The sequence below is a fragment of the Amycolatopsis circi genome, assembly GCF_003385235.1.
GTDB classification, from domain to species: Bacteria; Actinomycetota; Actinomycetes; order Mycobacteriales; family Pseudonocardiaceae; genus Amycolatopsis; species Amycolatopsis circi.
The window spans coordinates 1-48,214 of sequence record NZ_PQIA01000066.1 but is presented as its reverse complement, the minus strand read 5'-3'; the positions used below and the strand labels follow the sequence as shown (position 1 = coordinate 48,214).

The following is a 48,214-nucleotide window of genomic DNA, read 5'->3' as shown; positions in this document are numbered from 1 at the left end:
GTTCGGCACGCGCACTCGCGATTTCGCGTACAAACTCCATTCGCTCGCGCCGCCGACCGAGGAATTCCGGGTCGAGCTGGTCGCGCCGGACGGCAGCACCTGGGCGTTCGGTCCGGAGGACGCGGAGCAGCGGCTGACCGGCAGCGCGCTCGACTTTTGCCTGGTCGCGACGCAGCGGCGGCATCCGGCGGACACTGATTTGGTCGCGACGGGCGCGGACGTCGAGGAGTGGCTGGGCATCGCGCAGGCGTTCGCCGGGCCGCCCGGGGCGGGGCGCGAGCCGGGGCAGTTCGCGTGAGCGCGCCGCTGCGCGTCGGGAACGCGTCCGGGTTTTACGGCGACCGGTTCTCCGCCGTGCGGGAAATGCTGACCGGCGGTCCGCTCGATGTCCTGACCGGCGACTATCTCGCCGAGCTGACCATGCTCATCCTCGGCCGCGACCGGATGAAGGACCCGGCGCGCGGCTACGCCAAGACGTTCCTCCGGCAGATGGAGGAAAACCTCGGCTTGGCGAAGGACAAGGGCGTCCGGATCGTCGCGAACGCGGGCGGGCTCAACCCGGCCGGGCTCGCCGACGCGTTGCGGGAACTGGCCGCGAAGCTCGGTCTCGAGGTCCGCGTCGCGCACGTCGAGGGCGATGACCTGATCGCCCGCGCCGACGAGTTCGGATTCGAGAAACCGTTGACTGCCAACGCTTACCTCGGTGCGTGGGGGGTCGCGGAATGTCTTAAAGCCGGTGCGGACGTGGTGGTGACCGGGCGGGTCACGGACGCGTCGGTGATCGTCGGACCGGCGGCGGCGCACTTCGGCTGGGCTCGCGACGATTACGACGCGCTCGCCGGAGCGGTCGCGGCGGGCCACGTCATCGAATGCGGCGCGCAGGCGACTGGTGGCAACTACTCGTTCTTCCGGGAACAGCCGATCGGCGTGCCGGGATTTCCTCTCGCGGAGATCCACGCGGACGGCTCCAGCGTGATCACGAAACATCCGGGCACCGGTGGCGTGGTCAATACTGGAACTGTTACTGCGCAGCTGCTGTATGAGATCACCGGTGCGCGGTATGCGAATCCTGATGTGACGGCGCGGTTCGACACACTGTCGCTGTCGGACGATGGCCCGGACCGGGTGCGGATCAGCGGGGTACGCGGGGAGGCGCCGCCGCCGACCTTGAAGGTGTGCCTCAACCGGCTCGGCGGGTTCCGGAACGAGACGACGTTCGTCCTTACTGGACTGGACATCGAGGAGAAAGCCGCGCTGGTACGGGAACAGCTGGAAGGTGCGTTGGCGAAGCGTCCGCCAGCTGACGTCCGATGGACGCTCGCTCGCACTGACCACGCGGACGCCGATACCGAGGAACGCGCCAGCGCGCTGCTGCATGTCGCGGTGAAGGACAACGACCCGAAGATCGCCGGACGGGCGTTCAGCGGAGCGGCGATCGAGCTGGCGTTGGCGAGCTACCCGGGATTCCACGTCACCGCACCGCCTTCCGACGCGTCGCCGTTCGGGGTCTATTCGGCGGCCTTTGTGGACGCTGCCGCGGTTCCGCATGTCGCAGTGCTGCCGGACGGGTCCAAGGTGGACATCGCGCCCGCCTCAGCGATGCTTGAGTTGTCCGAAGTGGACGAACCGGTGTTGCCGGAACCGTTGCAGGCGGGCAAGGTGCGGCGGGTCCCGCTTGGTTTTGTCGCCGGGGCGCGCAGCGGGGACAAGGGCGGCAATGCGAACCTCGGCGTGTGGGTGCGGTCCGAGGAAGCGTGGCGCTGGCTCGTGCATCGGCTGACTGTCGGCGAATTCCGCCGGTTGCTGCCGGAAACCGAAGGACTGCCGGTCACCCGGCATCTGCTGCCGAACCTGTGGGCGATGAACTTCGTGGTCGAGGGCATTCTCGGCGACGGCGTCGCTTCGCAGGCCAGGTTCGATCCCCAGGCGAAGGCGCTCGGCGAATGGCTGCGGGCGCGCGAACTCGACGTCCCGGAGGCGCTGCTGTGACCGTGGATCCGTTCCGCACGCCGGAACGCACCGAACTGCGCGCGACGGTGCGCCGGTTCGTGGAGAAGGACGTGCTGCCGCACCTGGACGACTGGGAGCGGGCCGGGGAATTGCCGCGCGGCTTGCATCGCAAGGCGGGACAGCTGGGCCTGCTCGGGGTCGCGTTCCCCGAATCTGCGGGCGGCGGCGACGGGAATTACCTCGACGCGCTCGTGGTCGCCGAGGAAATGCACTACGCGGGCGGGTCCGGCGGACTCTTCGCATCGTTGTTCACCTGCGGGATCGCGGTGCCGCACATCGTCGAGGCCGGCGACCCGGTGCAGATCGAACGCTGGGTGCGGCCGACTCTCGAAGGCGAGAAGATCGGGTCGCTGGCGGTCACCGAGCCGGACGGCGGTTCCGACGTCGCCGGGATCCGCACCACCGCGGTGCGCGAAGGCGACGAGTATGTGGTCAACGGGGCCAAGACGTTCATCACTTCCGGCTGCCGCGCGGACTTTGTGACCACTGTGGTCCGAACCGGCGAGGCTGGCGCGCATGGTCTTTCGCTGATTGTGGTCGAGCGTGGGACGCCAGGATTCACGGTGTCGCGCAAGCTGGAGAAAATGGGCTGGGCGGCTTCGGACACCGCAGAACTGTCTTATGTGGACGTTCGAGTACCGGCGGAGAACTTGATCGGCGCGGAGAACAGCGGGTTCGCTCAGGTGGCGACGCAGTTCGTGACCGAACGGCTTTCGCTGGCGGTGCAAGCGTATGCGCACGCACAGCGGGCATTGAATTTGACGTTGGACTGGTGCCGGATGCGCGAGACGTTCGGGCGTCCGCTGATCTCGCGGCAGCTGGTGCAGCACAAGCTGACCGAGATGGCCTGCAAGGTCGACGTCGCCCGGACGTACGCCCGGCAGGTCGCGATCCGGCACGTGTCCGGCGAAGAAGTGATCGCCGAGGCGTGTTTCGCGAAGAACACCGCGGTGCAGACCGCTGAATGGGTCGTGAACGAGGCGGTGCAGTTGCACGGCGGGCTCGGCTACATGCGCGAGGCCGAGGTGGAGCGGCACTACCGCGACGTCCGCATTCTCGGCATCGGCGGCGGCACCACCGAAATCCTGACCGGACTGGCCGCGAAGCGATTGGGATACACCGCATGACCACTATCAGGTCCACAGTGGACACCCGCGCCGACGAGTTCGCCGCGAACCGCGAGGCGATGCTGGAGAAACTCGCGGAGATCGACGCCGAACAGGCCAAAGCGGTCGCCGGCGGCGGCGAGAAGTACGTCGAACGGCATCGCAAGCGCGGGAAACTGCTGGCGCGCGAACGGATCGAACTCCTACTGGACGAGGATTCGCCGTTCCTGGAGCTTTCGCCGCTGGCCGCGTGGGGTTCGGACTACCGGGTCGGCGCTAGCGTGATCACCGGGATCGGGGTCGTGGAAGGCGTCGAATGCTTGATCTCGGCCAGCGACCCGACGGTCAAGGGCGGCGCGAGCAATCCGTGGACGACGAAGAAATCGTTCCGGGCGGCGGATATCGCGGCGCAGAATCGGCTTCCGGTGATCAACCTGGTCGAGTCCGGCGGCGCGGATCTTCCTACGCAGAAGGAAATCTTCATTCCCGGTGGCCGGGTGTTTCGTGACCTGACCAGGTCCTCGGCGGCGAAGGTGCCGACCGTCGCGCTGGTGTTCGGCAACTCGACGGCAGGCGGCGCGTACCTGCCCGGCATGTCCGATTACGTGGTGATGGTGAAGGAACGCGCGAAGGTGTTCCTCGGCGGGCCGCCGCTGGTCAAAATGGCGACCGGCGAGGAATCTGACGACGAATCCCTCGGCGGCGCGGAAATGCACGCGCGGACGTCCGGGCTCGCCGATTACCTCGCCGTGGACGAGGAGGACGCGATCCGCCTCGGCCGCGGCATCATCAAGCGGCTCAACTGGACCAAACAGGGCCCGGCGGCCAAACCGGACTACGCCGAGCCGGTGTTCGACGCCGAAGACCTGCTGGGCATCGTGCCGACCGACCTGAAGGTCCCGTTCGACCCGCGCGAGGTGATCGCGCGCGTCGTGGACGGATCGGACTTCGACGAGTTCAAGCCGCTGTACGGGCCGAGCCTGGTCACCGGATGGGCGAGCATCCACGGTTATCCGGTGGGAGTCCTGGCGAACGCGCAGGGCGTGCTGTTCGGCGAGGAATCGCAGAAGGCCGCGCAGTTCATCCAGCTGGCCAACCAGATCGACACGCCGCTGGTGTTCCTGCACAACACGACCGGCTACATGGTCGGCAAGGAATACGAGCAGAGCGGCATCATCAAGCACGGCGCGCTGATGATCAACGCGGTGTCGAACTCGAAGGTGCCGCACCTGTCCGTCCTCATGGGAGCGTCCTACGGTGCCGGCCACTACGGGATGTGCGGCCGGGCCTACGATCCGCGGTTCCTGTTCGCTTGGCCGAGCGCGAAGTCCGCGGTGATGGGACCGGCTCAGCTGGCCGGGGTGCTGTCCATTGTGGCCCGCGCCGCGGCGGCGAGCCGGGGCCAGGAGTACAGCGAGGAAAACGACGCCGCGATGCGCGCCATGGTGGAAAACCAGATCGAGGCGGAATCGATGCCGATGTTCCTCTCCGGCATGCTTTACGACGACGGCATCATCGACCCGCGCGACACTCGCACGGTGCTCGGGCTGAGCCTGTCGGCGATCCACAACGGACCAGTGAAGGGCGTCGAAGGCGGCTTCGGCGTCTTCCGGATGTGAGGGCCATGATCCAGAATCTGCTGGTCGCCAACCGGGGCGAAATCGCCCGCCGGGTGTTCCGCAGCTGCCGGGACGCCGGAATCGGGACGGTCGCGGTGTTCTCCGACGCGGACGCCGATTCCCCGCACGCGCGGGAAGCCGACGTCGCCGTGCGGTTGCCGGGCAACGCGCCGGGCGAGACGTATTTGCGGGGCGAACTGATCGTCAAAGCCGCGGCGGACGCCGGGGCCGACGCGGTCCATCCCGGATACGGCTTCCTGTCCGAGAACGCCGGTTTCGCCCGTGCGGTGCTCGACGCCGGGCTGACTTGGATCGGCCCGCCGCCCGCGGCGATCGAGACTATGGGCTCCAAAGTGGAGTCGAAACGGCTGATGGCCGCCGCCGGGGTTCCGGTGCTGTCCGAATTGGACCCGGATTCGGTGACCGAGGCCGATCTTCCGTTGCTGGTCAAGGCTTCCGCTGGTGGTGGCGGCCGCGGTATGCGCGTGGTCCGTTCGCTGGACGAGCTGGCCGAGGCTGTCGAGAGCGCTCGTGCCGAAGCGGGATCTGCGTTCGGCGATCCGACGGTGTTCTGCGAGCGCTACCTCGAAACCGGACGGCACATCGAGGTCCAGGTGCTCGCTGACTCGCATGGCACGGTCTGGGCGGTGGGGGAGCGGGAGTGCTCCATCCAGCGTCGGCACCAGAAGGTCGTCGAAGAAGCGCCATCGCCCTTTGTGGACGATGCCATGCGGACGGAGTTGTTCGACGCGGCGCGCAAGGCCGCGCAAGCGATCGACTACGTGGGCGCGGGTACCGTCGAATTCCTGGCTGGACCGGATGGCGGCTTCTACTTCCTGGAGATGAACACGCGGCTGCAGGTCGAGCATCCGGTGACGGAGAACGTCACCGGGCTGGATCTGGTGGCATTGCAGCTTTCGGTGGCCGAGGGCGCTCGACTGCCTGCCGAACCGCCTGCCACCAAAGGACATTCGATCGAAGTCCGCCTGTACGCGGAGGATCCTTCGGCTGGGTGGCAACCGCAGAGCGGGACGCTGCACGCCTTCGAAGTGTCCGGTGTGGACCGTGAATTCACTCACGGTTCCGGGCTGCGCCTGGATTCCGGGGTGGAATCCGGGTCGGTGATCGGCGTCCATTACGACCCGATGCTGGCGAAAGTCATCACGTGGGCACCGACGCGCGCCGAAGCCGCGCGTCGACTTGCCGGTGCTTTGGCTGGCGCGAAGATCCACGGCGTGGTGACCAACCGCGATTTGCTGGTTCGGATTCTGCGCCACGAGGCTTTCCTCGCCGGGGAAACGGATACCGCGTTCTTCGGTCGGCACGGACTGGACACTTTGGCCGCGCCACTGGCCACTGTGGACACCGAGCGCTGGTCCGCACTAGCTGCCGCACTGGCGGATGCCGCCGGAAACCGGGCTAATGCGACCACTCTGGGACGACTGCCCAGCGGCTGGCGCAACGTTCGTTCTGCCGGTCAGCGCAAGGTTTTTGCCAAGGGAGACAACCGTTACGAGGTCGTCTACTCACTGACCCGCGACGGTCTGCAGGCCGAAGGCTACGGCGACGTCGCCCTGGTCGCCGCCACGTCGAACCAGGTGGTCCTCGACATCGCCGGAGTACGCCGGACCTTCGCGGTCGCCCGGCACGGCACGGTGTCCTATGTGGATTCGCCGCTGGGTTCGGTGGCGTTGACCGTCGAGCCTCGGTTCGCCGATCCGGACGCGGCACTGGCGGCGGGGTCGCTGCTCGCGCCGATGCCGGGCACAGTCGTGCGGCTGGCAGTGTCCGGAGGGGACAGGGTGCGGGCGGGCGATCCGTTGCTGTGGCTGGAAGCGATGAAGATGGAACACCGGATCTCGGCCCCGGCGGACGGCGTGGTCGCCGAACTGCCGGTCGAGGTCGGGCAACAGGTCGAGGTAGGCGCGGTGCTGGCTGTGGTGGGAGAGACCGAATGAACGCGATGAACTTCGTCGAACCGGAAGAGCGGGTGGCGCTGCGGAAGGCCGCGGCCGATCTGGCAGGCAAGTACGGGCACGACTATTACGCGAAGAAAGCCCGCGCGGGCGAGAAAACCGACGAGCTGTGGAACGAAGCCGGACAGCTCGGCTACCTGGGCGTGAACCTGCCGGAGGAATACGGCGGCGGGGGAGCCGGAATCGCGGATCTCGCGGCGGTGATGGAGGAATTCGCGGCCGCGGGCTCGCCGCTGCTGCTGATGGTGGTGTCGCCGGCGATCGTCGGAACGGTGCTGTCGCGCTTCGGCACGCCGGACCAGAAAAAGCAGTGGCTGCCGGGGATCGCGGACGGCAGCAAGAAGATCGTCTTCGCGATCACCGAACCGGACGCCGGGTCTAACTCGCACAAGATCACGACGACCGCCCGCCGAGACGGCGGCGACTGGGTGCTGTCCGGCCGCAAGGTGTTCATCTCGGGAGTCGACGAGGCAGACGCGGTGCTCGTCGTCGGCCGCACCGAGGACGCGAAGACCGGTCGTTTGAAGCCGGCGCTGTTCGTGGTGCCGACGGACACGCCCGGCTTCGAGTTCACGAAGATCGACATGGACATCGTCGCGCCGGAAAACCAGTTCTCCCTGTTCCTGGACGACGTGCGCTTGCCCGCGGAGGCCCTGGTGGGCGAGGAAGACGCGGCGATCGCGCAGCTGTTCGCGGGCCTGAACCCGGAACGGATCATGGGCGCCTCGTTCTCGCTGGGAACCGCGAGGTACGCGCTGGACAAGGCGGTCGGCTACGCGAACGAACGGCAGGTGTGGGGCGCGCCGATCGGGTCTCACCAGGGGCTCGCGCATCCGCTCGCGCAGGTGAAAATCGAATTTGAGCTGGCGAAGCTGATGACGCAGAAGGCTGCGTCGCTGTATGACGCGGGCGACGATTTCGCCTCCGGAGAGTCCGCGAACATGGCGAAATACGCGGCGGCGGAGGTGGCGATCCGCGCGGTGGACCAGGCAGTGCAGACCCACGGCGGAAACGGCCTGGCGACCGAGTACGGCCTGGGGAGCCTGGTGACGGCCGTGCGACTGGGCCGGATCGCGCCGGTGAGCCGGGAAATGGTGCTGAATTTCGTGGGGCAGCACAGCCTTGGGCTGCCGAAGTCGTACTGAGCAGTGGTGAGGTCATGAGGCTGGGCCGGAGGTCCGTGAGGGGAACCCTGAGGGACTCAGAGTCCCTCAGGGTTCCCCTCACGGACTCTTGCGGGAGCGGACACGCTGGGCCAGGTGGTGCCTGATGCTCCGAGAACCGCAGCAAGAACGCAGCCGCACGACGCGGCGGCGGTTGATCGAAGCCGCGATGGACTGCATCGGCGAGCGGGGGTGGCACGGGGTCACCGTCGCGGTCATCGCGGAGCGGGCCGGAGTTTCGCGGGGTGCCGCGCAGCATCACTTCCCGACCCGGGAATCGCTGGTCGCCGCGGCGGTCGAGTTGCTCGGCGAAGCTCAGCTGGACGAACTGCGCACGCGCGCGGCCGGGTCGCCGGGCGGGTCGTCGCGGATCGAGTGGGTCGTCGAGATGCTCCTGACTCTTTACACCGGGCCGATGTTCCGCGCGGCATTGCAGCTGTGGGCCGTCGCGTCGACTGATGACCAGTTGCGCGATGTGCTTGTTCCGCTGGAGGCGCGCGTCGGCCGGGAGGCGCACCGGGTCGCGGTCGAGCTGCTCGGGGTCGACGAAGCTCAGCCGGGCGTCCGCGAACTGGTCCAGGCCACTCTCGACCTGGGGCGCGGCCTCGGCCTCGCCAATCTCCTCACCGACGACACCCGCCGCCGCGAGCAGATCGTGCGCGAGTGGGCCCGGACGCTCGAGTCTCGCCTGGCCGGAACCGAACAGGTCTAGTCCTCGTCACATTCCCGAAGCGCTACAGTGTGGTTGTTAACACATTCGGCCCAATCGGCGATAACGTTGAGTAGTAGCTCACGAGGAAGAAGGCGATCCCGGTGTCCGGTTCAGAAGGGGTGACCGTCGAGCTGACCCATCGCGCGATGGCGATGCTCAAGGCGGTCGCGCAGCAGCGCGCGGAGATGTCCACCAGCTGCGAGCCCGACCTGTTCGTCGACGGTTTCGCCTGCTGCGACCAGATGACCGCGCACGCGCTCGCCAAGGGCGGCTACGTCCGTCCGGGCGCGGGCGCCGCCGCCGTGGGCCGGGTTCCCGCCGAGCTGACCGAGGCCGGGGTGGCCGCGCTGTCGGTCGCCGCTGCTGCCTGATCTTCACTCGTTCGGCCGTATCCGCGCACGGTGTGTGACGGACAGCAGGACGGGGACCTCCCGGGCGGGAAGGTCCCCGTTGCCACGCTCCGCCGGGTCGGACGGCCGCGATTCGGACGCGTGCGGGACGGTGGTTCAGTCCACTGAGACGCTGGTCGGCTGACTTGCGAGGCTCAGCTTGAGCCGGTTCGCTTAGCCGAACTGCTGCCAGCCCGGGTCCGCTCGTCGGCCGGGTTCGGATCAGCCGAGTCGCCCGCGCCTGGTCCAGACCGGTTGAATCGTTGCCAGCTCGGCCTCGAATATGCCGGGCTGCCGTCAACTGGGCTCGGATCAGCCGAGGTGCTACCAACTCGGCCCCGCTCAGGGAACCGCTGCCAGCTTGGCTCAGGTCGGCCGAACGGCTGCCAGCCCGCTCGGATTCAGTCGAGCCGCGCCTGCCCGGCCCTGTCCAGTCGACCGCTGTCAGCGCGGTTCAGATCAGTCGAAACGCTGCCAGCCTGCGCGGATCAGCCGAGTCGCATCAGCCCGGGCCAGGTCGGCCGAACGGCTGCCAGTCCGCTCGGATTAGCCGAGTACACCAGCCCTGCTCAGCTCGGCCGAATGGCTGCCAGTCTGCTCGGATCAGCCGAGTCGCGCCAGCCCAGCCCCGTCCAAGCCGAACCGCTGCCCGCGAGGCCCGCCCCACCTCGAGGTCAGCCGTTGTATCCGGCCACGACCTTGGTGAACGCGTAGTTCTCCTGGTCGATCCCGCTGCAGCCGCTGCAGTCGCGGTTCGTCGCCCAGAACGTGACGCGGCCCAGGTGGTGTTCGGCGGCCCAGTCGCGGATCGCGGTGAAGTCTGCGACGGACACGACTTCCCCGGCCCGGTCGGTTTTGCCGTTCATCGACGACAGCCCGGCGCGGTGGTAGGCGGTGGCGTCGTCCCAGCCGAACGTCGACTTCAGTTCTCCGACCAGGCCGTCCACCGCGGATTTCGTCATCGCGACCATGTCGCCGCCGTCGGAGAAGTCGAACGGCATCAGCGACCACACGTCGACGTCCGCGCCCAGCGCCTTCGCCTGCGTGATCAGCCGTTTGCCCCAGTCGTTCGGGCCCTGCGGCGTGGTGCCCATGGTGATCACGACGCGCAGGTTCGGGTTTTTGTCCTTGACGATCTTGACCGCGCCGAGGATCCGGTCCTGGACCGTGGCGTTCTCGAACTCGTCGGTGTTCTCGATGTCGAGGTCGATCGCCTGGAGGCCGTAGGCGTCGATCACCTGCTGGTACGCGCCGGCCAGTTCCTCCGGCGACCCGCAGTTCGGGCCCAGTTTGTTGCCCGACCAGCCGCCGAAGGACGGGATCACGTCGCCGCCCGCGGCGCGGATCTTCTGGATCATCGCGGCGTCGGCACCGTCGAGCGGGCGGTTGCCGTCCCACGCGGGAGCGCAGCCGCCGCCCGAAAGCATGAAGGCGAGGGTGAACGCGCTGACGCCGGTCGCGTCCATCGCGGCGGACGGATCGCTCTGCCCGCCCCATTGGTACAGATACGGTGCCGCGAGAACCGGGTCTCCCGCGGCCGAGGCGGTGCCGGTCGCGGTGGTCAGCGCGGCGCCCGCGGCGAGTGCCAGCACGCCGAGCCTTCCGGCGAGTTTCCGGCGGGAAGTGGTGCGGCGCAGGGATTTCATGGGTCCTCCAACGGGGAAACGCGCACCCGGCGGCACGCGGCATCGGAGCACCTGGCGAAGCCGGACGTGGCGGCGGCGCCCCGCAGGCACTCGGGGGGAGTGTGTGCGCAGTCACAATGGACTAGACCATTGAGAAGTGTCAAGACATGGGCGGGAGTGGGAAAAAACCTCACTGAGGGTGTCGAGGTCGCCGGGACGTTCCAGGGTGCCGGTGATCGGGACGATCGGGAAGTCGTGCGCGGACGCGCGGGCAGACAATGTGCGGGCGAAACCGCTCAGCGGGCGCTGCCGGAACGCTGTGTCAAGCTGGAGACGGCTCCCCGGTCACCGGCGCCCTCGGAGCAGCCGATCTTCGAATGGGAGCGTCATGACCGAACCGGTCCGGATCAGCGGGGCCGACGTCGCCCCGGAACAGCAGGCCGTCCGCTATGAGCTGGCGATCCTGTCCTTCCAGCTGCTCGACGGGCCGAAAGCCGTCGAGGGCGTGCTGCCGTGGGTCGAGGGGCATGGCGAGCTGCTGGGCTGCTGGCAGACGGAGAACGGCGCGCTCGGCAGGCTGGTCGTGCTGCGCGGGTTCGAAAATCAACAGGCGCTGGACGAGGAGCGGCTGCGGGCCCGGCACAGTCGCAAGCCGTTCGGCGGCGACTATCTGACGGACCTGTCGCTGCAGAGTTTCGCGCCGTTCCCGTTCGTTCCGCCGGTGCGGCCGGGGAAGTACGGCTCGGTGTACGAGATCCGCGACTATCACCTGCGGCCGGGCGGGCTGACCGCGACGATCGACGGCTGGCGCGAAGCGTTGCCTGCGCGGCATTTGATCGATCCGCTGACCGTGGTGATGTACGCGCTCGACGGGCCGGACCGGATCATTCAGATCTGGCCGTTCGCGAGCTTGGACGAGCGGCTCGCGATCCGCCGCGACCTTTACGCGAAGGGGATGTGGCCGCCGCCGGGTGCGCCGGAGGAGATCCTCGACGCGGATTCGATTATCGCGTTGCCGTTGGAGTTTTCGCCGTTGGCTTGAGTCGCGTCGGTTCGCTGAGGTATCCGAGCTGCCGCGCTGGTCGTCGGGCGGTAATTTCTGTGCGACGCGTGCCGGGATTGGGTTACGGGGCAGTGGGTTCGCCGATGTCCTCGAACCACAGCGCCGGTTCGCGCTCGATGAATTCCGCCATCAGCGCGACGCACGCCGGGTCGTCGAGAAGGTCGATGCGGACCCCCTGTTCGGCCAGCCAGTCGTGGCCGCCGGTGAAGGTGCGCGATTCGCCGATCACCACGTGCGGGATGCCGAATTGCCGGACCAGGCCGCTGCAATACCAGCACGGCGACAGCGTCGTGACCATGATCGTGTCGCGGTAGTGCGGGCGGCGTCCGGCGGCGCGGAACGCGGCGGTTTCGGCGTGCAGGGACGGGTCGCCGTCCTGGACGCGGCGGTTGTGGCCGCGGCCGAGCAGCTTCCCGTCCCGGTCGAACAGGGCGGCACCGATCGGGACGCCGCCCTCGGTCTTTCCGGCTTCCGCCTCTTCGCGGGCGACTGCGAGCAGGTCGTCGAGCATGCGTCACTTTCGCACGGCACGGCGATGTCCTGGCGATCGAGGACCGATGCTGTCCGCAAAGCGTGGCAGAGTGCTCGGCATGTACGGAACCTCCGAACGGCTGTTGCGCCTGCTCTCCCTGCTGCAGGCACGCCGCGACTGGCCTGGTCCGGACCTCGCGGGCCGGCTGGGGGTCGACGTCCGGACGATTCGCCGCGACGTCGAACGGCTGCGGCAGCTCGGGTATCCGGTGCACGCGACGCCGGGAGTCGCGGGCGGGTACCGGCTGGGGTCCGGTGCCGCGTTGCCGCCGCTGTTGCTGGACGACGACGAGGCGGTCGCGGTGGCGGTCGGACTGCGTACGGCGGCGAACGGCACGGTGTCGGGCATCGAGGAGACGTCCGTGCGCGCGTTGGCGAAACTCGAACAGGTGCTGCCCGCGCGGCTGCGGCACCGGGTGCGGGCGATGGATTCGGCGATGATCCGGATCCCCGGCGGCGCGCCGACGATCGACGCGGAGTTGCTCACCGTGGTCGCGGCCGCGTGCCGGGACAGCGAACGGCTGCGGTTCACGTACGGCACTCAAAAGGGCGACGTGACCGAACGCGACGTGGAACCGTTGCGGCTCGTGCACGCCGGCTGGCGCTGGTACCTCGTGGCGTGGGATCTCGGCCGCGACGACTGGCGCACCTTCCGACTGGACCGCATCGACGGTGTCCCGACGCCCAGTTTCCGTTTCACGCCAAGGGAACCGCCGGCGGAAGACCTCGCCGCGTATGTGTCGAGCCGGATCGCGACCGCGCCGTACCCGCACATCGTGACGTTGCGCGTGTCGGCTCCGGCGGAAGTGCTGGCCGCGCGGGTTTCGCCGACTACGGCGGTGATCGAGCCGATCGACGACGAAACCTGCCGATTGCGCACCGGCGCGAAAACCTTCGACTACATTCCGTTTTACCTCGCGCAGTGGGAATTCGACTTCGTGGTGGAGGACGCGCCGCCGGAATTGACCGGCCGCCTGGCGAACATCGCGGAACGATTCGCGCGGGCCGTTTCAGCCGGGAATCCCGTCGGCGGCGACGGCGAGCAGGTCCACGGCGGCTGCTGACAACGCCTCGGGGAAACCGTTGCTGTCACGGTGTTCCTCGGCCATCCAGCGTTCGGTGGCCAGTCGCAGCACGGACAGGCCGAGATCCGTGGCCAGGCGCGCGGTTTCGGGATCGATGCCGCGATCGCGCAACGCAGCGGTGAGCGTTTCCGAAATCGTGACGAGTTTGATCAGTTCCCGTTCGCGCAGCGGGGGATTGGCGGCGATCACGGTTGCCCGGCGCAGCAGGAATTCGCGCGGACGGAATACGCGCGGCGCGGTGGCGAATGCGGCCAGCAGCGTCGGCAATGCGGCGGTGCCGGGCGGGACGGCGTCGATCGCGGTGCTGAATTCGGTTTCCAGCTCCTGGCTGCCGCCGAACAGCACTTCCCGCTTGTCCGCGAACCAGCGGTAGAACGACCGCTCGGTGAGGTTCGCCCGCTGCGCGATCTGCGCGACCGTAGTGCGGTCGTAGCCCTGCTCCTCGAACAACGCCAGCGCGGCCTGCTCGAGCCGGTTCCGGGTGTTGCCCTCCCATCGCGCCATGCGCCCAGTGTAGCGACAGCAGATGCTGTCATCACTCTGGTAGCGTCAGTGACGACAGCTTCTGTCATCACTCGCGAGGAGACTCGGATGCGCACCCTTCGTTTTCACGAGCACGGCCCGGCTGCCGAGGTACTGCGGGTCGAGGACGCGGCGGCCCCGAACCCCGGGCCAGGCCAGATTCGCGTCGCGGTCCAGGCGTGTGGCCTGAATCCGGCGGACTGGGCGTTGTGCGAGGGCCTGTTCGCCGGTGACCTGCCGCGCGGGATCGGGCTGGAGGTGTCCGGCACGGTCGACGCGCTCGGTGACGGCGTGACCGGCGTCGAGGTAGGCGACCAGTTGTTCGGTTGCGCGCCGTTCACCGGACCGACCGCGGGTGCGTCCGAGCTGGTGTTGCTCGATTCGTGGTTCCCGCGCCCGGACGGGCTCGATGCGGTCCAAGCTGCCGCGTTGCCGATGGCGACCGGCACGGCTTATGCGGCGCTCGACGCACTCGGCGTCGGCTCCGGAAGCACTCTTCTTGTGCATGGCGCGGGCACCACCACCGGGTTCGCCGCCGCACAGATCGCACTCCTGCGCGGGGCGCGCGTCCTGGTCACCGCGGGTGAGACGCACGCCGAGGCGCTCCGCTCAGCTGGCGCGGAAGTCACCAGCTACCACGATGGAATCGCCGACCGCGTGACGACGCTGGCCGGGGGACCGGTCGACCTCGTGCTGGACGCGGCGCCGTTCAGCGGCGCGGTCGCCGAACTCGTGCGCACCGTCAAAGAACCCGGACACGTGCTGACGCTCGATCTCAGCTCGGACGAACCCGGCGTACAGACCATTGTCAGCTCGGGTGCCCAGCCGCGCTACGACGTGCTCGGCGAGTTCGCGTCGCTCGCGGCGAACGGACGGTTTTCGATTCCGGTGTCCCGGATTTTCCCGCTGGACGACTGGCGCGCCGCGCTGGAACTGAGCCAATCCCGGCAGGCGCGGGGCAAACTGGTGCTGGCGCTCTAGCTCGCGCCGAGCATGCGGAGGACCAGCTCGCCGTACTCCTTGCCGAGTTCGGTGGGCGTCTGCCGGGTTCGTTCGCTGTACCAGCGCGCGACGTCGACGCCCAGCGACAGCACGGCCCGCGCCGCGATCCCGACGTCGCCGACGGTGAACGCGCCGGACTCGACCCCGTCGGCGATCACCTCGCGCACGCGCTGCTCGATCTTCCGGCGCAGTTGCGCGACGACCTGATATTCCTTCTCCGGCAACGCATTCAGCTCGTACTGCACGACCCGCGCGACGGTGTGCCGCCGCGCGTGCCAGGCGACGAAATCCTCGACGAGCAGCCGCATCCGCTCCACCGGACCGGTGACGCGCCCGATCACGTCTTCGACGAGGGCGAGCGTCTGCTCGTGGCCGTTGCGGCTGATGGCGAAAAGCAACGCGGCTTTCGAGGGAAAGTGCACGTACAGCGCGGCCGGGCTCATCCCCGCCGCGCCGGCGATGTCCCGCGTGGTGGTGGCGTGGTAGCCGCGCTCGGCGAACGACTCCACCCCGGCGAGCATCAGCCGGCGCGCGGTCTCGGGCTGCACGTCGGGCCACAGGTCGGCCGAGAGCGTGGTCATCCGGCGATCCTCCTCTAGTCCCGCGCCGGCCGGTGAGTCCGCCCGTCGTCCATTGAGTGTAAGCGGTTGCTCAGTGCGGAGTCCGGTGATGCGTCCCTGAATCGAGGACGACCTGCCGGTGGGCCTAACACGGTGCCGCCGCCGAGGACGGGGCAAGCAGCACCTTTCGGCGGTGGCCGGTGTTCGCCGGGCAGTAGCCGGAGCCAGCCTCCGTAACGTCGGAACCATAGCCGCTCGAACTCGGGCGGGGGCGCTGAGCTGAGGTACGCCGACGCGCTGCGGGACAGCGGTCTGTGCCGCGGGTGCACTTCGGCGCAGCCCGCTGGGGGTTCTCAGCGGGGGTGCGGCGTCGGCGGTGCGCAGGGGGTCTTTCCTGCGGACGGGCTTGGCGCGCGATACCGAAAGTCCGTGAAGGACCCCTTGAGGGAATCAGATTCCCCCAAGGGGTCCTTCACGGACGGTGGTCGGGAGCGAAGAGCCGTCCGGCCCGGCCTGTCTCGGCAGAGCGCTCTGGCAAGCGCCGCGACAGGCCGGGCCGCCGCGCGCCGCGTTGCCGAGGAACCCCGCTGTGGCAGACGCGGTACGCGGCGTCCGCCGTGAGCCGGTGCCGGACCTTGCCGCGATGCTGCTCCGGCGGGGGCACCGGACCGGCCGACTAGCCTTCCTGGTCGCCAGGGCTGCGGCGAACAGGAAGGCTGGCGGGCGGAAGGTCGAACGTGGCGACCGGGCCGTTGGACAGGTTCAGGGTGCTGAGCGCGTCGCGGAGACGAACGGCGCTACCCCCCGCTCCGTCGGATGCCTCAGCAGTGATGTCCGGGCCTCGGCAGGTCCAGCGCCGGGTTCGCGGCGAAGAACGCCACTGGCTTGAGATGGAAGCCCGCTTTGGACACCGGCATCACCGGCCAGTCTTCCGGGCGCGGCACGTGGTTCGCTCCGAACGTGTACCAGACAACGACATCGGTATCCACGAGCGGCCGGTCGGCTCGGACGTATTCGACGAGTCCGGCGTCGTCGGGTCGCTGGTTGGGGTAATCGCCGGACGCGTAGCGCTGGTCCGGATCGTAGGCGGTGACCCACAAATGCCGGTACGCGAAGCCCGCGCGCCTGCTCGTCTGCGACCCGGTTTGGGCCAGCGGCAGGATGTTCGTCCCGGGCATCAGCTGGTAGCCGACCGGGCGGCCGGTGTGGTGGCGGACCGACGGGTTGACGACTGTCCAATTGCGACCGGCGAGCGGGTCGACCAGTCGCTGTGCCTGGCTTTCCCGGGCGAGCAGCGTCGGCTGCGCGGCGAAGGCGTTGTGCTGCTCGGATCCCGGCACGGCGACTGTGTCCACTTCGTACACACTGTTGTGCTCGCCGTCGACGGACATGTCCAGCCGCATGTTGAAGAAGTGCTGATGGTTCGGCGCGTACAGGCCGGGAGCGACCGCGGTGCCATACAGCGGAGCATCGCCCTCGTACGCACCGGTGGAGACGATGCCGGTCAGCTTCACCTCGAACTCGATGGTGCCGTCGAGGTAGAAGTACCAGAAGAATCCGTAGTCGTAGTTGTTCGCTGTGGCCCAGCAGGAGACCACGAGCCGGCGTTGCCGACGAGTCTCGGCGTGCCCGAGGTTGCCGTCCGTGTGCTTCCACGCCAGGTTGTCGTCCTCCTCGTGGACGCAAATGGCGTTGGGCAGCGTCACGGGAGCGCCGTCGTCGTCGCACATCACGACGTCCAGGTAGCGGATCTCGCCGAGGCAATCGCAGCCCAGCGCGAGCGAGTTCAGCCAGGGCCCGATGCCGCCCTCGCCGATGTCGAAGGCGTTCTTCACCCGCTGCGACGGGTTCGGATCTCCGTAGGGCACGTACAGCTCCGACATCGAGGCCCGGTACACGATCGGCCGCTCTCGGCCGCCGTCGTCGTACCCGATCCGGTGCAGCACCAGGCCTTCCCGCATGGTGTAGCCGACGCGCAGGCGCCAGCGCTGCCAGCTCAGCTCGTAGCCGTCCAGCGTGAAGCTCGGGCCGTCCGGCTGCGTGATTTCCAGCGGTCGCAGATCCCCGCGGGTCGCGGCGAACGCCGGCACGTTGTCCGGATAGCCCTCGATCTCGCCGGTGACCAGCTCCGGAATGTAGTTGCCGTGCCGTGGCGGGATCGGCACGACGCCGTGGTCGACGAGTTCCGCGACCTCCATCCGGTCGATGTCGACCAGTGCGGTCAGCCCTTCGACCGGGTGAGCGTAGCGATTGTCGTAAATCCCTTGCCGCACATAGACCTGCGGGCGCATCAGCCGCCGTGCCGGGTCCTCGGCCGGGCCGGTGTTACCTGCCGCCCACAGGTCGATCGCGACCGAGTCCAAGTCGGTGATTCCCCGGCGGCGCAACGCCTCTTGGAAACCCGGGTCGGAGCGCAGGACCGCGTCGCAGTCGGCGAACTCGTCGCGGGAGAAGCCCGGCTGCGCGCCGGGAATCTCTTGCCAGGACAACAGTTCCCCTCGGGTGATCGAGACTACGGCCTCGATCGTGGTGCGGCTGTCCCGGTCGCGCAGGACCGCGAACGCCTCGCGCTCGACCGGAACCCCGTCGAGCACCGAGCGTTTGGCCGGCTCGTGCAGTTCGATGCTGATGAACCGCACCATGGCGCCGAGTCCCTTGGCGCCTTTGAGAATCGCGGACGCGGCCGCGATCTCGTCGGCCGTGAGCGGCGCGAGCGGATTGGCGGTCGTCACACTTCCTCCAGGCGGCGATCGGGGTTCCAGTGACCGAGCAGGTCCCGGTAGAGCGGAGAGGTTTCCAGCAGCGTCCGGTGATCTCCGGCGACGGCGCCGGTGCCGTCGAGCACCAGCACCCGGCGAGCGCGCAACGCCGAGCTGATCCGGTGCGCGATCACGATCAACGTGCAGTCTCGTCGGGCGAACGCCTCCTCTGCCCGGCGTTCCGCTGCCGGGTCGAGATGGCAGGTCGCTTCGTCCAGGACCACCACCGAGGCCGGCGAAAGGTAGGCGCGCACCAATGCGATCAGCTGCCGCTCGCCTGCCGACAACGCCGACGGCACGATTTCGTCGCCGAGTCGCGCCACGAGTTCGTCGGCGCCGATCTCGGCGACCGCCTGCGCCACTCGCTCGGGGGTGGCGTCCGGCGCGAAGTAGGTCAGGTTGTCCCGCACGGTGCCCGCGAAGACGTAGGCCTCCTGCGGGATGAGCGTGCGCACCTGAGCAAGCCGTTGCGCGGACAAGTCCGAGACCGGTACGTCGCCGAGCAGGACCGCGCCGGCGGTGGGGCGCAGCAACCCGCAGAGCAGACCGGCCAGCGTCGACTTGCCGATGCCGCTGGGACCGACGATGGCCAGGTGGTCACCCGGCGCTACGACGAGATCGAGCCCGCTCAGCACGGGTTCGGCATGCGAGCCGTAGGCGAAGGTGAGGTCGCGGACGGTCAGTTCGCCGCTGCGGCCGGCCTCGGCACGACGCTCTGGTTCGGCGGGCAGCTCGGCGGCGTCGAGGATGCGGCCGACGGTGACGGCGTACCGCAGGCCGCTGCCGCCGACCGCGGTCATCAGGTTGCGCAACACCGGCTGGAGTCCGATGAGGACGTAGGTGAGACCGCCCATCACGGCACCGGCGGTCAGGCCGCGGCTGACCAGCCACGGTCCGGCGACGAGCAGGACGACCAGCGGCACCCAGCCGCCGACCGCCAGGCAGAGAGTGCGGGCCGCCGTTACGGTGGCGATCGCGCGCTCGGCGTCGGCCTGCGCCCGGATCGGCCCGGCGACCAGGTCCGCGGAATGCTCTTCGGCACCGGTCGCGGCGATGTCGCGAGTGCCGGCCAGCACGGCCCCCGCGGTGACCGCGAGGCGCTCGTCGGCGTGCACCGATCGGCGGAATCGTTCGGCGGCGAAGCGGAGCGTGCCCAGAAAAAGGCCGAGACCCAGTAGGAACGGCGGCAGCAGCAAGGCCACGATGACCGGGTCGACCGACCCCATTCCGACTACGACTCCCACGACAGTGACGAGGAACCCGCGCAGCACGACGATCAGCCCGGCATAGGTGTCCCGGACGATCTCGACCTGGTGGGTCAGGCGCGCGATGGCCCCGTCGTCGGCGCGCCCGCGCACCGCGTGCCCCAGCGCCCCGCCGACGACCTTGCGCACGAGGGTGTCGCGAAACGGTTCGACCAGCGCACCGAGCAGCCGGTACACCTGTCGTGAGCCGATGGCGCCCAACCCGGCGGCCACGAGCAGCAGGCCGAGCCACGCGAGGCCCACGGCCGGGCGATGGGCCAGGAAACCCGAGTCGACCGCGTGCGCGACCGCGAAGCCGGAGAGGGCGGCGGGCAGCGCCTCGGGCACCGACCACAGCAGCAACGCCACCACCGGTCCGCGCGGCATCGCCTTGAGGCCAAAGGATATTTCGCGCTTCATCCGAAGACCTCCCGGTAATCGGGCCGCGCCCACAGTTCGTCGTGGGTGCCGGTCGCGGCGACCTTGCCCTCGGCCAGCCAGACCACCAGGTCGGCGCGGGCCGCGGTCGCCGCGCGGTGGGTGACGATCAGCCGGGTGCGTTCGCCGTGGTCGTCGGTGAGAGTGCGGGCGATCTGCATCTCGGTGACCATGTCCACGCTGGACGTCGCGTCGTCGAGGACCAGCAGCCGCTGGGCGGGCCACGCGCGGGCCAGTCCGAGTCGCTGGTACTCGCCGCCGGACATGGGTGCTTCGGCCAGCGGTGTCGCATAGCCGTCCGGGAGCCGGTTGACGAACTCGTCCGCGTGGGTGGCGCGCGCCGAGGCCCGCACGTCGATCTCCCGCCCGGCAGCCACTGCGTCCCCGATCGACGCGCCGACGAGCACCGGCCGCTCGAACGCGCATCCGACCGCGGTCCGCAGCGTGCGATGATCCAGCGCCGCCAGCGCGACTCCGTCGAGCAGGACCTCGCCTTCGTCCGGCGTGCGCAGGCGCGCGGCGACCTCCGCGAGCACCGACTTGCCCGCTCCGGACGCGCCGACGCCCGCCACCGCCGCCCCGCCCGGGACGCTCAGGTGCACGTCCTCCAGCAACACCGTGTCCTCCGCGCGCACAGTCACACCGCGGAATTCGACGGTGCCCGGGCCGTCCGGCAACGCTTCGGCGCCATAGGAAACCGGTTCGGCCGCGAGCACTTCGCCGACCCGGCGCACTCCCGCCTTGGCGCGGGCGAGCCTGCTGAAGACCCCGGTCAACGCGCCGAGCCCGCCGCCGATCACCGCGTACTGGCTGGCGGCGAACAGTTCGCCGGGAGTGATCCGGCCGCGCAGCAACTCGAGGCCGCCGGCGGCGAGCACGGCGACCAGCACGAGCGGGCCGACCAAAGTGGCTTGCGCGCTGGAACGCGCCAGGACGTTCCAAGTTCCGGCACCGTGTTCGTGCAGCTTCGGCAGGTCCGCCAGCACCCGGCGTTCCTCCGCGCCGACCGTGCCCGCGGCGGCGATTGTCCGGGCCCCGCCGAGGGATTCGGCGAGCCGGGCCGCGATCGCGCTTTGCGTCTGCTGGTAGGCGACCATCACCGCCGCGCTGCGCAACGCGAATGTCCGCAACACGACCACCACCAGCGCGAGACCGACCAGCAAGGCGAGAGCGAGCCACAGATCGATCCAGGCCAGCAGTACGAGACTGCCGATCGGGGGCAGTGCCGCCGAAATCGTCGTGACGACGGCGGGCCCGGCTTGCGCGGCCTCGACGGCGCTGCCGGAGACCCGCGTGACCAGGTCGCCGGTCTCGAACCGGGCGGAGCGGGCCGGACCGATCGCGAGCACGTGCCGCACGACGCGATCTCGCAGCCACGCCGTGGTCCCGGCGACGCAAGCGGTGCCCGCATAGGCGTCGACTACGTCGAAGACGACGTTGACCGCGATCAGGATCCCGGCGGCGACCACCCAGACACCGCGGCTGTGCCCGGTGATCAGCGCGTCGACCGCGTGGCCCAGCACGGTGGGCAACGCGAGGGTGCCGAGGCTTCCGACGAGGCCGGCGAGTCCGATCAACGGCAGCCAGCCGCCCGCGCGCCGCACCACGTCGCCGAAAGTGATCATGAGAGGTCCAGCCCGGTGTGCTCGGCGAGGAACGCGAGCAGGTCGCCCGCCAGCCGCATCGCCCGGCTAGCGGAACTCGCGCCGTGACCGGCGTCGGGTTCATGGCGCAGCAACACCGGCCGTCCGCTCGTCGTCGCCCACTGCAGCGCCGCGCACATCTTGCGCGCGTGCATCGGGTCTACCCGGGTGTCTCCGCCGAACGTCGTGAACAGCACCGCCGGGTAAGCGACGCCTCCCTCCACCCGGTGGTAGGGCGAATAGCCCAGCAGCCAAGCCAATTGCTCGGGATCCGCGGCGGAGCCGTACTCCTCGCGCCACTGCGGACCGAGGCCGAACCGCTCGTACCGCACCATGTCGAGCACCGGCGCCGAGCACACCGCGGCGGCGAACAGTTCCGGGCGCTGGGTCAGCGCGCCCGCCACCAGCAAGCCGCCGTTGGACTCGCCGCAGATGCCGAGGTGCGCCGGCGTCGTCCAGCCCTCGGCGATCAAGTGCTCGGCCGCGGAAACGAAGTCGTCGAAGGCATTCTGCTTGCGGTCGAGCATTCCGTCGCGGTGCCATTCTTCCCCCTCCTCGCCGCCGCCCCGCACCTGAGCGGACGCGAAAACGCCGCCCGCCTCGACCCACGCGAGGATGTAACTGGAGTAGGACGGCGTGAGCGGAACGCCGAAACCGCCGTAACCGTAGAGAATCGTCGGACGCGGTCCGGTGCCGGGCTTCGCGAGGACTACGACGCGGATCGGGGTGCCGTCCGAGGACGTGGCGGTCAATTGCCGGCTGAGCACGTCGGGCACTTTCATGCCGGGCGTTCCCGCCCAGAGCTTCGTCTGACGCGTTTCGGCGTCGTATCGGTAGACCGCGCCCGGGGTCACGCTGTCGGTGTAGCTGAACCACGCCTCGTTGCCGCGCGTGGACACCGACCCCAACGATCCGGCGCCGGGCAACGGCACGTCGGCGACCCGGTCGCCGGTCCTGAGGTCGTGCAGGCTCATCTCGCCGATCGCGTGCCGGATCCGGCTCACTACAAGGAAATCGTCCAGCACCGCCATGTCGCTGATCACCGCCGCCGGATCTTCCGGGATCAACTCGCGCCACTGCGAGGGTGTGGACACATCGGCCACGCACACGCGGCCGCGCGGTGCGCCCTTATCGGTGAGGAGGTACAGAAGATCCTTGTGGGGCAACGCGGCCGCGCGGCCGTCCGGTTCTTCGTGGACGGTCCGCTCCGCGCCGGTGTCAGGGTCGACGAGCCACAAACCGGTGCCTTCGGCAAGCACCAGGCACCGGCCGTCCCGATCGATTTCCAGCCCGAGCGACCCGGTTCGGCCGCTCACCGCGACGTCCCGCTCGACCGGAGAGCCGATCCGGTGCCGCCACACGCGCCGCTCCCGGACGTAACAGAAGCTGTCGGCTCCGGGCAGCCACGCGACCGGCGTGTACCGGCATCCGTGGATCGGTCCGTCGAGCGGTTCGCCCGAGCCGACGTCAAGCACGTGCAGAACGGAGTTCTCCGTGCCACCGCAGGAGAGCTGGAAAGCCAGGCGGGTGCCGTCGTGGCTGGGATGCCACGCGTCGAGCGTCACCAGGCCGTCGCTGTCCAACGCCATCGGGTCGACGAGCGCCCGCTGCGCACCGTCCGATTCGGACACATAGAGCACCGGGTGTTCCTGACCGGGTTCCTGCCGCAGGAAAAACTGCCGATCGCCGCGCCAAAGCGGGGCCGTCACCACCCCGATCGCGCTCAGCCGCCGCACGTCCCGGTGCAGCCGCTCGCGTCCGGGCAGGGCGGCGGCGTGCGCGCGCCAGCGGTCGTCCTCGGCGGACTGCCAGCGCCGGGTCTGCGCGCCGGCGGCGTCTTCGAGCCACCGGTAGGGATCGGGCACGAGGTAGCCGTGCAGGTCGTCGACAATCGGCAGGCGTTCGGCAAGCACGGCCGCTCCTTTCGCTAAGGGTGGGTCCTGGGCGGAGACCAAATCCGCCCAGGACCCGTCGAGCGTCAGTGGCAGAGCAACAGGCTCACGTTGCTCGGCGTGTGCGACGCGCAGCCCAGAACGGTCAGCGTGGAACCGCCGCCCCCGCCCTTGCCGCCGGGAGCCTCCATGCCCTGCAGGTCGAGAAGTGCCATGTGATTACACCTCCTTCGATTGATCGTCACTTGACGAATGCCCAGTGGCATCCGGGTTCTCGGGGCCGGCCAGGAACGGGAGCCGCACCGGTTGTTCGTGCAGCACCGAGCCGAGCGCGAACAGCACGCCCGCCGTCCCGGTCGCGAAATCCATCGACAGGCGCAACAACTGGTCGCCGGGGAACGCGAGCCCGTCTCCGCAGGGCACCGCATGCCAGCCCAAACCCCGGGCCAAAGCGTCCACTCCGGACGGTTCGGCGGCCAGGAGCATCCCGGCCCGGCCGGTGTAAAGGCCGGACTGCACGAAGTAGGCGCTCCGGGTGACCCCGCGCAGCCTGGCCAGCATTTCGCCGAGTTCTTCGTCCGGGCGGTGGCGCAGATAGCGTTCCAGCACCAGCGCGATCCCGACCGAGCCCTCGTCGAGGTAGGGCAGGGTCCGCCAGCCTTGGTCGACCTGCACAGTGCCGTCCTCGGCGCGGATGCAGCGGCGAAGGTCTTGGCGCAGCGCGATTTCCGCGCGATCGAGCAGGTCTAGGTCGCTCGTTTCTTCGTAGGCGTGCAGAAACAGCAACGCTGGTCCGGCCGATCCGAACATCAGCCCGGCCCGGGGATGGTCGCCGCCGCTGATTTCGGGGACGTCGGTCACGCCGCCCAGCCGGTCGGAGACTTGGTCGACCACCGACAGCGCGGGCTCGAGGCCGACGTCGGTCCGGAAGTGCAGGAGATTGAGCCCGATGCCGGCCAGCCCACTGTGCAAGCCGAGTTCGGCCGCGTCCGCGGGCATCGCGAGACAGCGTTCGACGATTCTCAGCGCGTCTTGCCGATGCCCCAGTTCCGCTAGGACATACGCGACACCGTGGAGGCCGTTGTAGAAGCCGATGGCGGCGCCGTCGGCCGGCGTCAACGCGTGTTTGCGCAGCCAGTCCTCGTGTTCGGGGAAGCGTCCCGCACCGGTGGCGGAGAGTGCGTACAGCACGCCAGCCGCGCCGTACGCGACACTGATGCCGCCTCCGGGCAGAAACTGCGCGATGTCGCCGGGAAAAAGGCGGTCGTCGCGGTCCGGCGTGGCGGACGCGAGGATCGAGGTTCGCAGCGCGGCCCGCACATCGTCCCAAGTGGACACTCCGGGCAGCGGAAGCCCGGTCATCCGGGACGGCCCCGGCTCCTCGCCCTCGATGATGCGCACGGACTCGTCCAGCGCGCCCGGCGGCAACGGGAAGACCTCGGCCGCGTATGCCGCGATCTGCCGGGCCTTGCCGGGGTCGAACCGCGTGGTGATGGTGGCCTGCGGAGCGAACATGCCCAGGTGCATGCAGGCGAGCGCGTACCGGTCCACCTCGGCGCCGAGCCGGTCGGCGGGCGCGGAGAACGCCGGGTGCGCGAGCGACGAGCGGGCGTCCTCTTCCGCCAGGGTGGCGACCTCGAAGTCGATCAGCACCAGCCGGCCCTCGGCCGTGACCAGGATGTTCTCCGGGTGCAAGTCGCCGAACACGACGCCGCGTCCGTGCAGCGCGTCCACGGCGGCGGAGACCTTGGCCAGCATGCCCAGCGCCCACTCGATGTACTCGGCCAGCTTCTCCGGCTCCGGATCGGGGTGGGTCAGGGGATAACGGTGCACCAGCAGGCGCTGCAACGGGTTGCCGTCGACGAACTCCTCGACGAGGAACTGATGTTCGCCCAGTTCGAAGCAGTCGAGTACCGCGGGCACCACGTCGAGCCCGGCGAGACGGGTCAGCATGTCGCGCTCGTGCCCGATCCGGGTCACTGCGTCGCGGCCGGCCACGTCGAGGCCCGCGTACGGCCGGCCCTCCTTGAGCACGACCTGGTCGCCGGTGCGAGTGTCCCGGCCGAGGTAAACGCCGCCGCCGTTGGAGAATTGCATCGCGCTCTCGATCGCGTACGGCAGATCCGCGGTGGTGACGGCCGCACGGGCGGCGAGGTGCGGCTCGAGGAACGACGGCAGCGGAATCCACGGCGGCAGCGCGAACGTGGGGCCGCGCACATCGGGCACCAGCGCACCCTCGGCGTTTTCGATGGCGAGTACGCGCTCGCCGTTCTCCGATACGCAGAAACGCTCGGTGAAGCCGCCGTACCGCACATACAGCGGCCCGTCGCCGTAGCGAAGATCGCTGAGGATGTACGGACCCGCCACCCCGTGAAGCAGGCCGTCCAGTTCGGCGAGCACGGCCTCGAAGCGGGTGTCCGAATCCGGGTAAATAGTGACCAGTTTTCCGCTCGATCCCCGGAATGCCGATTTGGCGTTGAACAGCACCACGACATTTCTGCTGCGCAAGAATTTGAAGGCAATACGGTTGCTTTCGCAGAATTCCCAGACCGTGTCCAGCACCCGTTCGGCGTCCTCCAGCCGGGACGACACATGGATCTTCCAGCCTTGTGCCGGAAGCGGCGCCTCCTCGGGCGCGTAGTACATCCAGGTGTCGCTGGACTCGTGTGCCCAACCGTGCGGAACCGTGCGCGCAGTAGCCGCGAAGTCCGTGCTTTCGCCGGCGTGACGGGTCGGCTGGTCGTAGAACAGCCGGTCGGCGAGGCAGTAGACCTCGTAGTTCGCCTCGTCCTGCGCCGTCATCCGAGCCACCTCTTCCGGCTGCGATTCGTGGACGGACGGAAGGTTAAGAAATGGGGTTTCCGGCCGGCTTAGCGTTCCCTTAAGGGCATTCGGCGGCGGTTAATCCGCGGCCCGCTGCTCCATTCGGGGGTGAATACCACGAATGGAGCAATTTCCTTTCCTGGGGTAACGGGGTGCGATTTTGAACGACTGGATGTGGGCAGACCAAGCACTCCCTCGACGAAGGGCGCGGATGAGCATCCGGCATACCCAGGACTTCGCGGAAGCGGCGGAATCGGTATCAGTCGTCCGCTGTGACGGCGGATTCCGGCCGGAGGAAAGCGGCGGGGGCCGGATAGCGGGCGCGGGCTCGGCAGGGGACGGGAAGACCGGGAGGCGGCCGCCGAGGCGGGGGAATGGTCTGAGCCACCTGCGGTCGCTTCGGCAATGGGGGGGTGCCGCCGGGTTTTCCGGCCACTTGTTGTCGGGAAGTCCTGGCGTTCGACGGGAAAAGACTAACAAGGCGAAGGCATTCCAGGTGAGATCAATGCGACTAAGCTTGCCTAACACCGCCTCGACGGATAGCCCGAAGGCATTCGCCGCACCCGGATCGGCAACCGGTGCGGACGTGCCGCGGCAAGGCGCCGAGACGCGAGGAGAGACCGGCCTCAGTCCGGAAGGCGCCGCGCTCGGCTGGGACGCCGCGACCGTCTCCATGCCCGGCCTCGCTGCCGGCGGCACCCTGGCCGTGGTGCCTGCGCACGGCCTCGATCCGGATGTCGAGTGCGGCGCGAACGGGCTTCGCTCGGCAACCGAAGCGCCGCACACCGTGGCGATCCACGCGCTGGGCAATTTCCGGGTCACCCGAAACGGCGTTGCCGTGCCGAGGACGGCGTGGCAGTCACGCAAGGCGCGAGACCTGTTGAAGGTCCTCGTTTCGCGCAGCAGGCCCGCGCCTCGAGACCAGCTGATGGAAGTCCTGTGGCCCGACGTCGATCCCGGCAAGTCCAGCAACCGGTTGTCGGTGCTGCTCAGCACCGTGCGACAGGTTCTGCAGCCGGTCAAAGACGATCCGCAGCCGTTGCGCACCGACGGCACGTCGGTCTGGCTGGACGCGAACCTGGTGAGCATTGATGTCGCGGAGTTCCGCCGGACCGCCGTTTCCGCGGTGGAAGCGCATCGCGCGGGCCGGACCGATGCTGTGGCCCTGATGTACCGGGCCGTCGGCCTCTACGCGGGCGACTTTCTCGAAGACGATCCGTATGCCGACTGGGCTCAGCACACGGTCGAAGAACTGCGCGCTTTGCATCAGGCGGTACTGCGCGCCCTGATCCACCACTGCCAGACCAGCGGCGACGTGGACGAGGTCGTCCGCCACACCTTGCGCCTCTTCGAGGACGACCCCTACGACGAGCAGGCGCACTTGAACCTGATCAAGGTGCTGATCACGGCGGGCCGGATCGGGGAAGCCCGCCGCCGCCACGAAATCTACCGGCGCGCTATGGCGGAGATCGGCGTCGAGCCCCGCGCGATGCCCGCTCTCCGGCCGCGGACCGCCGCGCTGCCTGCCTGGCCGCCTACGGCGTTGTGATCTTTTCCTGCGCCGAGGTCGCCGCCTCGTCCGATGCGCCCCTGCCCCGCAATGCCAGGGGGGTTGGCGAGGCCGGTGCGGGGTGTGCTGTCCGTGAGGGGAACCCTGAGGGACTCTGAGTCCCTCAGGGTTCCCCTCACGGACCTAATAGAACAGCCATGCGGGCGTCAATCGGGCGTTTAGGCGATCCTGAAGTCCTTTATGGCGGGGTCAGATGACGTAGCGCCAGCCGGTGAGGGAGTAGGCGCTGAACCAGCAGCCGAGGAAGACGAAGGCGGCCGTCGCGGCCACAGCGGTGCCTGGGCGGCGGGCGGCGAGACCGCGGGCGATCGGGAACAGCAGGATGAAACCGGGGATCAGGAAGCGCGGCTTGACGGTCGGAAGGCCCGCGGTGCCCACGACCAGCACCACGATCCCGGAGCCGTAGGCGGCAAGCGGCCACCACTGCGACAGCGGGCGCAGCGTCTTGGCCAGCAGGACGGCGAGCACGGCCGCGCCCAGCACGATGAAGACCGTCAACGTCTCCATCACCGAAGAACCGGATGCCAGTTTCTGCCAGGAGAATTCCGCCGCCTCGCGGCCTCCGTCGAAGCGGGTGCGCCAGTTGTCCCATTCGAGGTCGAACCAGCCGGTCGGGCTGCCGGTCCAGATCGCGACGTAGACCCACCAGCCGAGCAGACCGAGCGGGCACAGGACCGCGCAGATCATGGTCTTCCAGCGGTCGCGGGTGCGGAGGAAGGCGATCACCGCGGCGACGCCGACGACGGCGATGAGGACCGCCGCGGTCGAACGGGTGAGGCCCGCGCCCAGGCAGCACGCGGCGGCCAGCAGCCAGCGGCGCTCGACGACTCCGACGAGCGTCCAGGCGGCGAAGGCGGTGAACAGCGCTTCGGTGAAGACCATGGACTGCGTGATGGCGAGCGGTGCCCCGGCCCACAGCGCTACCAGCAGCAAACCGGTGCGCGTTCGGCCGTCGATCCGCTGTGCCAGCCGGAAGATCGCGGCCGCGGCGAGGCATCCGGCGACCGTGCTCACCAGCAGTCCGGCCAAAACGGTGCTGCCCAACGTGATCGGCGAGAGGACGCGGAGCAGCGTCGGGTACGCCGGGAAGAACGCGAGCGGCGTGTAGGGCGCGTAGTTCCCCGCCGCGTCGTACAGGCCGCGTGTGGTGCCGAAGTAGCCGTAGTCGGCGATGTCCAAGTAGAATTGTCCGTCCCAAGCCGTCAGTCGACCGATGAGGGGCTGGCCGGTCCTCGTGGCGAACAGCGCGAGCAGCGCGATGCTGAACACGCGGATGAACAGGTAGACGCCGATCGCCCGGACGTACGGGCGTTGGTGCCAGCGGGTCGCCGACGGGGTGAAGGCGGTTGGTTCGGCGAGTGTCGTCAAGAGGGTTCTTTCTTGTGGAGCGGGCACTGGCGGACCGGTCAGCGGTGGCTGGTGCTGGTCTGGTGGCTGCCAGTGGTCGTCGTGAGGTTCGGGGTGGTTCCGGGGGGCCTGCCGGGGGAACTGCTGCCGGGCGTCGGATCCGGGGTGCGGCCGGTGGTGCTGGGGGCTGGCAGGGTTCCGGTGGTCGGCGCGACAGCAGGCTGGACGATCTGCGGCGCGGTGGCCGGACTGGTTTGGCCTGCCATCGCTGTCACCAGGACTACGAGCAGTGCCGTCGTCAGGGCGCTCCCGCTGACCACGACGAGGTTCCGCCGCCGGCGTTGCTCGCGGCCTTTCGACAGCAGCTGCTCGGGATCCACGCCGGGCGGCGGCTCGTCCACCGGCCCGGCGAGCAGGATCACCGCGCGTGCTTCTTCGTCGTTCATGCCCGCCTCTCCTGGGACGCCAGGTGCCCGAGCTGACTGGGATCAAGGAGTTTGCGCAGGGTCGCCAGCCCGCGCGCGGACTGGCTCTTGACGGTTCCGGCCGTGCAGCCGAGAGCGGCCGCGGTCTCGTGGACGCTGAGGTCGTCCCAGAAACGCAGCACGAGGACCGCGCGTTGTTTCGGCGGGACGCCGTCGAGCGCCGCGCGCACGGAAAGCCGCTGGGCGTGGTCGGGCTCCGGTGCCGTGCTGACGTCCGGCAGCTCTGCGGAAAGATGCTCGCGCGACCGCCACTTCCGCCGGTTTTCGTTCAGGAACGCGCGCACGACCATCCGCCGGACGTAGGCGTCCAGCTCGCCCCGCCGGGACAGCCTCGGCCACACGCGGTAGAGCTTGAGGAAGGTGACCTGCAGCAGGTCGTCGGCCCGGTGCCAGTCTCCGCAGAGGACGAACGCGGTGGCGCGCAGGGAACCCGAGGACGCCGTGACGTACGCGACGAACTCGTCCTCCCACCACGCACCGCTCGGGTCTCGCTCCACACGGGGTACAGGCCTCGTGGTGCCGAGGAGGTTGCATGGGAGTGGAGTGACCCAGGTCATAGGAAGCGAGGCGAGAAGCGGCTCCACTGGTGTGTCCACAGTGGACTGACCGCTGACGTCGCGCGGTACGTCGACGCTTGCGAAAGGGGGAAGAGCCGTGCCAGAGGCTCAGTGAAGTGTCACATGGCACACTGGTGGAGCACGGTGAACCGGTCTTGGCGCGGCATCCAGGTCGCGATGGCTCAGGCCATTGTGGACGAAGCCGCGGCGGGTGGCCTGGTCGCGTACACCGAGGCGGACCGAGCGTTCCATGGTGGGAATGCCGGACTGGCCGAGAAACTCATGCGTACGCACATCGCGCACGTGAGGGAGTCGTGGGCCAGCGCCGAGCCGACGCGGCGGAAGCGGAGTTCTTCGCCCTGCGGCTCGCGGAGCCCCGGTGGGCGGCACCGAACCGCCGCCCACCGGAGGTCAGCGGGCGGCGGCTCCGGCGCGGCGTTTGGTCCAGATGTCGTAGGCGACCGCGGCCAGCAGGACCGCGCCCTTGACCAGCATGACGCGTTCGCTGGGCGCGCCGACCAGCGACATGCCGTTGTTGATCACCGCCATGATCAGGCCGCCGGTGATGGCTCCGACGACCTTGCCCACACCGCCTTGGACCGCGGCGCCGCCGATGAACGCGGCGGCGATGGCGTCTAGTTCGAAGTTGACGCCCGCGGTCGGTCCGGCCTGGTTGAGGCGGCCGGCGAAGATGATGCCGGCCAGGGCGGCCAGGACGCCCATGTTCACGAAAACCCAGAACGTCACGGATTTGACCTTGACCCCGGACAGGGTCGCGGCCTGCAGGTTCCCGCCGATGGCGTAGACATGCCTGCCGAACACGGACTTCCCGGCGACGAGGGAGTAGCCGAGCACGAGCACGGCGAGCAGGACGAGCACCCAGGGCAGATTGCGGAAGCGGGCCAGCTGCACGACGACGGCGAGCACGAGCGCGGCGGCGACGGCGATTTTCAGCACGAACAGCGGGAACGGGTCGACTTCCTGGCCGTAGCCGAGCCGTGCGGTGCGTTTGCGCCATTGGGTGAGCACGATTCCGGCGATCACGACCACGCCGGCCAGGAGACTGAAGAGGTCGGCGCCGCCGAGCGGGCCGAGGCCGATGTTGCCGAGGTAGCCGCCGGTGAAGCCGTTGGACAGGGTGCGGATGGCGTCCGGGAACGGGCCGATGCCCTGGTTGCCGAGCACGGTGAGAGTGAGCGCGCGGAAGGCGAGCATCCCGGCGAGGGTCACGATGAACGCGGGGATGCCGAAGTAGGCCACCCAATACCCCTGCCAAGCGCCGATCACCGCGCCGACGACGAGGGTGATCACGACAGCGAGCGGCCACGGCAGTCCGAGGTTGACCGTGAGGACCGCGGCGACCGCGCCGGTCATCGCGACGGCCGAGCCCGCGGACAGGTCGATGTGCCCGGAGATGATCACCAGGATCATCCCGACGGCGAGGATCAGCACGTAGGAGTTCTGCACGATGATGTTCGAGATGTTCTGCGGTTCGAGCAGCGCGCCGCCGGTGATGGCCTCGAACAGGACCACGATCAGCGCGAAGGCGACGTAGATGCCGCTTTGCCGCAGGTTGATCGAGATCCGCCGGGGGCTGCGCCCCGAGGGCGGGGCGGCCGGATCGGCGGGCCGCACCGGGTTCGTGGTGGTCATGGCCGTTCCTTCGTCATGTGTCGCATGAGCAGTTCCTGGGTGGCCTCGGCGCGGGCGACCTCGCCGGTGATCCGGCCGGCGGAAAGCGTGTAGATGCGGTCGCAGAGGCCGAGCAGTTCGGGGAGTTCGGAGGAGATCACGAGGACCGCTTTCCCTTGTGCGGCCATCTCGTTGACGATCGTGTAGATCTCGTATTTCGCGCCGACGTCGATGCCGCGGGTGGGCTCGTCGAGGATGAGCACGTCCGGGTCGGTGAAAATCCACTTGGCCAGCACGACTTTCTGCTGGTTCCCGCCGGACAGCTTGCCGGTGACGCTGCGCACCGACGGCGCCTTGATCCGCAGGTCTCGGTGGAAGCGCGCGGCGACGTCGTGTTCGGCGTGCTCGTCGATCCAGCCGCGGCGGGCCACGGTGCGCAGTCCGGCCGCGGTGGTGTTGCGCTGGATGTCGTCGATCAGGTTGAGCCCGTACAGTTTCCGGTCTTCGGTCGCGTAGGCGATGCCGTTGCGGATGGCGTCGCGGACGGACCGGAGGGTGATCTCCTTGCCGTCCTTGACCAGCCGTCCCGAGATGTTCGTGCCGTAGGAGCGGCCGAAGACGCTCATGGCGAGTTCGGTGCGGCCCGCGCCCATCAATCCGGCCAGGCCGACGATCTCGCCGCGGCGCAGCGTCAGGTTCGCCTCGTCCACCACGACCCGGCCGGGCTGGCTCGGGCTGTGCACGGTCCAGTCCTCGATCCGGAGCACCTCGTCGCCGATGTCCGGTTCCCTTGGCGGGAAACGGTGTTCGAGGTCGCGACCGACCATGCCGGTGATGATGCGTTCCTCGCTCAGCTCGGCGGCGTCGAGCGTTTCGATCGTCTTGCCGTCGCGCAGGATCGTGACGGTGTCGGCGATCGCGGTGACCTCGCCGAGCTTGTGCGAGATGATCACGCAGGTGACGCCGTCGTCGCGCAGTTCGCGCAGCAACGAGAGCAGATGCGCCGAGTCGTCGTCGTTGAGTGCGGCGGTCGGCTCGTCGAGGATGAGCAGTTTGACGCGCTTGGACAGGGCTTTGGCGATCTCGACCAGCTGCTGCTTGCCGACGCCGAGGTCGCGCACCGGCGTGACCGGGTTCTCCCGCAGCCCTACGCGGCGCAGCAGGTCGGCGGCCTCGTGGTTCGTCCGGTTCCAGTCGAGCCAGCCGCGCTTGGCCCGCTCGTTGCCGAGGAAGATGTTCTCGGCGACCGAAAGCTGCGGGCACAGCGCGAGTTCCTGGTGGATGATCACGATGCCGCGGCGTTCGCTGTCCCGGATGGACCCGAACGCGCAGTCCTCGCCGTCGAAGGTGATCTCGCCGTCGTAGCTGCCGTGCGGGTAAACGCCGGACAGGATCTTCATCAGCGTGGATTTCCCGGCGCCGTTCTCGCCGCAGACGGCGTGGATTTCCCCGCGCCGCACCGAGAGCGTGACGTCGGACAGCGCGGTGACGCCGGGGAAGGTCTTGGTGATCCCGCGCATGCCGAGCAGTTCGGTCATTTCAGCTGGCCCGCCGTGTAGTAACCGGAGTCGAGCAGTTCCTTCTGGTAATTGGACTTGTCGACCACGACCGGCTGCAGCAGCTGGGCCGGGACGACCTTCTTGCCGTTGTCGTAGTCGGTGGTGTTGTTGACCGCGGGCTTCTGTCCTTTGAGGACGGAGTCGGCCATTTTCACCGTGACGTCGGCGAGTTTGCGGGTGTCCTTGAAGACGGTGGAGTACTGCTCGCCCGCGATGATCGACTTGACCGAGGCGACTTCGGCGTCCTGTCCGGTGACCACCGGGTAGGGCTGTCCGGCCGAGCCGTAGCCGTTGCTCTTGAGCGCGGACAGGATGCCGATCGACAGGCCGTCATAAGGCGAGAGCACGCCTTGGACCTTCGCACCGCCGCCGTAGGTCTTGGTGAGCAGGTCTTCCATGCGCCGCTGCGCGGTGGCCGGGTCCCAGCGCAGGATCGCGGTGGTGGCGAAGGCGGTCTGGCCGCTCTTTACGACCAGTTTCTTGCTGTCGATCAGCGGTTTGAGCACGGACATGGCGCCGTTGAAGAAGAACGTCGCGTTGTTGTCGTCGGGCGAACCGCCGAACAATTCGATGTTGAACGGCCCGGGCCCGTCGCCGAGGCCCTTGACCAGCGAGTTCGCCTGTTCGACCCCGACCTTGAAATTGTCGAAGGTGGCGTAGTAGTCGACGGCGGGCGAATTGCGGATGAGCCGGTCGTAGGCGATCACCGGGACCTTGCGGTCGGCGGCCTCCTGCAGCTGGGTGGTGAGCGCGGTGCCGTCGATCGAGGCGACGACCAGCAGCTTCGCGCCCTTGGTCAGCTGGTTCTCGATCTGGTTGACCTGGGTGGGGATGTCGTTCTCGGCGTACTGCAGGTCGACCTGGTAGCCGAGCTTTTCCAGCGCGGCCTTGATGTTGTCGCCGTCGTGGATCCAGCGTTCGGACGATTTGGTCGGCATCGTCACGCCGACCAGCGCGCCCGCGGACCCGCCTGCCTGCTGGTCGACGGTTTTCGCGCTGGACCCGCAGGCGGCGACGCCGAACGCGAGCACGGCGGCCCCGGCCGCCGCGGCGACGGTGCGGATTCCTCGAGTGAACCTCATTGTTCGTTCTCCTTCTTTCAGAAACCCTGGGCGAGCCGGTGGTAGGCCTGGTTCCAGCGGATGCGGTCGGCGAAGTCCGCCGTGGTGGTGTTCTCGTCGATGAGGAGCAGTTCGACGTCGAGCATGCGGGCGAAATCCCGCACGGTCTCAGTGCCGACCGCCTGGGTGAGCACGGTGTGGTGCGGTCCGCCCGCGGTGATCCACGATTCCGCGGAGGCAGTGAGCGACGGCGCGGGCTTCCACACGGCGCGGGCCACTGGCAGGTTGGGCAGCGGCTCGTCGGGCCGGACGACCTCGATCTCGTTGGCCACCAACCGGAACCGGTCGCCGAGGTCGACTAGGCCCACCACGGCGCCCCGGCCGGGCGCGGCGTCGAAGACCAGCCGCACCGGATCCTCGCGGCCGCCGATGCCGAGCGGGTGGATCTCGCACGACGGCGTGGCCGCGGCGATGCTGGGGCAGACCTCGAGCATGTGCGCGCCGAGGATTTTCGGTTCGCCCGGGCCAAAATGGTAAGTGTAATCCTCCATAAAGGACGTTCCGCGGTCCGAGTCGCGGCCCATCGCTTTCACCGCGGCCAGCAGCGCGGACGTCTTCCAGTCGCCCTCGCCGCCGAAGCCGTAGCCGTCGGCCATCAGCCGCTGCACCGCCAGTCCCGGAAGCTGGCGAAGTCCGCCGAGATCCTCGAAGTTCGTGGTGAACGCGCCGAATCCGCCGTCGGCGAGGAAAGACCGCAAGCCGAGTTCGATCCGCGCGGCATACCGCAGCGATTCGTGCCGTTCGCCGTCGCGCGCCAGTTCCGGGGCGAGCGCGTACTCGTCCGCGTACTGCGCGACCAGGCCGTCGACGTCCACGTCGGACGACGCGTCGACCCGCTCGGCGAGTTCGGTGACCCCGTAGGTGTTGACCGAGACGCCGAACCGCAGTTCAGCCTCGACCTTGTCGCCTTCGGTGACCGCGACGTCGCGCATGTTGTCGCCGAACCGGGCCAGTTTCAGTGTCCGCAGATGTGCCGCGCCGATCGCCGCGCGCGCCCACGCGTCGATCCGGGCGACCACTGCCGGGTCGGCCGCGTGCCCGGCGACGGTCTTGCGCGGAATCCCGAGCCGGGTCTGGACGAAGCCGAACTCCCGGTCGCCGTGCGCGGCCTGGTTGAGGTTCATGTAGTCCATGTCGAGACTGGCCCACGGCAGCGTCGCGTCGAGCTGAGTGTGCAAGTGCAGCAACGGTTTGCGCAGGGCGTCCAGGCCGCTGATCCACATCTTCGCCGGGCTGAACGTGTGCATCCACGCCAGCACGCCGACGCAGGCTAAGTCGGCGTTGGCCTCCTGCAGCACCTGCTTGATCCCGGCGGATTCGGTCAGCACCGGTTTCCCGACCAGTTCGCACGGCAGGTCGCCGGAAGCGGCCAGCAGCTGCCGGATCCGCAGCGACTGCCCGGCGACCTGTTCGAGGGTGTCCTCGCCGTAGAGCGCCTGGCTGCCGGTGAGGAACCACACCTGCGGCTTGGTCGCGGAAATCATCTTTTCTCCTTGCTGGGACACGGGTTTCAACGCTGCCCGTAGACGTTCTGGTAGCGCGCGTGCAGCCGGTCGACGTCGGTTCCGGACAGCGGCGCGGGAGTGCCGAGCTGGTGTGCGATGTGGACAGTGCGGGCCACGTCCTCGACCATCACCGCGGCCTTGACCGCGTCGCGGGCGGTGGCGCCGACGGTGAACGGCCCGTGGTTGCGCATCAGGACGGCGGGGGAGCGGGTCGCACTGAGAGTTTCCACGATGCCGCGGCCGATCGAGTCGTCGCCGATCAAGGCGAACGGACCGACCGGGATCTCGCCGCCGAACTCGTCGGCGATCATCGTGAGCACGCACGGAATCGCCTCGCCGCGCGCGGCCCACGCGGTGGCGTAGGTCGAATGCGTGTGCACGACGCCGCCGATCTCCGGCAGGTGCCGGTAAACGTAGGCGTGCGCGGCGGTGTCGGACGAGGGCGCGAGTTCGCCGTGCACGAGGTTGCCGTGCAGATCGGTGACGACCATGGTGTCGGCGGTCAGGTCGTCGTAGGAGACGCCGGACGGCTTGATCACCATGAGGTCTTCGCCGGGGACGCGTGCCGAGATGTTGCCTGCGGTCCAGACGACCAGTTCGTTGCGGGTGAGTTCGTTGTGCAGCTGCGCGACGGATTCCCTGAGTTCGGCGATGGTTCCGCGCGCCTCGGTGGTCAGGGTCATCAGTTCTGTCCTTTCGCGACAGTGGCGAGTTCACGGCGACGCGTGGCGAGACGGTGCATGACGTCGTTGCCGCCGCGGCCGAAGTAGTCGTGCAGTGCGGTGTATTCCGCGTACAGCTCTTCGTAAGCGGCCACGTTCGCCAGCACCGGCTGGTACGCCATCCGCTGCACCGAACCCATCGCCGCCGCGGCAACGCGTACGTCGGGGTAGGCGCCGGCGGCGACCGCGGCGTGGATTGCCGAGCCGAGCGCGGGTCCTTGCGCCGAGCCGATCACCGAGAGCGGGAGGCCGGTGACGTCGGCGTAGATCTGCATCAGCAACGAATTCTTCGTCAGCCCGCCCGCGATCATCAGCTCGGTGACCGGAACTCCGGCGGCCTCGAACGTCTCGATGATCTTCCGGGTGCCGAACGCGGTGGCCTCCAGCAGCGCCCGGTAGACGTGCTCGGGCCGGGTGCGCAAGGTCTGGCCGACGAGCACGCCGGACAGCTCGTGGTCGACCAGCACCGACCGGTTGCCGCTGTGCCAGTCGAGCGCGACGAGGCCGTGCTCGCCGACCTCCTGTTGAGCGGCGAGCCGGGTCAGGAATTCGTGGAGCCCTTCCGTTCGCGCAGCGTCCGAATAGGACGCCGGGACGCAGTGGTCGACGAACCAGCCGAAGATGTCGCCCACCCCGCTCTGGCCCGCTTCATAGCCCCAGAGCCCGGGGACGATGCCGCCGTCGTCGACTCCGCACATGCCCGGGACTTCGCGAAGGTCGGCGCCGTTCATCACGTGGCAGGTCGAGGTGCCCATGATCGCGACCATCTGGCCCGGCTCGACCGCCTGCGCGGCCGGAGCGGTGACGTGTGCGTCGACGTTGCCGACCGCGACCGCGATCCCGGCGGGCAGCCCGGTCCAGGCCGCGGCCTCCGCGCTGAGCTTCCCGGCGAGCGAGCCCAGCTGTCCGATCGGATGGTCGAGTTTGTCGTCCACAAAGGACTCGAACCCGGGGTTGAGGCTCTTGAGGAAACCGCGGTCCGGGTAGCGGCTGTCCTGGTAGATCCCCTTGTACCCGGCTGTGCAGGCATTGCGGACGTAGGTCCCGGTCAGCTGCCAGACGATCCAGTCCGCCGCCTCGACCCAATGCCGCATGGCCCGGTAGACCTCGGGGGCTTCCTCGAACATCTGCAGTGCCTTGGCGAACTCCCATTCGGACGAGATCAGGCCCCCGTACCGCGGCAGCCACGACTCGGCACGCTCGCGGGCGACGGCGTTGATGCGATCGGCCTGCGGTTGCGCGGCGTGGTGCCGCCAGAGCTTCACGTACGCGTGCGGGTTGCCGGTGAACTCGGGCAGTTCGGACAGCGGAGTGCCGTCGTCGGTGGTCGGGACCATCGTGCAGGCGGTGAAATCCGTGCCGATCCCGATCACGTCCTGCGGGTCGACGCCCGCTTCGGCCAGCGCGGCGGGCACGGCGGTGCGCAGCACGTCGACGTAGTCCGAGGGAACCTGCAGCGCCCAGCCCGGCGGCAACTCTTCCGCCGTGGCCGGAAGCCGGTCGTCGACGACCCCGTGCCGGTAGCTGGTCACGGCGGTGCCCAACTCGGCGCCGTCGCGCACCCGGACCACCACCGCGCGCCCGGACAGCGTGCCGAAGTCGATGCCGACGACGAGGGAATCTGCTGGCACTGGAGGGATTTCCTTCCGGGTTCCGCGCCGTGCGACGGGGTGTCGCTGGCGCTGTTAGCGCTAACATTTCGATGGTGCGGTGCTTGGGTGCGGCCTTGGGGGTGCTGCTTACCGAGGCCCGGTGCTGTCCCGGACGATCAGATCGGGTGCGACGAGGTGGCGGACGCCGGGATCGCCGCCGTCCATGCGCTCGACGAGCAACCGGAACGTCCGCCGTCCGACCTCGATGAAATCCTGTCGGACGGTGGTGAGCGGCGGGCTGAAGTAGGCCGCCTCCGGAACGTCGTCGAAACCGGCCACTCGCACCTGGCCCGGCACCGCGATGCCCGCTTCGGCGAACGCGCGCAGCACCCCCAGCGCCATCTGGTCGTTCGCGACGAACACCGCGTCCGCCTGCCCTTCAGCGACCAGTCGGCGGCCCGCGTCGTAGCCGGAACGAGGGCTCCAGTCCCCGCGCAGCGAGGGCGGCACCCGCGCGCCGCGCCGTTCGAGCGCTTCGCGCCAGCCGCGTTCCCGCTCCAGCGATTCCAGCCAGTCCTCCGGCCCGGCGACGTGCCACACCGTCTCGTGCCCGAGCGACAGCAGGTGCTCGGTCACCCGGCGGGCCCCGTCGTACTGGTCGACCGAGAGCACCGGCACCGGAGCTGATTCGCCGCCGCCGACCGCGACCATCGGAATGTCGTCGGGCACCTGTCGCAACGCTTCGCCGGCCGCGACGTGCGGCGCGATCACCACGATCCCGCCGACCGCCTGCCGCCGCAGATTGTCGACCGCCTCCGCGAACGACGACCGGCGCGGACGGCTGACACTGGAGATCGTGACGCCGTACCCCTCCTCGCGCGCGGCGTGCTCGATCCCGTACAGCGTGCTCGCCGGACCGTACAAATTGGACTCCAGCGCCACCACGCCGAGAATGCTCGACCTCCCGGTCGCCAACGTCCTGGCCGCCGAGTTGGGCCGATACCCCAACTGGTCCACCGCGGCCAGCACCCGGGCCCGCGTCTCCGCGCGGACGGGCCCGGTGTCGTTCACGACGCGGGAGACCGTCATGTGCGAAACGCCTGCCATCGCCGCCACTTCGGCCAGCCCGGGCTGGCGTTTGGCTGAAGACCCGTCGGCGGGCATCCCCGCACCTCCTCGTTGGGCTCGCGGGCTTGAGCATGGCAATGTTAGCGATAACAGGCTGGAGGTCAAGCCCCGATCGCCCGACGGGTCCCAGAGTGCGGGTGCTTGCGGAGCAGCGGTGGGTGCGGCTGTCGTCGGGCGCTCCCGAGGTGCCGCGCCATCGCGGGGTAAGGTCCGCGGAGATATTCCCTCCGGCGAAAGCGGGCATTATCCCATTGGTCCGAACGAATATGGATACCCGTTGATCCTGGCGGCTAAACCAGAATTGTGCGCGAGTACGAAGAATTTGTTCAACCCCGTAATTTGCGGACAAAAATTCGCGTTCCGTTGTGCGCCGCCGCCCGCGCTGTGCCAACTTCGTCGCATGACTGATATGCCTGCTTACCCTTCCTCGTCCGCCGACCGGCCCGCGGAGTCCGCCGGAGTCCCGGATCGGCCCGGAACGATCACCGGTGCTTTCTGGGCATTCGTCGCCGCGACACTGGTCGGCGTCGTCGGCGGGGTGTTGCTGTTCTTCTCCAGAGATTCGCTGGTCGACGCGATGCGCAGCGCGAACGGGCAGAACGGCACCCGTCTCACCGACGCGCAGATCGACCAGGCGGCGACGTTCGGCATCGCGATCGGCGCGGTGATCGCCCTCGTGGTCGCGTTGCTGCATCTGCTGTTCGCGTTCAAACTGCGCGCGGGCCGCAACTGGGCCCGGATCGTGCTGACGGTGCTGACCGCACTGCAGGTCGTCTCCCTGCTGTTCGGGCAGGGCACGATCCTCGGCTACATCAGCGCGGTGTGCGGCGTCGTCGGTGTCGTGCTGTCGTTCCTGCCCGAGTCGAGCCGATACATCGCCGCGGCGAAAACCATTCGCTGAACGCCTTTTCTCCGCGGCGCGGCCGGCCGGATGCCACCGCGCGGCGCGACCTCGTGCGCCGTGCGGTGGCAGGCGTGCCGCTGGCGATGACCGGAACGCCGGTTAGCGTGCGGATCGCCTCGACGATCTCCTCGGAGGGTCGCGTCTGCGTTACTGGTCGCCTCGGTGACTTCCGGCTGCCACATGAGAAAGACGGCAGCGCACGGGATCGCGCCTATGCCGAGTGCAAGCAGGAAGAGCACCGAGTACGTTCCGGAGGCAATCATCATCAGCGGTATGGTGATCGGCGAGATGAGCGACGGTGCCCACAGCACAGTCAGAAAGACCCGGGCGCCTCGGTATCCAGCACGCATCGAGTACGCCGCGAACACGACGAGGATGCCGTAAAGCACTGGCACTGTGGGCACCCCGATCACCATCGAGAGCACGAACGCTCGTTTCAGGCTCGCAGGCGGCACGAGTACGGCGACCGAGGGCGGAGGCGCGGGACGGGCCGGACGCGATCCATTCCGTCGCGACCTTGTAAACCGAGCCGAGCACGCCGTGCCACATTTGCTCCAGCAGATCGGGAAACGGTTCCAGCTCACGGAAGATGATGCGCAGCGCCGCACGGTCCGAATGCGACGCGCTGCTGGCGAATGCGGCCTCGACCGCTCCGGCCGACCAGCAACGCCGGAACGCTTTCCGGCAGCGGATCGTCGATGACAATGCCAAGCTCGCCGCGGTGTGCGCCGAGTACACCCATTGCCAGTACGGCGGAGGTGCCGGTTTCGCCGCTCGGTTCGACCCGGGCGATGTGTCCACTGTGGATTACTTCCACCCGAGCACCAAGGGCCAAGGGCTGGTCGCTGACGTGGCTTCGAAAGTGCTGGGTTACTGACGACTGGAAGCGGGGCCGTTCGCCGAGAGCGGCACCGCTTCCGCATGTCCGGGGTGCGCAATCGCAGCCGGGCGATACTCCCGTTTTGGGTACCTTCCCGCAGGTGGATTGTGCCTGGAGGGAGCGGTCGAGGTCATCCGCGCGGGGTGCGCCGCGATTGCTCTGCACGCTCCGCGTGCGACTGGGCTCGCCCGGCCGCAGCGAGTCCGGCCGGAGGGAAGCCCAGTGCGGTCAGGGGGGCGGCAAACGCGGCGACCCCGGCGGCGAACGGAAGGCGGGACACCGAGGAATTCCTAACGCTCCGGTACGGACGCGGCCGTGTCCTCGGGTGCGGTCCGAGCCGGGATCGCGTCGGCGAGCCCGTGCTCGCCGAGCCGCTCCGCCGCGAAGTCGAGAAGGGCGGAGGCGCGCGGAGTGAGCTTCATGTCCGCCGGCCAGATCCCCACTACGTGGGAAACCGTGACAGGGGGGTCGAGAGGCCGGATGACGACAGGTCGCCCCTCGATGCTCATGGGGAGCGCATGAGGCCGGGACATCAGCAGCCCGTACCCGAGTCCGCGGCCCACCAGTGCCTCGACGAGGCCGATCTGGGAGACCCTGGCTGCGATCTTGGGCTCCAGACCGCGCGCGGTGAACGCGTCCGCCACATTGCGGACGCCCGGGGTCGCGTCGTACTGGATGTAGGGCTCGTCGGCGAGATCCGCCAGGTCCACTGTTTCGGCCGCCGCGAGCGGATGCCCGGGAGACAGGTGCGCCTCGAGTTCTGTCGCATAGATCCTGCGGCGGCGGCATCCGGTCGGCAGTGACACGTCGTACACGAGGGCCACATCGAGACGCCCTGCCTCGAGAGCGGAGAGCAGCTCTTCGTTGGTGCCCACCGTGATCCCGATGCTCACGCCGGGATGCCTCTTGGGGAAGCCCTCGAGAAGCTCCGGCACCACGTTCGCGGCGAAGCTCGAGTAGCAGCCGAGCCGCACCGGACCCCTCAGTTCCTGTTCACGCCCGGCGCTCAGAACGAGTTCGTGCGTGTCGGCCACGATCTGACGAGCCCGTCTGGCGAAATCCTGACCGGTCGGAGTGAGGGTGAGCCCTCTGGCCTTGCGCCGCACGCACAGCTGCTCGCCCACGGCGCTCTCCAGGCTCGACACGGCCTGGGACAGCGCGGACTCCGAGATGTGCAGGTGCGCCGCGGCCGCGCTGAGCGTGGGGAAGTTCGGCAGTGCCGCGAACAGCTCGAGTTGCCGCAGGCTCACCTCGGAGATGGCTGACCCTTCCCGCTTCTTCAGTTCAATCGAATTACATCCTCACATTACCACGATTTACACGCAGACGAAGGCCTCGCATTATAAGAGGAACAGCTTCCCGATCCCTCCGAACGGAGGGCTGGCAAGGACTTTGGGGGACAACGGTGTGCTCCTCTGTTGCCGCAGGCAACTCCGTCTCACCACGGCGAATCGCCTTCGCGACGATCATCGGTGCCGATCCTGCTGCTCCTCCTCCGTGTCGTGCGCACCGGCCGCCAGAACCGCCTCGCCGCAGGCTCCGGTGAGAGCCGCGTGTGTCGCGCAAGTCAGTCAAGGAGAAGCGAAGTCAGGCAAGGAGAAGCAGTGGCAAGTGAGGACACGCGAATCGCGATCGTCGGCGGAGGGATGGGCGGGCTGACGGCCGCGATCGCGCTGCGGAAGATCGCCGGAGTCCAGGCCACCGTGTTCGAGCAGGCAGGCAAGCTCGGCGAAGTGGGCGCGGGGGTCACGGTCGCGCCGAACGCCTCGCGCGTTCTCGAGAGACTCGGCGTGCTCGATCGGATCAGGCGGGTCGGAGCGGTCCCGGACGGGCACGGCGTCTACCAGAACGCCATGGGCGCTCTGGTGACCGACGCGGCATGGGAGGACTCGGCCAAGCAGTACCAGAACATCGGAATGTACCGTCCGGACCTGATCGACGCCTTGGCGCAGGAGGTCGATCCGGCGACGATCCGTCTCGGCCACCGGCTGGTTTCGGTGGAGACACTGGGTTCCGGCGTTCGCGTCGAGTTCGAGAACGGCGCGGACGACGTGTTCGATGCCGTGATCGGAGCGGACGGCATCCATTCGGTGGTGCGGGGAGCCGTCGGCCAGTTTCCCGAGCCGGTCTACTCCGGGTACATCGTCTATCGCGGAGTGGTCGACGCGTCCCGCCTGCCCGGCGACTGGCGCATGATCAGCCAGGTGTGGATGGGCAACCGGAGGCACTTCATGTGCTATCCGCTGCAGCAGCGGAAGCTGTTCAACTTCGTCGCCGGCATCCCGAGCGACCGGCCGCTCGACGGGGCCTGGTCCGGCCCGGCGGCGGTCGGCGAACTCGCCGCCGAGTTCGCGGGCGCGGACTGGGACCCGAAACTCCAGGAGTTCATCGGGCGCATCGAGCACACATTTTGGTGGGGCCTCTTCGACCACGAACCGCTCGCCAACTGGTCCCGAGGGCCGATCACCCTGCTCGGCGACGCGGCGCACACGATGTTGCCGCACCAAGGGCAAGGGGTGAACCAGGCGATCGAGGACAGCATGGCGCTCGCCACGTTCCTCGCAGCGGCCGACAGCGTCGCCGACATTCCCGAGGCGTTCAGGCGCTACGCCTCAGTCCGCATGCAACGCACGGCGATCCTGCAGAACGGCTCTCGCCGGGCCGGTGCCATGTTCGACGCACAGTACGAATTCGCGGACCTCGAGAAGCGCGACGCCGATCTCCGGGTCGGGCGCGACTTCCGGCGAAGCGCGGTATTCGACTACGACGCGCAGAAGGTGGCCGAACAGGCGCTCAACCGATTTCAGGGGGTTCCGGTCGCATGACCTCGATCAGCATCATCGGCAGCGGCAAAATGGGCGGCGCGATCGCGGAAGTCGCGACCCGGGCCGGCGCCGGCGTCCAGATCATCAAACGCAGTGCGGAGAGCATGTCCGCGGCCCGTCCTGGTCCCGACTACGGCGTCATGGGCGACAAGCTCACCGGAGACCTGGTCGTGCTCGCCGTTCCCTACGGGGCGTACCCGGGCATCGTCGAGCGCTATCGGGGCCAGTTCCGCGAAAAGATCGTCGTCGACATCAGCAACCCCATCGATTTCTCCACCTACGACCGGTTGGTCTCGCCCCCCGATTCGTCCACCGCGGCCGAACTCGCGAAGCTGCTGCCGGCGGGCACGGCCGTCGTCAAGGCGTTCAACGTCAATCTCGGAGACACGCTCGTCAGCGGCACGAACGGCACGACGCGCACGACCGTCCTGTTCGCCGGCGACTACGCGGACGCGAAGATGGCCGTCGCGGCGTTCATCGAGGCGGCGGGAATGCGTGCGGTCGACGTCGGCCCCCTCACCCGCGCGAGGGAACTCGAGGCGATGGGATTCCTCCAGATCGTGTTGGCGGCGCTCGGCAAGACGCGTTACGAGTCGGGCTTCGCGCTGCTGGAGTGAGTGCCTCCGCGTGCTCCGGCAGGGGTGTTCTCCGGACGGACGCTGAGTGCGGCACGAAGATCGCCGAATCGCTGTCTTGAACGGGGTTCGGCCGACCTGGCGGGGTCAGTGCCGGCAGGCGGCCGCCCCGTGGCAGGAGACCGTCGCCCGCCGCGTGTCGTGCGGCAGAGGGAGTCGGTGACGGGGTAGTTGGCCAAGGAGGAGCGGACGAGCGCGTCGCGGCATGCCCCGCACGCCTCGAACCGCGATCCGCGAGTTCGGTTCGAGGCGTGTTCGGGTCCGGTAAATCCGCCGCGCGCTCAGCCGAGTTCCTGAGCGAGCCCGACGACGATGTTCTCCGGCCCCCGGACGTAGCACAGCAGGTAGACGTTCTCGTACTGCACCACCTCGTCGACCAGCTCCGCTCCGTGGGCGCGCAGGCGGGCGAGGGTGTCATCGAGGTCGTCGACCGCGAACATCATCCGGCGGATCCCCAGGGTGTTCGCCGGCGCGTTCCACGGCTCCGGGGCGCGGGCCTTCGGCTGGTGGAACTTCGCCAGCTCGATCCGGCCGGGACCGTCCGGGACTCGCAGCATGGCGACGTCCTGCTTGACGTCTTTCAGGCCGATCACCCGTTCCGCGCCGCTCCAGTCGAGCGGGCCCTTGCCCTCCAGTTCCAAGCCCAGTTCCACGAAGAACGCGATGACCGCGTCGAGGTCCTCGACGACGATGAGGACGTTGTCCATCCGCTTGACTGCCATGCGGTCACCGTAGCGTCGCGCGCGGCTCTCCGGAAAATCTTAGTGATGCTATTCTTAGGGCAAAGCTATTCACGGGGGTGCCGGATGCCGAAGCGGACCGAACCGGACGAGGTCGACGAGATGCTCGCGCAGTGGCGCGCGGAGACGCCGGACGTCGACACGTCGCCGCTGGCGGTGTTCGGGCGGTTGCATCGTTCGTTCGACCGGTATCAGCGGCAGTTGACGCGCGTGTTCGCCCGGCACGGGATCACGGTCGCGGACTTCGGGATCCTCGCCGCGCTCCGCCGGGGCGGCGCGCCTTACCGGCGCACGGCGGGGGATCTCGCCGACACCAACCTGCTCACCACCGGCGGCATCACGCAGCGGGTCGACAAGCTGGTGCAGGCCGGGCTCGTCCGCCGCGAACGCGACGAGGACGACCGGCGCGTCGTGTTCATCGGCCTCACCGAGGAAGGGCTCGCGGCCACGGACAAGGTGGTGCACGAGCATTTCCCCAACGAAAACCGGATGCTGGCCGGGCTGACCGCGGCGGAACGGGCGCAGCTGGCGAAATTGCTGGGGCGGTTGGAGCGGTCGCTGGACCAGGCTGAGTTCGGCGACTGAACCCGGGTGCGCTGACCTCGCTCGCCGCGACCGTGCCGGGAGCGGGGGCTGCTCCGCTGTTCGCATGAGCAAATAGCTCCGTGTCGTTTCGGCGGATCCGGGCTTAGGTTCGGGCGATGGCGAACGAATTGACCATTCCGCTCCTGCCTTGTCCGTCCATCGACGAGATCGCGTCGTTCTACGAGATGCTCGGCTTCGAGATCGCCTATCGGCAGACGCGGCCGAACCCGCACGTCGCGGTGCGGCGGGAAGACCTCAATCTGCACTTCTTCGGGATGGACGGCTACGACCCGGCGCAGTCATACAGCACGTGCCTGGTCATCGTGGCGGACACCGGCGAGCTGTTCGAGGCCTTCGCGGCAGGGATGCGTTCCGTGCACGGAAAACTGCTCGTCTCCGGCATCCCGCGGATGACCCGGCCGCGGCTGCGCAATGACCGCTACACCGGGTTCACCGTCGTCGATCCAGGCGGCAACTGGATCCGGATCAACAAAGCCGCCAAGGAACCCGAGGCGACGACCAAGCTCGCGAAAGCCATGGAGAACGCCGCGAGGCAGGCGGACGCGCACGGCGACGAACGCCAGGGGCTGAAGATCCTGGAAGGCGCGTTGAAGCGCGCGACCGGCGACGAACCGGAGTTTCCGGCGGCGCGGGAGTACCGCGACGAGCTGGTCGAACGGATCAAGGGCGCGGAACCGCGCCCGGGCGGTTGAGCGCGGGGGTCGCGGGTCGTCCGGAACGGAGGTGACGCCGCTGCCGGATCAGCCTCGCGCCCAAGGAATCGGCTCTTCCGCCAGGCTCAGGTACAGGCTCTTCTGCCGCTGGTAACTGCGGATCGCGGTGCGGCCCTTGTCCGTGCCGAGGCCGCTTTCCTTGGTGCCGCTGAACGGGGTCGAGATGCTGAACTGCTTGTACGTGTTGATCCACACCGTTCCCGCCTCGACGCGGCGCGCCAGGCGGAGCGCGCGGCGGTAGTCGGCGGTCCAGATGCCGCACGCCAGACCGTAAACGGTCGAATTGGCTTGGGCGACAAGGTCTTCCTCGTCGTCGTAGGGCAGCAGGACGCCGACCGGGCCGAAGATTTCCTCCTGGCACGTCTTCGCGTCCGGGGCGAGGCCGTCCAGCAGGGTGGGCTCGTAGTAAGCGCCGCGCGACAAGCGTTCGTCAGAAGGGATTTGGCCGCCGCAGCGGACGACCGCGCCTTCTTCGCGGGCGCGGTCGACCATCGCGGCCACCTTGTCGCGGTGCGCGAAGGTCGCCATCGGTCCGACTTGGGTAGCCGGATCGACTCCGGGGCCGAGTCGCAGGGCCGAAGCGGCGGCGATCAGGCGGGAGGCCCATTCGTCGTACTGCTTGCGCGGCAGGAAGATCCGCGAACCGGCGATGCAGCTCTGTCCGGTCGACGAGAAGATTCCATACAGGATTCCGGCGACAGTCTCCTCGACGTCGGCATCCTCGCAGACGATCGTCGGGGACTTGCCGCCCAGTTCCATGGTGACCGGGATGATCCGGTCCGCGGCGATGCGGCCCAGCACGCGTCCGGTGGTGGTGCCGCCGGTGAAGGCGAGCTTGCCGACCAGCGGGTGGCGGGAAATGGCGTCGCCGACGACCGAGCCGGGGCCGGGCAGGACGGACAGCAGCGCGGGCGGCACGCCGGCGTCGTGGACGAGGCGGGCCAGCGCCAGCGAAACCAGGGGAGTGGCCTCGGCCGGTTTGAGCAGGACGGCGTTCCCGGCGGCCAGCGCGGGAGCGATTTTCTGGGCGTCGCTGGCGATCGGCGAGTTCCACGGCGTGATCGCGCCGACGACGCCGATCGGTTCGTGCACGCTCATCGTCAGGTGAGCGCCGCGGCTCGGCGGGAGTTCGCCTTCGAGGGTTTCGAGCGCGGCCGCGTAGTAGCGGAACGTGCCGCTTGCGCTCGCGACCAGCGCGCGCGTTTCGCCGAGCGACTTGCCGGTGTTGCGGGTTTGCAGCAGGGCGAGCTGCTCGGCGTGGGCCTCGATCGCGTCGGCGACGCGGGTGAGCAGGCGGGCGCGCTGGTGCGGCAGCAGGTCTCGCCATGCCGGATCCGCGGCGGCTTCGGCGCCGGCGCGGGCAGCGGCGTCGACCTGGGCGGAGTCGGCGGCGTGGATCGAGGCGACCGCCGAACCGTCGGCGGGATCCACGCACGCGGACGCGGGACCGCCGCCGCGCTGCCAGTCGCCGCCGACCGGGATTTCGTCGGGCGGGACGGGGACTGGCTCCTAGGCAAATCTCCGAGCCCAC

41 protein-coding genes and 1 pseudogene are annotated in these 48,214 nt (G+C 68.8%); 18 read left to right on the top strand and 24 right to left on the bottom strand.

Going from position 1 to position 48,214, the window contains the following annotated elements:
* From D0D37_RS25785 to D0D37_RS25750, 8 genes and pseudogenes are all read left to right on the top strand, one after another.
* Window positions 1-298: pseudogene (locus D0D37_RS25785) on the top strand (wyosine base formation domain-containing protein); the annotation flags it as partial.
* On the top strand, window positions 295-1,989 hold the full coding sequence (locus D0D37_RS25780) for an acyclic terpene utilization AtuA family protein (RefSeq protein ID WP_116203169.1): 1,695 nt from the start codon (window positions 295-297) through the stop codon (window positions 1,987-1,989). The pseudogene D0D37_RS25785 and the gene D0D37_RS25780, both read left to right, overlap by 4 nt.
* A complete protein-coding gene (locus D0D37_RS25775) occupies window positions 1,944-3,137 on the top strand; it encodes an acyl-CoA dehydrogenase family protein (RefSeq protein WP_116203167.1) in 1,194 nt (397 codons plus the stop codon). Before D0D37_RS25780 ends, D0D37_RS25775 begins: the two co-directional genes overlap by 46 nt.
* Window positions 3,134-4,735 (top strand): acyl-CoA carboxylase subunit beta, encoded by a 1,602-nt coding sequence (locus tag D0D37_RS25770; protein ID WP_162834471.1) that lies wholly within the window; start codon window positions 3,134-3,136, stop codon window positions 4,733-4,735. Before D0D37_RS25775 ends, D0D37_RS25770 begins: the two co-directional genes overlap by 4 nt.
* A 5-nt stretch (window positions 4,736-4,740) precedes the next feature.
* On the top strand, window positions 4,741-6,693 hold the full coding sequence (locus D0D37_RS25765; RefSeq protein WP_116203163.1) for an acetyl/propionyl/methylcrotonyl-CoA carboxylase subunit alpha: 1,953 nt from the start codon (window positions 4,741-4,743) through the stop codon (window positions 6,691-6,693).
* Window positions 6,690-7,856 (top strand): acyl-CoA dehydrogenase family protein, encoded by a 1,167-nt coding sequence (locus D0D37_RS25760; RefSeq protein ID WP_116203162.1) that lies wholly within the window; start codon window positions 6,690-6,692, stop codon window positions 7,854-7,856. Before D0D37_RS25765 ends, D0D37_RS25760 begins: the two co-directional genes overlap by 4 nt.
* A gap of 124 nt (window positions 7,857-7,980) precedes the next feature.
* On the top strand, window positions 7,981-8,586 hold the full coding sequence (locus tag D0D37_RS25755) for a TetR/AcrR family transcriptional regulator (RefSeq protein WP_037814758.1): 606 nt from the start codon (window positions 7,981-7,983) through the stop codon (window positions 8,584-8,586).
* 101 nt (window positions 8,587-8,687) lie between these two features.
* Window positions 8,688-8,957: a hypothetical protein gene (locus D0D37_RS25750; RefSeq protein WP_116203160.1), complete on the top strand. Its 270-nt coding sequence runs from the start codon at window positions 8,688-8,690 to the stop codon at window positions 8,955-8,957.
* A gap of 692 nt (window positions 8,958-9,649) precedes the next feature.
* Here the strand turns inward: D0D37_RS25750 and D0D37_RS25745 are convergent.
* Window positions 9,650-10,621, bottom strand: coding sequence for a chitinase (locus D0D37_RS25745; protein ID WP_116203159.1), 972 nt, complete (start codon window positions 10,619-10,621; stop codon window positions 9,650-9,652).
* 367 nt (window positions 10,622-10,988) lie between these two features.
* Between D0D37_RS25745 and D0D37_RS25740 the strand changes: the two genes are divergently transcribed.
* A complete protein-coding gene (locus D0D37_RS25740) occupies window positions 10,989-11,642 on the top strand; it encodes an NIPSNAP family protein (RefSeq protein WP_116203158.1) in 654 nt (217 codons plus the stop codon).
* Window positions 11,643-11,724: 82 nt separating this feature from the next.
* Here D0D37_RS25740 and D0D37_RS25735 read toward each other — a convergent pair whose 3' ends face one another.
* Window positions 11,725-12,174, bottom strand: a complete 450-nt coding sequence (locus D0D37_RS25735; RefSeq protein ID WP_116203157.1) for a nucleoside deaminase — start codon at window positions 12,172-12,174, stop codon at window positions 11,725-11,727.
* 79 nt (window positions 12,175-12,253) lie between these two features.
* Here D0D37_RS25735 and D0D37_RS25730 point away from each other — a divergent pair, with 79 nt between their 5' ends.
* Window positions 12,254-13,258: a helix-turn-helix transcriptional regulator gene (locus D0D37_RS25730; protein ID WP_116203170.1), complete on the top strand. Its 1,005-nt coding sequence runs from the start codon at window positions 12,254-12,256 to the stop codon at window positions 13,256-13,258.
* On the opposite strand, the gene D0D37_RS25725 is transcribed toward D0D37_RS25730, so the two are convergent.
* Window positions 13,205-13,783: a TetR/AcrR family transcriptional regulator gene (locus D0D37_RS25725; protein ID WP_116203156.1), complete on the bottom strand. Its 579-nt coding sequence runs from the start codon at window positions 13,781-13,783 to the stop codon at window positions 13,205-13,207. The genes D0D37_RS25730 and D0D37_RS25725 overlap by 54 nt on opposite strands.
* Window positions 13,784-13,870: 87 nt before the next feature.
* On the opposite strand from D0D37_RS25725, the gene D0D37_RS25720 reads away from it, so the two are divergent.
* On the top strand, window positions 13,871-14,782 hold the full coding sequence (locus tag D0D37_RS25720) for an NADP-dependent oxidoreductase (RefSeq protein ID WP_116203154.1): 912 nt from the start codon (window positions 13,871-13,873) through the stop codon (window positions 14,780-14,782).
* On the opposite strand, the gene D0D37_RS25715 is transcribed toward D0D37_RS25720, so the two are convergent.
* The 7 genes from D0D37_RS25715 to lanKC form a co-directional block, all read right to left on the bottom strand.
* Window positions 14,779-15,384: a TetR/AcrR family transcriptional regulator gene (locus D0D37_RS25715; RefSeq protein ID WP_116203152.1), complete on the bottom strand. Its 606-nt coding sequence runs from the start codon at window positions 15,382-15,384 to the stop codon at window positions 14,779-14,781. The genes D0D37_RS25720 and D0D37_RS25715 overlap by 4 nt on opposite strands.
* A gap of 800 nt (window positions 15,385-16,184) precedes the next feature.
* Window positions 16,185-18,095 (bottom strand): primary-amine oxidase, encoded by a 1,911-nt coding sequence (locus D0D37_RS25710; protein ID WP_116203150.1) that lies wholly within the window; start codon window positions 18,093-18,095, stop codon window positions 16,185-16,187.
* Window positions 18,092-19,786 (bottom strand): ATP-binding cassette domain-containing protein, encoded by a 1,695-nt coding sequence (locus tag D0D37_RS25705; RefSeq protein ID WP_116203148.1) that lies wholly within the window; start codon window positions 19,784-19,786, stop codon window positions 18,092-18,094. The genes D0D37_RS25710 and D0D37_RS25705 overlap by 4 nt, the downstream gene beginning before the upstream one ends.
* Entirely contained in the window at window positions 19,783-21,429 is a 1,647-nt protein-coding gene (locus D0D37_RS25700) for an ABC transporter transmembrane domain-containing protein (protein ID WP_116203146.1), read from the bottom strand. Before D0D37_RS25700 ends, D0D37_RS25705 begins: the two co-directional genes overlap by 4 nt.
* Window positions 21,426-23,360 carry a prolyl oligopeptidase family serine peptidase gene (locus D0D37_RS25695; RefSeq protein ID WP_116203145.1) on the bottom strand — a complete coding sequence of 645 codons (1,935 nt, stop codon included), beginning with the start codon at window positions 23,358-23,360 and terminating at the stop codon, window positions 21,426-21,428. Before D0D37_RS25695 ends, D0D37_RS25700 begins: the two co-directional genes overlap by 4 nt.
* Before the next feature lie 65 nt (window positions 23,361-23,425).
* Window positions 23,426-23,554: a SapB/AmfS family lanthipeptide gene (locus D0D37_RS25690; protein ID WP_116203144.1), complete on the bottom strand. Its 129-nt coding sequence runs from the start codon at window positions 23,552-23,554 to the stop codon at window positions 23,426-23,428.
* Between the two features lie 4 nt (window positions 23,555-23,558).
* Complete coding sequence (gene lanKC, locus D0D37_RS25685; RefSeq protein ID WP_116203143.1) at window positions 23,559-26,141, bottom strand: class III lanthionine synthetase LanKC; 2,583 nt, start codon at window positions 26,139-26,141, stop codon at window positions 23,559-23,561.
* A 607-nt stretch (window positions 26,142-26,748) separates the two neighbouring features.
* On the opposite strand from lanKC, the gene D0D37_RS25680 reads away from it, so the two are divergent.
* Window positions 26,749-27,711 carry an AfsR/SARP family transcriptional regulator gene (locus tag D0D37_RS25680; RefSeq protein ID WP_162834470.1) on the top strand — a complete coding sequence of 321 codons (963 nt, stop codon included), beginning with the start codon at window positions 26,749-26,751 and terminating at the stop codon, window positions 27,709-27,711.
* A 210-nt stretch (window positions 27,712-27,921) separates the two neighbouring features.
* Here D0D37_RS25680 and D0D37_RS25675 read toward each other — a convergent pair whose 3' ends face one another.
* The 10 genes from D0D37_RS25675 to D0D37_RS25630 form a co-directional block, all read right to left on the bottom strand.
* Window positions 27,922-29,100: a hypothetical protein gene (locus tag D0D37_RS25675; protein ID WP_116203140.1), complete on the bottom strand. Its 1,179-nt coding sequence runs from the start codon at window positions 29,098-29,100 to the stop codon at window positions 27,922-27,924.
* 38 nt (window positions 29,101-29,138) lie between these two features.
* Window positions 29,139-29,525, bottom strand: coding sequence for a hypothetical protein (locus D0D37_RS25670; protein WP_116203138.1), 387 nt, complete (start codon window positions 29,523-29,525; stop codon window positions 29,139-29,141).
* A complete protein-coding gene (locus D0D37_RS25665; protein ID WP_244223676.1) occupies window positions 29,522-30,061 on the bottom strand; it encodes a SigE family RNA polymerase sigma factor in 540 nt (179 codons plus the stop codon). The genes D0D37_RS25670 and D0D37_RS25665 overlap by 4 nt, the downstream gene beginning before the upstream one ends.
* A gap of 471 nt (window positions 30,062-30,532) precedes the next feature.
* Window positions 30,533-31,774, bottom strand: coding sequence for a multiple monosaccharide ABC transporter permease (gene mmsB / locus D0D37_RS25660; protein ID WP_116203135.1), 1,242 nt, complete (start codon window positions 31,772-31,774; stop codon window positions 30,533-30,535).
* Window positions 31,771-33,291: a multiple monosaccharide ABC transporter ATP-binding protein gene (gene mmsA / locus D0D37_RS25655; protein ID WP_116203133.1), complete on the bottom strand. Its 1,521-nt coding sequence runs from the start codon at window positions 33,289-33,291 to the stop codon at window positions 31,771-31,773. Before mmsA ends, mmsB begins: the two co-directional genes overlap by 4 nt.
* Window positions 33,288-34,394: a multiple monosaccharide ABC transporter substrate-binding protein gene (gene chvE / locus D0D37_RS25650; protein WP_116203132.1), complete on the bottom strand. Its 1,107-nt coding sequence runs from the start codon at window positions 34,392-34,394 to the stop codon at window positions 33,288-33,290. Before chvE ends, mmsA begins: the two co-directional genes overlap by 4 nt.
* Before the next feature lie 17 nt (window positions 34,395-34,411).
* Window positions 34,412-35,917, bottom strand: coding sequence for an L-arabinose isomerase (gene araA / locus D0D37_RS25645; RefSeq protein WP_116203131.1), 1,506 nt, complete (start codon window positions 35,915-35,917; stop codon window positions 34,412-34,414).
* A 26-nt stretch (window positions 35,918-35,943) separates the two neighbouring features.
* Window positions 35,944-36,621, bottom strand: a complete 678-nt coding sequence (locus D0D37_RS25640) for an L-ribulose-5-phosphate 4-epimerase (RefSeq protein ID WP_116203130.1) — start codon at window positions 36,619-36,621, stop codon at window positions 35,944-35,946.
* A complete protein-coding gene (gene araB, locus D0D37_RS25635; protein ID WP_116203129.1) occupies window positions 36,621-38,291 on the bottom strand; it encodes a ribulokinase in 1,671 nt (556 codons plus the stop codon). The genes D0D37_RS25640 and araB overlap by 1 nt, the downstream gene beginning before the upstream one ends.
* A gap of 108 nt (window positions 38,292-38,399) precedes the next feature.
* A complete protein-coding gene (locus D0D37_RS25630; RefSeq protein WP_116203128.1) occupies window positions 38,400-39,416 on the bottom strand; it encodes a LacI family DNA-binding transcriptional regulator in 1,017 nt (338 codons plus the stop codon).
* A gap of 364 nt (window positions 39,417-39,780) precedes the next feature.
* Here D0D37_RS25630 and D0D37_RS25625 point away from each other — a divergent pair, with 364 nt between their 5' ends.
* Entirely contained in the window at window positions 39,781-40,281 is a 501-nt protein-coding gene (locus tag D0D37_RS25625) for a hypothetical protein (RefSeq protein WP_116203127.1), read from the top strand.
* Here the strand turns inward: D0D37_RS25625 and D0D37_RS46835 are convergent.
* The gene (locus tag D0D37_RS46835) at window positions 40,188-40,709 is read right to left on the bottom strand and encodes a hypothetical protein (protein WP_162834469.1); all 522 of its coding nucleotides are present in this window, start codon (window positions 40,707-40,709) and stop codon (window positions 40,188-40,190) included. The genes D0D37_RS25625 and D0D37_RS46835 overlap by 94 nt on opposite strands.
* 167 nt (window positions 40,710-40,876) lie before the next feature.
* Here D0D37_RS46835 and D0D37_RS25620 point away from each other — a divergent pair, with 167 nt between their 5' ends.
* Entirely contained in the window at window positions 40,877-41,161 is a 285-nt protein-coding gene (locus D0D37_RS25620; protein WP_116203125.1) for a hypothetical protein, read from the top strand.
* A gap of 293 nt (window positions 41,162-41,454) precedes the next feature.
* On the opposite strand, the gene D0D37_RS25615 is transcribed toward D0D37_RS25620, so the two are convergent.
* A complete protein-coding gene (locus D0D37_RS25615; RefSeq protein WP_208720148.1) occupies window positions 41,455-42,414 on the bottom strand; it encodes a LysR family transcriptional regulator in 960 nt (319 codons plus the stop codon).
* Window positions 42,415-42,768: 354 nt separating this feature from the next.
* On the opposite strand from D0D37_RS25615, the gene D0D37_RS25610 reads away from it, so the two are divergent.
* Together D0D37_RS25610 and D0D37_RS25605 are read left to right on the top strand one after the other, a co-directional pair.
* Window positions 42,769-43,989 (top strand): FAD-dependent monooxygenase, encoded by a 1,221-nt coding sequence (locus D0D37_RS25610; RefSeq protein WP_116203122.1) that lies wholly within the window; start codon window positions 42,769-42,771, stop codon window positions 43,987-43,989.
* Window positions 43,986-44,606, top strand: coding sequence for an NADPH-dependent F420 reductase (locus tag D0D37_RS25605; protein ID WP_116203120.1), 621 nt, complete (start codon window positions 43,986-43,988; stop codon window positions 44,604-44,606). Before D0D37_RS25610 ends, D0D37_RS25605 begins: the two co-directional genes overlap by 4 nt.
* 299 nt (window positions 44,607-44,905) lie before the next feature.
* Here D0D37_RS25605 and D0D37_RS25600 read toward each other — a convergent pair whose 3' ends face one another.
* Entirely contained in the window at window positions 44,906-45,346 is a 441-nt protein-coding gene (locus D0D37_RS25600; protein WP_116203118.1) for a VOC family protein, read from the bottom strand.
* Window positions 45,347-45,430: 84 nt separating this feature from the next.
* Between D0D37_RS25600 and D0D37_RS25595 the strand changes: the two genes are divergently transcribed.
* Window positions 45,431-45,949 carry a MarR family winged helix-turn-helix transcriptional regulator gene (locus D0D37_RS25595; protein ID WP_116203116.1) on the top strand — a complete coding sequence of 173 codons (519 nt, stop codon included), beginning with the start codon at window positions 45,431-45,433 and terminating at the stop codon, window positions 45,947-45,949.
* 116 nt (window positions 45,950-46,065) lie between these two features.
* The gene (locus D0D37_RS25590; RefSeq protein WP_116203114.1) at window positions 46,066-46,662 is read left to right on the top strand and encodes a VOC family protein; all 597 of its coding nucleotides are present in this window, start codon (window positions 46,066-46,068) and stop codon (window positions 46,660-46,662) included.
* A 48-nt stretch (window positions 46,663-46,710) separates the two neighbouring features.
* On the opposite strand, the gene D0D37_RS25585 is transcribed toward D0D37_RS25590, so the two are convergent.
* Window positions 46,711-48,114 (bottom strand): aldehyde dehydrogenase family protein, encoded by a 1,404-nt coding sequence (locus D0D37_RS25585; protein WP_244223675.1) that lies wholly within the window; start codon window positions 48,112-48,114, stop codon window positions 46,711-46,713.
* Window positions 48,115-48,214 lie beyond the last annotated feature (100 nt).

Bases quoted from the DNA above. Each gene is read 5' to 3' on its own strand.
- D0D37_RS25775 (WP_116203167.1), top strand. From the start codon at position 1,944: ATGGCTGCGGGCGCGCGAACTCGACGTCCCGGAGGCGCTGCTGTGACC.
- D0D37_RS25770 (WP_162834471.1), top strand. From the start codon at position 3,134: ATGACCACTATCAGGTCCACAGTGGACACCCGCGCCGACGAGTTCGCC.
- D0D37_RS25765 (WP_116203163.1), top strand. From the start codon at position 4,741: ATGATCCAGAATCTGCTGGTCGCCAACCGGGGCGAAATCGCCCGCCGG.
- D0D37_RS25760 (WP_116203162.1), top strand. From the start codon at position 6,690: ATGAACGCGATGAACTTCGTCGAACCGGAAGAGCGGGTGGCGCTGCGG.
- D0D37_RS25755 (WP_037814758.1), top strand. From the start codon at position 7,981: ATGCTCCGAGAACCGCAGCAAGAACGCAGCCGCACGACGCGGCGGCGG.
- D0D37_RS25745 (WP_116203159.1), bottom strand. From the start codon at position 10,621: ATGAAATCCCTGCGCCGCACCACTTCCCGCCGGAAACTCGCCGGAAGG.
- D0D37_RS25740 (WP_116203158.1), top strand. From the start codon at position 10,989: ATGACCGAACCGGTCCGGATCAGCGGGGCCGACGTCGCCCCGGAACAG.
- D0D37_RS25735 (WP_116203157.1), bottom strand. From the start codon at position 12,174: ATGCTCGACGACCTGCTCGCAGTCGCCCGCGAAGAGGCGGAAGCCGGA.
- D0D37_RS25730 (WP_116203170.1), top strand. From the start codon at position 12,254: ATGTACGGAACCTCCGAACGGCTGTTGCGCCTGCTCTCCCTGCTGCAG.
- D0D37_RS25725 (WP_116203156.1), bottom strand. From the start codon at position 13,783: ATGGCGCGATGGGAGGGCAACACCCGGAACCGGCTCGAGCAGGCCGCG.
- D0D37_RS25720 (WP_116203154.1), top strand. From the start codon at position 13,871: ATGCGCACCCTTCGTTTTCACGAGCACGGCCCGGCTGCCGAGGTACTG.
- D0D37_RS25715 (WP_116203152.1), bottom strand. From the start codon at position 15,384: ATGACCACGCTCTCGGCCGACCTGTGGCCCGACGTGCAGCCCGAGACC.
- D0D37_RS25705 (WP_116203148.1), bottom strand. From the start codon at position 19,786: ATGAAGCGCGAAATATCCTTTGGCCTCAAGGCGATGCCGCGCGGACCG.
- D0D37_RS25700 (WP_116203146.1), bottom strand. From the start codon at position 21,429: ATGATCACTTTCGGCGACGTGGTGCGGCGCGCGGGCGGCTGGCTGCCG.
- D0D37_RS25690 (WP_116203144.1), bottom strand. From the start codon at position 23,554: ATGGCACTTCTCGACCTGCAGGGCATGGAGGCTCCCGGCGGCAAGGGC.
- lanKC (WP_116203143.1), bottom strand. From the start codon at position 26,141: ATGACGGCGCAGGACGAGGCGAACTACGAGGTCTACTGCCTCGCCGAC.
- D0D37_RS25670 (WP_116203138.1), bottom strand. From the start codon at position 29,525: ATGAACGACGAAGAAGCACGCGCGGTGATCCTGCTCGCCGGGCCGGTG.
- mmsB (WP_116203135.1), bottom strand. From the start codon at position 31,774: ATGACCACCACGAACCCGGTGCGGCCCGCCGATCCGGCCGCCCCGCCC.
- mmsA (WP_116203133.1), bottom strand. From the start codon at position 33,291: ATGACCGAACTGCTCGGCATGCGCGGGATCACCAAGACCTTCCCCGGC.
- chvE (WP_116203132.1), bottom strand. From the start codon at position 34,394: ATGAGGTTCACTCGAGGAATCCGCACCGTCGCCGCGGCGGCCGGGGCC.
- araA (WP_116203131.1), bottom strand. From the start codon at position 35,917: ATGATTTCCGCGACCAAGCCGCAGGTGTGGTTCCTCACCGGCAGCCAG.
- D0D37_RS25640 (WP_116203130.1), bottom strand. From the start codon at position 36,621: ATGACCCTGACCACCGAGGCGCGCGGAACCATCGCCGAACTCAGGGAA.
- D0D37_RS25630 (WP_116203128.1), bottom strand. From the start codon at position 39,416: ATGCCCGCCGACGGGTCTTCAGCCAAACGCCAGCCCGGGCTGGCCGAA.
- D0D37_RS25625 (WP_116203127.1), top strand. From the start codon at position 39,781: ATGACTGATATGCCTGCTTACCCTTCCTCGTCCGCCGACCGGCCCGCG.
- D0D37_RS25620 (WP_116203125.1), top strand. From the start codon at position 40,877: ATGCGCAGCGCCGCACGGTCCGAATGCGACGCGCTGCTGGCGAATGCG.
- D0D37_RS25605 (WP_116203120.1), top strand. From the start codon at position 43,986: ATGACCTCGATCAGCATCATCGGCAGCGGCAAAATGGGCGGCGCGATC.
- D0D37_RS25600 (WP_116203118.1), bottom strand. From the start codon at position 45,346: ATGGCAGTCAAGCGGATGGACAACGTCCTCATCGTCGTCGAGGACCTC.
- D0D37_RS25595 (WP_116203116.1), top strand. From the start codon at position 45,431: ATGCCGAAGCGGACCGAACCGGACGAGGTCGACGAGATGCTCGCGCAG.
- D0D37_RS25590 (WP_116203114.1), top strand. From the start codon at position 46,066: ATGGCGAACGAATTGACCATTCCGCTCCTGCCTTGTCCGTCCATCGAC.